Here is a 57,671-nt window from a genome sequence, read left to right as displayed (position 1 = left end):
GTTATGATGCTGCTGCTTATTGCTCAGGTGACACAGATCCAAATCCAACAATCACTGGTTTAGCTAGTGGAATGTTCTCAAGCACATCCGGATTAGCTATTAATCCAACCACTGGAGCACTTAATATATCGGTTTCAACAGAAGGAACATATGTAGTAACTTATACAACAGCAGGAACGTGTCCGAACACTTCTAGTGCTTCGGTAACAGTTAATGCTTTAGACGATGCTTCCTTTAGTTATAATACTGCTGCTTACTGCTCAGATGACACAGATCCAACACCAATAATTACCGTAGTGGGAGGAATGTTTACAAGTGGAGCAGGATTATCTATTAATCCAACTACTGGAGCAATTGATGTATCCGCTTCAACAGCAGGCACGTATACAGTAACTTATACAATAGCAGGAACGTGCCCGAACTCCTCTAGTGCTTCGGTAACAGTTAATGCTTTAGACGATGCTTCTTTTAGTTATGCTGCTGCTGCTTATTGTGTAGATGATACAAATCCAACACCTACAATTACTGGTTTAGCTGGTGGTACTTTTTCATCAGCACCAGCAGGATTAGCTCTTACTCCAGGTACTGGAGCAATTGATGTTTCGGCTTCAACAGCAGGAACATATACAATTACTTATACAACAGCAGGAACCTGCGCAAACTCTTCAAGTGACTCAGTAACAGTTGATGCATGTGCTGGTTTAGAATGTACAAATGCAATTTCACTTGCGTCATTTTCATGTGGGACTTCAATATCTGTTTTGGGTAATACTGTAGGTGGAACAACTTCAACGGAAACAGGATTTTGTCGAATAAGTGCGGGTTCAGGAGGTGCCAACTGGTACACCTTCATTTCAGATGGAGCAAGATATACTGCTTCAACAAATAATGTAGGAACAGATTACGGAACTAAGATATGGGTTTACAGAGGAGTTTGTGGCGCTTTGATTTGTGTTAATCCAAGTACAGGAGGCACTATGAATTCTCAAATAACGTTCGACACATTTTCTGGAGAAACATTTTATATCGTTGTCGGTGGATCTGGTTCTAATGAAGGAAATTATGAAATGAGTCTTTCTAAAGCTTTAGATACAGCTTCCTTTACTTATGGTGCCACTTCTTTTTGTCAGGGTGAATCAAATCCAACAACAACAATTATGGGTTTAATTAGCGGGACATTCTCAAGTACTGCAGGGTTATCTATTGATTTAAACGGAACGATTAATCTAGCTACATCAACTCCTGGCAATTACAATGTAACTTTTACAACAAATGGAGCATGTCCAGATAGTACAGATGTTTCAATAACTGTAAACGGAATAGATGATGCAAGTTTTAGTTATCCTGCTGCTACATATTGTGCGACTGATATAGATACAACACCAACAATAACTGGATTTGCAGGTGGAATGTTCTCAAGTAGTGCAGGACTATCTATTAATGAAACTACTGGAATTATTGATGCTAGCACATCAACTCTAGGAACTTATACAGTTACTTATACAACAACAGGAACTTGTACAAATAGTTCAAATGCTAGTATTACAATAGAACCATGTCCACCTATAAATGATGAATGTACAGGAGCATTACTAATAAACTGTGGAGATGTTGTAATTGGATCAACTAGTTTTGCAACAGATAGTGGTAATAATGTATCCAACGATGTATTTTACACCTTTACAGATACTGTTTTACAAGATGTTAGTTTATCGCTATGTAATTCTAGTTATGACACTTATGTGAGAGTTTTCAACGATTGTCCGCAAACAAATGAAATTGCAGGTAATGACGATTCTGCTAATTGCTCAAATAATCAATCTGAAGTAACCTTTACGGCACAAGCAAATGTAACTTATTACATTATGATTGAAGGCTGGAATACTAGTTCTGGTGATTATGAAATGAGCTTGAATTGTATTACAAATGTACCAGCTCCCGGAAATGATTTATGCTCAAGTCCAACAACTCTTAGTTTAGGAGTAACTTTAACAGGAGAAACTACTGCAGGAGCTACAGATAATTCTACTGGAACATTAGACGATACGTTGTGTGATTCTTTTACATTTAAGTCAGATGTGTGGTACACATTTATCGCACCGCTTACAGGATTAGCCAATGTAACAACGGTTGTTTCTGGTAATTCAGATCAGGCAAATGTTGCAGTATATGCCTCACTAGATTGTAGTCAATTAGATGCTGATAGTATTGTTTGTTCTTCAGGTAATGGTGGTGAAAACATTGATTTAACAGGTTTATCAGTTGGACAAACGTATTATGTAAGAGTTTGGAGCGATGGTGTAGTCAGTAAAAACGTACAACTTGTAGAAGGAACATTTGATATAACTGTAACAGAAACAACATTATCTACAACAAACTTTAATACTATTGGATTTACTTATTTCCCAAATCCAGTAGACACTATTTTAACACTTAAATCTGAGGCTACTATTTCTCAAGTTAGAGTATTAAACATGTTAGGTCAAGTTGTATTAACAGAAACGCCAAATACAACATCTAAGCAACTAGACTTATCTAATTTACAATCTGGTGCTTATTTTGTTGAGGTTTCAATGGAAGGCACAAATGGTAATAGAACAAAAACTATACGTGTTTTAAAACAATAAATTAAACAAACTTAAAATGGGCTTCTATAATTATAGAGGTCCTTTTTTAGATATCCGTATTACAAAATTAGGACGTTGTAACTCGACCTTCCCTGAAATAAGGTTACCTAATTTTAAACATTAAGTGCAAAAAAATTGAGAAAGCTATTAAACGCTACAATGGACCACGTCAAAAAAATATTGAATTTGATGGTACACCTCAAGTATATTTAACTAAAACGTAATAACTTTCCTAAAAATGCTTACAGTAGATATGTGTCATTTAAAAAATGAAACATAAAATTATAGAGTATAACCAATAAACAAAGTGAATTTTTTGGCAAATTTCAAACTAAAAAAACTATAACACCCTGTTTTAAAGATTGTTATAGTTTCGCACAGTACTCAAAGTGGGAATCGAACCCACACTTCCGAAGAAACTGGATTTTGAATCCAGCGCGTCTACCAATTCCGCCATTTGAGCAATTCCAGTATGCAAAAATATATCTTTTTTTATTAATTGCCTTAAAAATAGTGTTGATTATGCTTTATAGATAGAAAAATAATTCTAAATTTGCACCTCATTAAAAATAACGTAGTGTTTATCACTACTTTAAAACATTTTTACGATGCCAAATACTAAGCCAGACGCAAAAATTTTTTCAATAACGCAAAGTAAAGCTTTAGCCGAGAAAATTGCAGCAGCCTATGGAGCAGAACTAGGTAATGTAATTACATCTACTTATAGTGATGGTGAATTTCAACCATCTTACGAAGAATCTATTCGTGGCACAAGAGTTTTCATTATTGGATCTACAAATCCAAGTTCAGAAAATTTAATGGAAATGTTATTAATGATTGATGCAGCCAAACGTGCTTCTGCTAGACATATTACAGCAGTTTTACCATACTTTGGTTGGGCTAGACAAGATAGAAAGGATAAACCAAGAGTGCCTATCGCAGCTAAACTAGTTGCTAAAATGCTGGAAGTAGCTGGAGCGACTCGAATAATCACAATGGATTTGCATGCAGACCAAATCCAAGGGTTCTTTGAAAAACCAGTAGATCATTTATTTGCATCCACTGTATTTTTACCTTATTTAAAGGAATTAAATTTAGACAATTTAACTATTGCTTCCCCAGATATGGGAGGAAGTAAAAGAGCATATGCCTATTCTAAAGCATTAAAGAGTGATGTAGTAATATGTTACAAACAACGTGCAAAAGCCAATGTAATTTCTCATATGGAATTAATTGGTGACGTAACAGGTAAAAATGTAGTTTTAGTAGATGATATGGTTGATACTGCTGGAACATTAACAAAAGCAGCCGATTTAATGATGGAACGTGGTGCGTTAAGTGTTAGAGCAATATGTACACATCCAATATTATCTGGGAATGCTTATGAAAAAATAGAAAATTCTAAATTAGAAGAGTTAATTGTAACAGATTCAATTTCGCTAAAACAAGAAAGTAAAAAAATTAAAGTTATAAGTTGCGCAAATTTATTTGCTGAAGTAATGCATAATGTACATTACAATAAATCTATAAGCTCTAAATTTTTAATGTAACCTTTTAGGTTACTTCAATTACGTTTATTAATAATTAAATATAAATAACAAAAATGAAGTCAATTACAATTAACGGATCTCAAAGAGAAAGCGTGGGCAAGAAAGTAACAAAAGCCTTACGTAATGCTGGTCAGGTTCCTTGCGTATTATACGGAGGAGACAAATCAGTTCATTTCTCAGCAGCTGAATTAGCATTCTCTAAATTGGTGTACACACCTAATGCGCATACAGTTGTAATCGAATTAGAAGGTGGTGGTACTTTTAACGCCATTTTACAAGACATTCAATTTCATCCTGTAACAGATAGAATTCTACACGTAGATTTCTACCAAGTATTCGAAGACAAAGAAATTACTATGGAAATTCCTGTTAATTTCATCGGAAACCCAAAAGGTGTTAGAAATGGTGGTGTTTTACGTAAAAATAACCGTAGCCTAAGAATTAAAGCTTTACCAGGAAATTTACCAGATTATATCGATGCTAATATCGAAGATATGAAAATTGGTGATAAACTTTACATTACTTCTTTAGCAAACGAAGCTTACACATTTATGCACCCAGATAATGGAGTTATATGTTTAGTAAGACGTTCTAGAGCGGCAATTGTTGAAGATGATGATGATGAAGAAGGAACTGAAGCAGGTGATGTACCATCAGGTCAAACCGATGATGCAGCAGCAGAATAAACACTATATTCTATAAATAATATCAAAGCATTCTGAAATATTCAGGATGCTTTTTTATTTTTACACAAAATTATATTTCAATATGTTTGAATGGCTTAGTGAATTCTTCAGAATAAACAAAGAATCAAATACTATTGAAAACACAGATCCTATGAAAAAATTCTTAATTGTTGGTTTAGGGAATATTGGCGAGAAGTACTCACATACACGCCATAATATTGGATTTAAAATTTTAGATTACTTTGCCGAAAAAGAAGCAATAGCCTTCGAAACTAAAAAGTTAGGTGATATTTCAACTTATAAATTAAAAGGGAGAACTTTTATTTTTCTAAAACCAAACACTTATATGAATCTTAGCGGAAAAGCTATACTATATTGGTTAACAAAAGAAAAAATCCCATTAGAAAACCTCTTAATTATCACAGACGATTTAAACCTTCCTTTTGGAAGTATTCGTGTAAAGATTAAAGGAAGTGATGGCGGGCACAATGGATTAAAAGACACTCAAGACAAGTTAAATACCACAAAATACAATCGTTTTAGGTTTGGTATAAGTGATGCGTTTGGCAAAGGCAAACAAATAGATTATGTTTTAGGAGAATGGACAGCAGAAGAAAACTCAAAATTAGAGGAACGGCTGGAAAAAGCTTCAGAAATAATTAAATCTTTTGGTTTAGCTGGTATTAATAATACCATGAATAGCTTTAATGGAAAATAAAAAAGGAAGCTCTAAGAGCTTCCTTTTTTATTATTATAATATGTGTTTGTTATTTAACAATCATCTTTTTAGTTTGTGTATTCACTCCATCACTAACTTGTAACATATACATTCCAGATTGAACGCTATCTAAGTTAATAGTTTCATTAAATGTTGGTGAATTTTTGTAAAGCTCATTAAACACTCTTCTACCTCTAATATCGAAAACTACAATAGAAATATTTTTATTTGAATCGCTATTTAATTTTACATTAAAAGATCCATTATTTGGATTTGGATATATTGAAAAACCTCCTAGGCTTCCAAATTCATCCACAGATAATAATGGCATTACATTTACAGTATAATCTTCAACCTCTGCATCATGTGCATTTTCACAAGATGTACCTGCAGAATTAAACTTAGTTGTTACTCTCATAACAGTATTTCCCTCAATAGCACCTAAGGGCACAACAACCGATAGTGGAGAGTTCGACGCTGGGCCATCTGGAGTACCAAAAGCAGTACCTAAATCGTAAGTTTCACTTGCTTCTAAAATACAGTTTTGGTTCCAATCTACCCAAACAGTAGTAACACAAGTATAATTACCATCTGTATTTTGATTTACAACCAAATCATATGGACTACCTTTAATAACATCTGTTGAAATTGCTGTATAATCGCTATATCCTGAAGGCTTTCCCGAAGCATTATCAATAGTATTAAATTGCACTAAAGTAGTACTAGTTGCGTAAGTTGTATTTGCAATTGATGCACATAAACCATCAACAACGGCTAACATGACATCAACGGTTTTTGTTTCTGAAGCAGAAGTACCAGTAATTGTAATCGTATAATCTCCTGAAGCAGCACCCGTTAAACTCGTTAAATCCATTGTAGTTTGTCCATTAGCATTTAAAGTTGCAGGTGTAAAAGCAACTGTAGATCCTGCTGGGTTTCCAGCAGCACTAAACGTAGTCGTTTCATTAAAACCATTAACTGTAAAGAAATCTACAACAAAAGACACAGCATCAATATTACATGCTGATTGATTTGAAACTGCACTATTTAATGCAAACGACGCTGCACTAGAAATTGGAAAGCTTTCCGAAAGTGCATAAAAGATATTATCTGCAGCTTCAACCATTATTCTTGCAGTATTCGTATCTGCAACTGAAGGCACTGTAATAACCTCAGAACCATCATTTTGAACTCCTGAAGCTAATGTTGTTGGAAATGTTACACCACCATCTGTAGAAAATTTAATATTTACTGTTTGACAGTTTATTGGCGCACTATTGGTTGCTCCAACATTCCATGATAAAGTTTGAGTACTTCCAGATCCCCATGCTGGAGGAGAAACTACTGTAAAAGGAGATCCTGCTTCAACATTAATTGTCATTAAATCGAAACTAGACTGGCCATTTAAGCCAGTAGCCGTTGGCTCTCTATCTCTTACCGTTAAAGCCCAAGTTAGAGATCTGGCCACAGTAGAAACTGTTTCCCACGCATCGTTTATTGTTGGATTGTCTTGCGTAAGCGTACCTGCTAATACACGAGAGTAACGAGGAATATATCTGTCTGTCTCTGAAGAAGGAGGTAAAGATCTATTCATTGATCCTGCACTTAATGTTGGACCAAAATTAGTATTCGTTACATTACCACTATCTGTTTGTTCCCAGCAATACGTTAAATTATCTCCACCATCAGCATCTGTTGCAGATCCTTTAAGAACATACGCTGTTCCAGAAGGAATTGTAAAATCATTTCCTGCAATAGCACTTGGTGGATTATTAGAAATATTGGTTGTAACAGCACAATTGTTAGGCGCAGTAGCAACGTTGTTCAATATTTGATTTATACTATGGTAATGAAAATAAGGATCACTATGTAGTTGCACATTATTAGAACCTGTAATTCCTGCATAAGCCATAACAGTTGTTCCACTTCCTGGCTCAGAATTAACGCCTGATCCTTCTGTATTATGAGAAAAAGTATGGTTGGCTCCCATTTGGTGTCCAATCTCATGAGCAACATAATCAATATCAAAATTATCTCCTTGTGGAATACCGTCTGCTGGAGATGTAATTCCAGATCCTTTACTATTATCTTCACAAACACATCCAATACAACCTGCATTACCTCCACCGCCAGAAGCACCAAACATATGACCTATATCGTAAGCTGCATTTCCAATTGATGATGTTAGCTCAGCTTGCAATTCTCCATTCCAATTTCCTAAACTCCCGGAATACGGATCTGAATTCGGATCTGTAAAAATAAGCTGATTAGCACTAATCATTTGAAAGTTAATAGCCATATCTGTTTCAAAAACAGCATTAACCCTAGTCATAGTGGCATTAATTGCCGCTAAAGCGCCGGCAATAGTTCCGCCATGATATTGAGTATATTCTCCATTAACAGAAATTGCAATTCTATAAGTACGCAATAATTGATCGTCTGCATCTCTACTTAAAAGAGTACCACCAACAATTTCTTCTCCTTTTTCTAAATCTTCTATTGTAGAACACACAAAGTTGTCTACATAGTTCCCACGTGAACTTTTAGTATATAATATGTATTCATTTGAACCGTGAGATTCAGGCATCATAAAAACCGCTTCTTGGTCTTTATAAGTAATCATTGTTTGAACGCCCTGAGGACTAACACTCATTCTAAGTTGTGTGCTAGCATTATTAATTGCATAACCAACATAAGATTTAATGCTCGGAAAAGCAGCCGAAAGTTCTGGAGAAAAAACAGGAGCCTCGTAAATAGTAAATGTTTTCATTTCACCATTTTGAGCAGGCACTGTAATTTGTATGTTACCAGCTAATGCACTAGAGCCTCTTGAAGGAGCATTTAAAATGCTTTGTTTAAAAGTAGTGAAATCGAGTTCAAAAAATTTGACATTATCAATTTCTAAATGTTGTTTTGTAATCCCCTCTGTTCGGTTGATATTCGCTTTATTCTGCCAAGCACTTTGAGCCGAAATGGTGAATAACGACATACAGGCAATAAGAGAAACGAAAAGTAATTTTGTTTTCATGAGTCTAAGTTTATTTATAGATTTAATTCCCAAATTTAGTTAAAAAAAAGCTAAATGTTTCATGTTTTATGATAGATATAAAAAAGAAGTAAATTAAAAGAAATTTCAGTCCACTTTTTCTATTTTTGTAATTAAATTGTTGAGAATTGAAACGAGGTCTAGAAAAAAAGATAAATACCGTAGTCACTATTGGAACCTTTGACGGTGTACATATTGGGCATCAAAAAATTATTCAACGTCTTATAGAAGTTGGAAACACTAAAAACTTAGCGCCAACAATTCTTACCTTTTTTCCACATCCAAGAATGGTAATACAAAAGGATTCCAATATTAAGCTTATAAATACATTAAATGAAAAAGAGCAAATACTGAAACAATTTGGTCTTGAAAACTTAGTAGTCAAAGAATTTACCAAAGAATTCTCTCGGTTAACTGCTGAAGAATTTGTTAAAACTATTTTAATAAAGCAATTAAACGCAAAACATATAATTATAGGTTATGATCATCATTTTGGCAGAAACAGAAGTGCTAACATTGAAGATTTAAAAGCTTTTGGGAAGCAATACCATTTTGAAGTTGAAGAAATAACAGCTCAAGATATAAACGATGTTGCAGTAAGCTCTACAAAAATTAGAAACGCATTACTAGAAGGAGATATAAAAATGGCAAATAGCTATTTAGGTTATCCATTTATAATTTCAGGAACTGTAGTAAAAGGTAAGGGCTTAGGGAGAACAATAGATTTTCCTACTGCAAACATTGATATTAGTGAACACTATAAATTAATACCAAAAAGAGGTGTTTATGTGGTTAAATCTATTATTGATAAAAAAACAGTCTATGGCATGATGAATATTGGTATAAATCCTACTGTTAAAGGTATATCGCAAACCATAGAAGTTAATTTTTTTAATTTTGACGATTCTATTTATAACCAAAAAATAACTATTGAATTGTTAGAAAGACTGCGAAATGAAGAAAAATTCAAATCGGTTAACGCTCTTAAAGAACAACTATTAAAGGATAAAAAAACTGCTTTACATTTTATAAATAGTCATGCTTAATACATTTCTTTTTAAACATATCGACAATAGTGGTTTAATCGTTTTTAGAATTATTTTTGGTTTTTTATGTTTTGCCGAATCTGTTGGTGCCATTTTTACGGGTTGGATAACCTATACACTTGTAGAACCAAAATTTACATTTACTTTTTTAGGTTTCGAATGGTTACAGCCACTACCTGGAAACTGGATGTATGTTTATTATGCTATAATGGGTGTTTTTGGCTTACTAATAATGGTTGGTTATAAGTACAGAATGAGTGCCTTTCTATTTTTCATAATGTGGTGTTCTGTGTATTTCATGCAGAAATCGTCTTACAACAACCACTATTATCTATTAGTATTATTAAGCGGTATCATGGTCATACTTCCCGCACACAAATACGCCTCTATTGATGCTAAACAAAATCCAAAAATAAAAAGCATCTCAATGCCTGCTTGGTGTAATTGGATTTTTGTAATTCAGCTCTTTATACTTTACACCTATGCCTCGAAAGCTAAGCTCTATCCAGATTGGCTAGACCTTAGCGTTCCAACTAAACTTATGCAAAGCAAAGCAAATTACCCAATAGTTGGAGAGTTTCTACAAAATGGGTTTATGCCTTACCTTGTTGGTTATGGCGGTATTTTATTTGATGGTTTAATTATCCCTTTATTACTATTTAAGCCCACTAGAAAATATGCTTTTTTTGCTTCTATTTTCTTTCATTTGTTTAATTCATTTATCTTTCAAGTTGGTGTATTTCCATATTTATCTTTAGCTTTTTGTTTGTTCTTTTTCAATCCTGAAATAATAAAAAATATTTTCTTAAAAAGGAAAGAGTATTATGCTAAAGCTGAAATTATAGTTCCTAATTACAAGACGATTTTAGTGGTTTTAGGAAGCATTTATTTTAGTATTCAAATAGCATTGCCAGTACGTCATCATTTTATTGAAGATGATGTTTTATGGACCGAAGAAGGCCACAGGTTATCTTGGCGTATGATGTTACGTTCTAAATCCGGCTATACCAATTTCAAGGTGGTTAACAAAAAAACAAAAGCCGTAACCCCTATTAACCTGAGTACATATCTTACTAAAAAGCAAATTCGCTCTGTAAATTACAAGCCAGATTTTATGTGGCAATTTGCACGCTATTTAAAAAAAGAATACAAAGAAAAAGGAGTAGATATACAGGTTTTTGTTAGTGCCAAAGTGAGCGTAAATGGGAAACCACACAAGCAACTAATAGACGAAAAAGTAGATCTCGCCAATATAGAGTGGAACTACTTTACACATAACGATTGGATTTTACCCTCGAAATAAGAAACAAATACAATTACTTGTTTTTTGGCTAACAAAATCTAACTACTTTTACCACTTTAAAACAACTGTTACGTTTTTGCGTTAGGGATGGCAACGGCATCCTTTTTTATTTTGATTAAAAAAGATACAGTGTACAGCCCGACCTATAGGTAACGCCCAAATAAGCAAGTTAATTGCAAATAAAATTATATTAATTATGTTACAAGTACCATTTATTAGAGACAACAAAGCTGCAGTAATTGCAGGTTTGGCCAAGCGTCATTTTGATGCCAAAGATTTAGTAGAACAAGTGATTGTTTTAGATGATGAACGTCGCGCGCTGCAAACTAAATTAGATAATACTTTAGCCGAGTCTAATGCAATGTCTAAAGAAATAGGGAATTTGTACAAGTCTGGAAAAGCAGCTCAAGCTAACCAGTTAAAAGAGAAAACGAGTGCTTTAAAAGAAACTTCTAAAGCATTTGGAGACCATTTAAACACTTGCTTAGAGAAACTTCAAAACCTTTTATATCAACTCCCAAATGTACCTCACGACTCTGTTCCTGCAGGAAAATCTGAGGAAGATAATGAGGAGATTTTTAATGAAGGTAGTATTCCAGAATTATATGCTGGTGCAGAACCACATTGGGAATTAGCTAAAAAATACGATATTATTGATTTCGAATTAGGTAACAAAATTGCTGGTGCTGGTTTCCCTGTTTATAAAGGTAAAGGTGCACGATTGCAACGCGCTTTAATCGCCTATTTTTTAGATAAAAATATTGCTGCAGGCTATACAGAATATCAATTACCGCTTTTAGTAAACGAAGCATCTTGCTATGGTACGGGACAATTACCCGATAAAGAAGGGCAAATGTACCACGACGCACAAGATAATTTATATTTAATACCAACAGCAGAAGTTCCTGGCACAAACATATTTAGAGATGTGCTACTTAATGAAGCCGAATTACCTGTTAGTATTACTGGTTACACGCCTTGTTTTAGACGTGAAGCTGGAAGTTATGGCGCGCATGTTCGTGGACTAAATAGATTACACCAGTTTGACAAGGTTGAAATTATTAGAGTGGAGCATCCAGACCATTCTTATAAGGCCTTCGATGGTATGATAGAACATGTAAAAGGTATTTTACGAGAACTTAAACTCCCTTTTAGAATATTAAGATTATGTGGTGGCGATACTGGTTTTCCAGCAGCTATGACTTACGATTTTGAAGTGTTTTCTACTGCTCAAGACCGCTGGTTAGAAATTTCTAGTGTTTCTAATTTTGAAACCTACCAGGCTAATCGCTTAAAATTACGTTTTAAAAATAGTGCTGGTAAAAATGAATTGGCGCATACTTTAAATGGAAGTTCTTTAGCATTACCTAGAGTTTTAGCTGGGATTTTAGAAAACTATCAAACTGAAAAGGGTATAGAAATTCCAGAAATTTTAGTGCCTTACACAGGTTTTTCTATAATTGACTAACAAAATACATTTATTAATATTGATTAATGCCTGATTGAGTTCAGGCATTTTTTTACGCCTTTTTTTAAGGCATAACATTTGCTATATTTACACAAATACTTTTTATGAGATTCCTTTTTATTTTATGTTTTTTATTCAGCCTTAATACGTTTTCGCAAGACGATATCGTGGTGCGCGAATATTTTAAAAATGGTGAATTTGAAAAAGCTCTAATTTCTTATAAAAAATTATATTCTAAAAACAAAAAAAATAGAAATTATTTAATTCAGTTGGTAAAAACGCATCAGCAATTAGAGCAATATAATGAAGCTGAGAACTTACTAATAACATACTTAAACACTGTAAATTATCCACCAGCATTAATAGAATTAGGTTATAATTACAAACTACAAAAAGATACTATTAACGCTAATATTAATTACCAAAAGGCATTAGATATCATAGATTTAAAACCTAACTATGCTGGAATTATTGGTCGCGGTTTTGAGAATTTTTCACTTTTAGATAAAGCTATTCAAACCTATGAAAAAGCAATGGCTATAAAGCCAGAGTTAAATTTCAACATGCAATTAGCGCGTATCTATGGCGAACAAGGTGATGTTGAAAAAATGTTTAATAGTTATATCAATTTTTCTGAAATTAATGAGAGTTACATAAACACCATAAAAAGAGAGTTTAGCACTTTTATTAGCGAAAATAAAGAGAACGAAAACAACACTGTTTTAAGGAAAATTCTTTTAAAGAAAATTCAAACATCTCGAAATTTAAAATGGAACGATATGTTGAGTTGGTTATTTATTCAGCAAAAAGATTACAAAAAAGCATTTACACAAGAAAAAGCCATTTATAAACGTCAATTAGAGTCTTTAGATCGTGTTGAGGAATTAGCAAATATTGCTTACACACAGAAACAACCTGAAGTTGCTAAAACCATTTTTCAATTTATTATTGATAATACTCAAGATATAGATATCAAGATAAATGCCCATTACAATCTTATAAAAATTGAAACAGAACAAGTATCTACAAAAGATTACAAAACGATTAACGAAAGTTATTTAAGTTTACTGGAAACTTTTGGTAAAGAAGGACGAACTCTAAATATTCAAATTGCGTACGCTCATTTCTTAGCCTTTTATCTTAACAAAACATCAGAAGCAATTTTATTTCTAAAAGACAGCTTAAAACTTGACATTGACAAGCACCAATTGTCACAAATTAAAATAGAACTTGGAGACATTCTTGTTCTAGAAGAGAAATTTAATGAAGCACTAATTTATTACACCCAAATTCAACGTAGTCTTAAAAACAGTACTATTTCTCAAGAAGCACGTTTTAAAGTTGCTAAGACTAGTTATTATAAAGGTGATTTTAAATGGGCAGAATCTCAACTTAAAATTTTAAAAGCATCAACCTCTCAACTTACAGCCAACGATGCATTAGATTTAAAATTACTAATTAGTGACAATAAAGCAGAAGACTCTTTACAAATAGCTTTAAAGCTTTATGCCAAAGCAGATTTATTAGCATTTCAAAACAAAAAAGACGAATCCATAGCATTCTTAAATACTATTCTTAAAGAACATAAAACCGAACCGATTGTAGCGCAAACCCTTTTAAAACAAGCTCAATTATTTAAAGAAACAGAACAGTTTGAAAAAGCAAAAGTAAATTACGAACGTATAATTAAAGATTTTAAAGAAGGCATTTTAATTGATGATGCTATTTATGCTTTAGCCGAAATTTACACGAATAAACTAGTACAACCAGAAAAAGCAAAAGCACTTTACGAAAGTATTATTTTTAATCATGCAGATAGTATATATTTTGTTGAATCACGCAAGAAATATCGTGCTTTGAGAGGAGATGCAATTAATTAAATTACAACTTCTTAAATATAAATTTTTATCAGGTTTAAGTTCCTTTTTTTAGTTAAATAAAGGTGTGTTTCTCAAAGCAAAAACCGGAAGGTTTGTCTAAAATGCGAAGCTTTTTCCAAAAAAAGAAAAGTTATCTTTGTATAACAAAATTCAAGCTTATATTTTCCAAAAATGATTGTTGCTAAAACCGATAGACTCATTATTTCTCAATTTACAATTGAAGACGCATCTTTTTTCATGGCGTTAGTGAATACACCAAACTGGATAAAATATATAGGAGACAGAAATATAAAAACTACTGAGCAAGCTGAAGAAAGAATAACAAATGGCCATTTAAAAAGCTATAAAACCCATGGTTTTGGCTTTTATATATTGCGCTTAAAAGACAGTTTAAAACCTATTGGAACTTGCGGTCTTATTAAAAGAGAAACATTAGACACTATTGATTTTGGCTTTGCAATGTTACCAGAATACGAAGGTTTAGGTTTCGGTTTTGAATCTTCTCAAGCCATTTTAAAATTAGCAAAAGAAGTATTACAAATTGAAAAACTTGTAGCCATAACACTCGAAACAAATAAGAATTCCATAAAATTGTTACAAAAATTAGGCTTTCACTTTGAAAAAATAGTAAAACCTTTTGAAGATGACGAAGAATTAATGCTATTTGCAAAAAACTTATAATAGAAAATGATAATTTACAACGTTACAGTAAACATAGACGACAGCGCCCACGACCAATGGCTAAAATGGATTAAAGAACACATTCCACAAGTATTAGCTACTGGTAAATTTAAGGAAGCTAAACTTACTAAAGTTTTAATAGAAGAGGAGATGGGAGGACAAACCTACTCTATTCAATACAGAGCACATTCTCGAGAAGCATTAGACTCTTATTATAAAGAAGATGCAGATCGTTTACGAGCTGATAGTACAAAATTATTTGCCGATAAAATGCTCGCTTTTAGGACAGAGTTAGAAGTTGTAGATGAATATTCGGTAGATATTAAATAAATAACTCATTTTAAAACCTTAGTTTTAAAATTCTTGTGATTCCAAATATTAACCATCTGAGTAATCACATAAACAAAATAAAATTCGTGCAGTCGTGGCGAAAAAAATTATGGCAAAAAAATTCCACAATCCACACCAAGTAAAAGCTAAAAAGTTTTTAGGTCAACATTTTTTAGAAGATGAAACTATAGCAGAACAAATTGCAGATGCATTAGCATTAAAAGGTTACGATAAAGTATTAGAAATTGGTCCAGGAATGGGAGTATTAACAAAATACTTAATTAAAAAACCAATAACGCTCTATGCAATTGAAATAGATAGAGAAAGTGTAGAATACCTTAAAAACAACTACCTAAATCTTGCGCCTAGAATTATAGAAAAAGATTTTTTAAAGTACGATGTTTCTGAAGCTTTTGGAGACGATCCTTTTGCTATTTGTGGTAATTTCCCCTATAATATTTCAACACAAATTGTTTTTAAAACTTTAGAATTAAGGCATCAAATCCCAGAGTTTTCTGGTATGTTTCAAAAGGAAGTAGCTAAACGTATTTGCTCTAAAGAAGGCAGTAAAGTTTATGGTATATTATCCGTATTAACTCAAGCTTTCTATGACGCTGAGTACCTTTTTACAGTGCCACCAACCGTTTTTAATCCACCACCTAAAGTAGAGTCTGGCGTTTTAAAGTTGACACGTAAAGTAAATTACACGCTACCTTGTGATGAAAAATTGTTTTTTAGAGTCGTAAAACAAGCTTTTATGCACAGACGAAAAACATTGCGAAACAGTTTAAAAACATTAGAATTAAGCGATAATTTAAAAGCAAATGCTATCTTTGACAAGCGTCCTGAACAGCTCGATGTTCAAGCTTTTATAGATTTAACAGGGCTAATAGGAAACGACGAAAAACAAACCGATTAACACTAAATATTTACCAAAAAACCTTTCGACTGCTTTCAAGGTGATACATTGGGAAATATAAAACATATTTTTAGTGGAAGAACAAAACGAAAATATCAAATTCATTATAACCGACGCCTTAATTATTAAGGTTGAAGAATTAGTCGATTCTAAAAACGACTCTGGTATTTTAGAATTGTTAAATGAATACCATCACGCAGATATTGCCGAAATACTTGAGGATCTAAACACAACCCAATCTTCTTATATTATAAAGCTTTTAGATAGCGACATTACATCCGAAATTCTTATGGAAATGGATGAAGATGATCGTGAAAAAATATTAGCAACACTATCCACAAAAGAAATTGCAGAAGAAATTGAGGAATTAGATACCGATGATGCTGCAGATATGATTGCTGAACTTTCTGAAGAACGCCAAGAAGCAGTAATCGCACAAATTGAAGACCAAGAACACAAAGCAGAAATACAAGAACTACTTACTTACGACGAAGACACAGCTGGTGGATTAATGGCAAAAGAGTTGGTAAAGGTTAACGAAAATTGGACCGTTACAGAATGTGTAAGAGAAATGCGTGCTCAAGCAGAAGAAGTTACAAGAGTACACTCTATATACGTTGTTGATGGTGAAGAAAAACTGATTGGACGTTTATCCTTAAAAGATCTATTAATAGCTTCTCCTCGTGCACATATTTCAACAGTTTACATTCCTAAAGTAGATTATGTAGATGTAAATGAAGATGTTGAAGAGGTTGCGAAAATTATGCAAAAATACGACTTGGATGCGATTCCTGTAGTCGATGAAAATAAAGTATTACTTGGAAGAATTACTATTGATGATATTGTAGATGTTATAAAAGAAGAAGCCGAAAAAGATTACCAACTAGCAGCAGGTATTACACAAGATGTAGAAGCAGATGACAGTATTTTACAACTAACAAAAGCACGTTTACCTTGGTTGTTTTTAGGATTAATTGGTGGAATTGGCGCCTTTGTAATCATGTACTTTTTTGAAGAGAAACTACCTAAACAAGCCGTTATTTTATTTTTATTTACGCCATTAATTGCAGCCATGGCTGGAAATGTAGGTGTGCAATCGAGTGCAATTATTGTGCAAGGTTTAGCAAATGACGATGTAAAAGGGAGTATTAACAATCGCTTAATTAAAGAAATGTTATTAGCAGCACTAAACGGTGTTATACTTTCCATATTTCTATTTCTATTTGTTTTTGCTTGGGATCAAAACTTTAAATTAGCACTTGCTATCTCCGTTTCACTTGTAGTAGTTATTATTATTGCGGGTTTAATAGGTACTTTTATTCCACTTTTTCTAGACAAACGAGGTATCGATCCAGCGATTGCAACGGGTCCTTTTATCACTACAAGTAACGATATTTTTGGAATTGTAATTTATCTTGTAATAGCTAAATCTATCATGGGTTTTTAACCGTTTTAGGGCGTTCCCTTTTTTTCTCTTCGTGCCTCAGGTAAAAAACGTCAGGCTATCCGCTATATCTTTTTTACAAAAAAGCAAAAAAGGATGGCGCTTCTATCCTTAACGCAAATCTTCGTAACTTTAAAAGCTGTAAATAGATTTAAGACTATGAAACCAATAAACATAAAAGAAAAACACGCATTGTTTTCAAAACAATGGCATCCACATCGTATTGCAACCTTAGACAATATGCAAGTGTTGTTAGCAAAGTTACAAGGCGAATTTGTATGGCATAGTCATGACGATGAAGACGAATTGTTTCAAGTAATAAAAGGAACATTATACATGCAGTTTAGAGACCGAACAGAAATTATAAAAGAAGGCGAAATTATAGTGGTCCCAAAAGGCGTAGAACATAATCCCACGACAAAAAATAATGAAGAAGTACACGTTCTCCTTTTCGAGAAACTAACTACAGCACACACTGGAAACGTTATAGATGATAAAACACAAACCGATTATCCAGAACTATAATTCATGAAAATCCTTCACTTAGATACTAATCATCCACTTCTAATAAATCAGTTAAATGATTTAGGGTTTCAAAATGACGAAAATTATTCAGATTCAAAAGAAAGAATTCAAAAGATAATTCACCACTACGACGGCTTTATTATTCGCAGTCGTTTTAGTATAGATAGCGACTTTTTAGAGGCTGCAAAAAACTTGAAATTTATCGGTCGTGTTGGTGCAGGATTAGAAAATATTGATTGCGATTATGCACAAAAGAAAGGCATCACTTTAATTGCGGCTCCAGAAGGCAATAGAAATGCCGTTGGTGAACATAGTTTGGCTATGCTCCTATCTTTGTTTAATAAATTAAACAAAGCCGACAGAGAGGTTAGAAAAGGTAAATGGCTACGAGAAAACAATCGTGGATTAGAGTTAGATGGAAAAACTGTTGGACTTATTGGCTATGGGAATATGGGAAAAGCATTTGCTAAAAAACTTCGTGGTTTTGATGTTAACGTGCTTTGTTACGATATAAAACCTAATGTTGGAAATGAAAATGCGAAGCAAGTGTCGTTAAAAGAACTTCAGCAAAAAGCAGATGTTTTAAGCTTGCACACTCCAGAAACAATTTCTACTACTGGGATGATTAATAAGGTATTTATTGATGCATTTAAAAAACCATTTTGGCTAGTTAATACAGCACGAGGTAAAAGTGTAGTGACTTCAGATTTGGTTTCAGCATTAAAAAACGGTAAGGTTTTAGGCGCCGGATTAGATGTTTTAGAATACGAAAAAGCATCTTTCGAAAACTTATTTAGCGACAATAATATGCCAGAAGCTTTTAAATATTTGATACAATCGGAAAATGTATTATTGTCACCTCATGTCGCAGGTTGGACTATTGAAAGTAAAGAAAAATTAGCACAAACTATAGTAGATAAGATTAAAATAAATTTTTGCTAACTTTATACTTTAACTAATTTAAAATAAAATGACATCTCAAGCAGAAACACCTGAAGAGTATATTGCACAACTTCCTGAAGAACGAAAAGCGGCAGTTACAAAATTAAACAACCTTATTAAAAAGCACATGCCAAAAGGCTTAGAATCTGGAATGAACTATGGCATGCTTGCTTATTATGTACCAAAATCTATCTACCCAGAAGGTTACCATTGCAAACCCTTTCCTCCTTTACCATTTATAAATGTAGCCTCTCAGAAAAACTTTATTGCATTATATCATATGGGAATATATGCTAAAAAAGAACTATATGACTGGTTTGTTACTGAATATCCAAAACATTGTAAATACAAATTAGACATGGGAAAAAGCTGTGTTAGATTTAAAAAAATAGACGCTATTCCTTACGACTTAATAGAACAACTTCTCGGTAAAATGAGCCTTGAAGAATGGATTGAGATTTATGAAAAAGCGTATAAAAAATAATTAGTTTTGATTAATAATGAAGACTTAACTTCAATTGATCCTGAAATAAAAAGAATAACTGGAATTGGAGGCCTCTTTTTTAAAAATAAAGATCCAATAGTAGCAAAAGAATGGTACGACAAACAACTAGGTTTTAACACAGAAGATAATGGTTGTACTTTCTTAACTAAAGACAAAGGATGTTTTACATAATAGCCTACTTTTAAGCAAGGTAACAAACATTTAGAGCCTACTAAAAAAGATTTTATGTATAATTCTCATGTAGAAAAATTAAACCAACTATTAGCTAATTTAAGAGAATAATGTACTACTATAGTTGAGAAAATTGGGTAATACGACAATAAAAAAAATAGTTGGATTATAGATAATGATGGAAATAAGATAGAACTCTGACGAACAGTTGACAAAGCTTTTTTGTAAGCAATCCTTTTTTTACTACATTTAAGTTAAATTACTAACCTTAAATTATAAATAATGTCTGACGAAAAAAATTTAAAAGACAATCTTGACGATATGTTAGGAGACGCAAAAGATGGTGCAAAAAAAGCAGCAGATAAAGCAAGTGAATTAGCTGATGAAGCTAAAGAAAAAGCGAGTGAATTTGCTGATGAAGCAAAAGAAACCATGAATGACTTTTCAGATAGTGCTAAAGAAGCATTTGGAGGTGCCAATGGAGAAAACAAGAAATTATTGGCAGGAATACTAGCTATTCTTCTAGGTTCTTTTGGAGTTCATAAATTTATTTTAGGATACAATAAGGAAGGTGCTATTTTACTTGGATTTTCATTAGTAATGTATCTTTTATCGTGTCTCGCTGTAGGACTACTTTTTGTATGGATACCAGGAGTCATTGGATTAGTAGAAGGAATTATTTACTTAACAAAATCAGACGAAGAGTTTTATAACACATACCAAGTTGGTAGAAAACCTTGGTTCTAAATAAAAATTGATAAGCCAAACACACTTTATGTTTGGCTTATAAATTTAAGTGTATTACGTAATATTGCAATATCACAATTAAAAGAAATTATGGGATTTACTAAAAAGCATATTTTCGATGCGCAACAAAATCAAATTGCTAGCTTTACAAAAATGCTTGGACATCCTGCTAGAGTATCTATTATTCAGCATATAAGTCAAAACAAAAATTGTAACTGCAACACCCTTGTTAAGGCTATTGGTCTTGCACAGCCCACTATTTCTCAGCATCTCGCAGAAATAAGAAATACTGGTTTACTAAAACAAACCGTTAAAGGTAAAAATTTATTTTATAGCATTGATCAAGATAAATTGAATGCGTGTAGACGTGTACTAAACGACTTTTTTGTAAAAACACAGATTAATTCTAGCAAATAGAATTAATATCGCTATTGTGAGCACGTAATATTTTTTTAAGACGACTTGCAGAATCAGAAAACATAACGCTTCTATTAAAAGCTAGAAATAAGACAAAAGTGTATTGTAAATAATTATCTACAACCCATAATCTAAAGGTAAAACATCACCAATACGCTGCTTTGCCATAAAACCACCAAATAATACTTTGTCAATTGGAGCATGGTTACCATAAGCATCAATATAAAAACGCTTTACTTCGCTTTTAATGGCGGATTGTCTGCCTTTGCATAGAATGTTGAGTTTTTGAGACAGTTCTACACCTGTAACGTTTAAACTATCATTTTTAAAAGTTTTAATGTGCAGTGAAGGTTCAGCTTGATTTCTACCTATAAATATTTTAAACTTTTCTTTTCTAAGTCTATTATTTACAATTGCACGCATAAAATGTAGTGCAGAACCTGTGTAAGCTTTTTGTCTGTTTTTAAGGGCGCGCTTGTGTTTTTTAGACTCTATATTCTCAAAAAAAGTAGTACCGGAATAGCCAACAGAAGCTACAGTTCTGAATACTTTTTCTAAGTCTAAATTAGCCTCAATATCCATATTGTAACTAATATAAAAATCGTTTATATCGTATTTTACAATATAGTCTAAGGCATTATTTTTTACTATTATTGGAGCTTTAGCTGAAACTACTAATTGTTTAGCCTCGCGTTCAAAATTTAAAACAAGAAGGTCTTCATTTAAAATAGTGCATTTTTCTGCAAATTCTGATTGCCCTAAAAACTCTCTTCTAAATTGTTTGAGTTTAAATTCTCGAGACCATTCGTCTTTGCTATCTAATACAACCTCAGCCAAAATATTAACGTCTTCTTTAAGTTTATATATTTTGTCAGTTTCGAAATTTTGAATTTCATAAATTGCAGTTTCAAAACCAACAAAAGACACTACTAAAGGTGAATTAATAGGTTGTTTTAATACAATATAAAATTCGCCATCAAAATTTGTAGTGGTACCAATAGACGTGTTATCAAAATATACTGAGGCTCCAATTATAGGCGCGTTGCTTTTTTGATTTAAAACCACACCTTGTAATTCTTGAGCTATTGTTATAAAGAAACTGAAAAATAATATTAATAGTAAGGTTATACTTTTCATATAAAAAACTATTAATCTTCAGCAGTGTTTCCAGAAACTTTACCTTCTAATTCTGCTTGAAATTCTTCCATTACTGGACGCACTGTACTATCTGGTAAATCTGATATTTTAATATACATTAAACCATCCACAGCATTATTAAATAATGGATCGACATTAAAACCTATAAGTCTACAGTTTTGCTTAATATACTTTTTAAGAAGTACGGGTAAGCGTAATGCTCCAGGTTCTATTTCATCGATTATTCTATCAAATTTATTTAAATCTGCTTCGGTAGCATCGAAAACAAAGTCCTTATCGGCATCATTAAGTTTTACCTTAAATTCTTTTTTAGGGTGAACGTATTGCGCTACATAAGGATCGTAATAATGAGATTTCATAAACTCTATCATTAACGATTTAGAGAAATTAGAAAACTGATTACTAATACTTACACCACCAATTAAATATTTGTGTTCTGGAAAACGTAAAGTAGTATGTACGATACCTTTCCAAAGTAAAAATAAAGGCATTGGTTTTTGTTGGTATTCTTTTATAATAAAAGCACGTCCCAATTCTAAAGACTCGCTCATCATTTTATAAAGCTCTGGCTCAAAACGAAATAAATCCTGAAGATAAAATCCATCGATACCATATTTCTCAAAAATTTTTGCTCCTAAGCCCATTCTGTATGCTCCTGCTAATTTATTAGCATCGCAATCCCAAAGAAACATGTGGTGATAATAGCCATCAAAACTATCTAAATCGATAGCTTCATTTGTGCCTTCTCCAACTTCTCTAAAAGTAATTTCGCGTAATCGTCCAATCTCTCTTAGTATGTTTGGGATTTTTTTTGCAGACGATAAAAACACTTCATAATTTTTACTTTTTAAAAGTCTACTATCATCTTCACGAAGAAATTCTACTTCCTTTAGCATGATTTTGGTGCTGACAGGAGTCACAATTTTTTTAGGTATTTTAATTGGTTTTGGTGCCTTCAGAGTTGAAGAAATAGTATCTCTTAGGTTTTCTTTTGGCTCGAAAGCATTAGATAACATGTAGGTTTTTTTTCGAACAAATTCCGAAAAACTCTCCAGTGTTTCATGTTCATTTTGGTCTTTTATAGAAATGGGACGTCCTATTCTTACCTTTATAACACGTCGCTTTTGCGTTAATAATTCTGAAGGTAATTTTGCAGTTCTAAAGATGTCACTAATTCTAGATAACTTATAGAACAACTTACTGTTTTTAGCATGAAAATAAATTGGTACAATTGGCACATTAGCTTTTTGCGCTAATTTCATAGCAGATTCTTCCCATGGCTTATCGACCATTAATTTTCCGTCTTTATAAGTAGACACCTCTCCTGCCGGGAATATACCAAGCGGATGTCCTGCTCGTAAATGCTTAATTGCCTTTATAAAACCTACAACGCTGGATTTCGCATCTTTACGATCTTCAAAAGGATTCACTGGCATTATAAAGGGCTTCATAGGCTCAATACGATGCAATAAAAAATTAGCGATTATTTTAAAATCTTCTCTTTGTTCGAGCATTAATTTTAATAATAACGCTCCATCAATACCTCCTAACGGATGATTAGAAACCGTAATATAGGCGCCGTCCTTTGGAAGCCTTTTTAGGTCTTCTTCAGGGATTTCGAATTTAATTTGAAACTCGCCTAAAATAGCATCTATAAACTCAAGCCCACTTAAATGTTTGTTGCGACTATATACTTTATTAATTGTAGAGATTTTTAAAACCTTTATTAACAACCAACCTATAAACGTTCCAAATACACTGTATTTATCTAAGTTTATTGCTTTTGAAACTTCTTTTGCAGTGACTAAAGACATAGTTAATTTTACTGTTTTAAGCTTACAAATGTAAGCAATAGATTATTGAGTTACAATTTGTACCGTTTCTTGAAATAACTGTTTCAATAACACGGTTTTATCTTGTTCTAATTTTTTAATTGATACATCATTATAATGTCTAATAGTGTATAATGAAACATTTTTATGACATTCTACTTTAAATTTGGCTTTTAAATGTAACAATAGTTTTTCTAAATTATTGTACGAATTCTCAAAACAAACCGAAAAACTAATAGCCGAATTTTGAATCACATCGACTTTCATTTTATATAGTGCTAGCAAGTTAAATATTTCGCTAATATTTTCTTCAACTACATAAGAAAAATCTAAAGTAGATAAGGATAATAAGACTTGGTTTTGTTTTAAAATAAAACAAGGCACTTTTGGCTCAATACCTTGAGACTTATTAACGGTTGTTCCAGCGCTCTCTGGGTTTAAAAACGACTTTACGTGCAATGGAATTTCTTTGCGTTGTAAAGGTTGTAATGTTTTTGGGTGAATAACAGAAGCGCCATAAAAAGCAAGTTCGATAGCTTCTGTATAAGAAATAGTATTTAATAATTGTGTGTTATTAAAAAAACGGGGATCACCATTTAAAACACCTGGAACATCTTTCCAGATCGTTACGCTTTGGGCATTTAAACAATACGCAAAAATGGCTGCGGTATAATCACTACCTTCTCTACCCAATGTCGTTGTAAAATTATTACTATCACTACCAATAAAACCTTGAGTAATATATAAAGTGGAAGCTTCTACTTTATTTGTTATTAGGGTTTGTGTTGTTTCCCAATTTACATTTGCGCGACGGTAGTAATCATCTGTCTTTATGCATTGTCTAACATCTAACCAGGTGTTGGTTAAATGCATTTCGTTTAAATAATAACTAATAATGGTTGTTGAGGCTAATTCTCCATAACCAATAGCTTGGTCGTAAATAAAATTATAATTTGGCGACTTATTAGTTTTAAAAAACTGTAACAACTCTGTAAAAAGCACTTCAATTCTCTTAAAAACAACATGTTGCCCGTTTTTAAATAATGCCTTCACAATGTCTAGATGATAGTTTTTTACGGTTTCTAATTCAGCTTTAAATGTGCTATTCTCATTTAAATATTTATGGATTACAAGTTCTAATCCATTTGTAGTTTTCCCCATTGCTGAGACAATAATAAGCGTGTTTTTATGGCCTACTTTTTCAAGTACTTTTAAAACATTTTTCACTCCATTGGCATCTTTTACAGAAGCACCTCCAAACTTAAATACTTGCACTATATATATTTTAAATAATTTTTAATTCCGTTTTCATTTAAATGTACAACATCCCAATCGCGTTTAACATCTGCTCCTTTTTTCTGGTAGAAGGCAATGGCAGGCGCGTTCCAATCTAAAACTTCCCAGCAAATACGTTTTACGCCTATTTTTTTTCCATGTTTAACAACTTCATCTAACAGTGCCGTTCCTAAACCGCTTCCTCTCAGACTATCTTTAACAATTAAATCTTCAAGATGTAACACTTCTCCTTTCCAAGTAGAATAACGCATATAGATTAATGCGGCACCAACAATTTTAGAGTCTACTTCAGCAACAAAACAAGTGAATTTTGGTTGTTTTCCATAACCATCACTTTCAAGGTTCTTTGCAGTGACTTCAACAGCATGAGGTTCCTTTTCGAAAACGGCGAGTTCTACGATTAAATCGTGAACACTTTTCATATCGTTTTTAGTTGCTAAGCGTATGGTGTTCTTCATATTTAAAACAATTGGAAATCAAATATAGTTTAAAGTTAAATAACGTTACAGATTTACTTTTACGAAAACGTTATAGTTTCTAAAAAAAAACGATATTTGCAAAAGCGAATATCAAAAAAAATATGTCTACAAAAAACCAAACGTTAGGAGAATTTATTATTGAAAACCAGTCGTCTTTTAAATACACTTCTGGCGAATTATCAAGGCTAATAAACTCTATTCGCCTAGCAGCCAAAGTAGTAAACCACGAAGTTAATAAAGCCGGTTTGGTTGATATTCTTGGTGCCGCTGGAGAAACTAATATTCAAGGTGAAAATCAACAAAAACTAGATGTTTATGCTAACGAGAAGTTTATTCAAACGTTAACTAATAGAAATATTGTTTGTGGTATTGCCAGCGAAGAAGAAGATGATTTTATTTCTATAAATAGTCAAGACGAAAATAATCAGAATAAATATGTTGTGTTAATAGATCCTTTAGATGGTTCTAGTAATATAGATGTTAATGTATCTGTAGGAACCATTTTTTCTATTTACAGGCGTGTAACTCCAGTAGGAACGCCTGTTACTATAAAAGATTTTCTTCAAAAAGGAAATCAGCAAGTAGCAGCTGGTTACGTTGTTTATGGCACGTCTACAATGTTAGTTTATACAACTGGAGATGGTGTAAATGGTTTTACATTAAATCCAGCTTTAGGAACGCTTTATTTATCGCACCCAAACATGCAATTCCCAGAAGACGGGAATATTTATTCTGTAAACGAAGGTAACTACAACCATTTCCCTCAAGGTGTAAAAGATTATATAAAATATTGTCAAAAAGAAGAAGGTGATAGACCTTACACTTCTAGATATATAGGCTCTTTGGTTTCAGATTTTCATAGAAACATGATAAAAGGAGGTATTTACATGTATCCTAAAAGTTCTAAAAACTCTGATGGAAAATTACGTTTACTCTACGAATGTAACCCTATGGCTTTTATTGCTGAACAAGGCAATGGAAAAGCGAGTGATGGTTTTACGCGTATTTTAGATATTGAACCTACAGAACTTCACCAACGTATCCCATTTTTCTGCGGAAGTAAAAATATGGTTGAAAAAGCTGAGGAGTTTATGCAAAAAGCTGAATAAATATATTACACAACTAATCGTTCAAAACAAACGATCCAATTTATTTCTATCTCGCTTATACTTTACATCTAAAATATAAGCGAGATAGGCTATGGTTTAATTTTCTGTTTTTATCTGAACAAGCTATAATTCAAATTATTTATAGCTCACTTTAAACCATATTTAGCATTATTCTAATTTATTTTGCTATTTTTACCGCAGTTTATTAAACTAAATGGTAATGGCAGAAAACGATAGAATTACACCTAATAATACAAACGCAAACGATTCAACTTCTAAAATCGATGCGATTAAACAGCTTATTTTTGGTGAAAACATCCAAGAATACAATCATGAATTTGAGGCTGTAAAACAAGATATACTCGACAAGAAAAAAGAGTTAAAAAACCTAATTGATGATGTTAAGACAGAGTTACTTCAAAATATTGATAACTTAAGTACGGATATTAATATTAGAATTACAGAACTAGAAAATACCCTAGAAGATAAAGCTAATGTTCTCGATGAGAAAAAACTGGACCGTAAACTGTTTGGCGATTTACTAATTAAACTTGGCGAGAAAATAAGCAACTAATTTGATTCTCACGCCATGAATCAAGACGAAAGACTTTCTATTTTAAAAGACATCTTACTTACAGATGAGCGTGAATATGCACAAAAAGTTGAAGAGAAGCTAAAAATTGTAGAAGAATTAGTTAATAAACAAAATCAACTCTCTGATCGTGTTAATCCGATAATAGAAGAAAGACTTAACGATTTTGTTATTGAAATCCCAAAAACCTTAGGACCAGTAATAACTGAAGCCTTAAAATCTGAAATCAAAAATTCTCAAGATGCTGTTGTAGAAGCTTTATTTCCAATTATTGGAAAAATGATTAAAAAATACATTCAACAGGAAATGCAAATCTTGTCTGAACAGATAAACGCAAAAATGAACAATGCGTTTTCATTTGAAGCTCTTAAGCGTAAATTTAAATCTAAAAGAACAGGAGTTAGTGAGGCCGACTTAATGTTACAAGAACTGGTACACCCAATAATTGAACAAATTATGGTTATCGAGAAAGGTTCTGGTATAATCATTTCGGAATATTCTAAAACACAAGCTATAGATGAGGATATGGTCTCTGGAATGCTAACAGCAATTAAGAGTTTTGCCGAAGATGCCTTTGAAAAAGAAAATCAAGAACTAAATTATATAGAATATGATAGTTTTCATATTCATCTTCAAAATTTCTCAGATTATTATATTGCAGTGATTATTTCTGGTTCTTATAATGCGCTTTTTAAAAGCCAATTGGAAGACAAACTATTAGATTTCGCTCAAAATAGTATTAATAAACAAGATATTATAAATAGAGATTCTTTTAGTGAAAAATTAAAAAAGCATTTTCAATAACAAATTTTTAATAAAAGCTCAGAGTCCCTATAGCTTTTCTTACTTTTGTACTGCAATGTTTCAACACGGCTACAAATTAAAATAATATTCTGGCAATGAAAGTCTCTAAAAAAATAGTTTTATTAGGTTATTTTGGCGTTGGCAAATCATCTCTTATTAGGCGTTTTGTAGAAAACACATTTTCTGAAGATTATAAAGTATCCATTGGTGTTCACATTTTTAAAAAAAATATTACTATTCCAGAAAAAGGAACAGATGTCTCGTTGGTTATTTGGGATTTAGAAGGAAACGATGATATTACTAATACTAGATTATCTTATCTTTTAGGAACGCACGCCTTTATTTACGTATACGATGTAACAAGACCTGCAACTTATAAAAACTTAGAAAACGAAATAAACTTCCTTAAAGAGAAACAAAAAAACACGCCTATTACAGTTGTTGGAAACAAAGAAGATTTGGTTACCAAAGCATATTTAAAACAAAACAGCAATGATTTTGGTAGCTTAACAGATTTCTATGTTAGTGCAAAGACGGGTGACAAAGTTAATTTTCTATTTTCTAATTTAGCTGAGGCACTTATTAAATAAGTAAAAACCAGCTTTAATATGCTAGAAGAATACAAGAAAAAATATACAAAGGCAGTTGTACAATACTCCATATTAGATTTCAATGGAAAGGTTATAGAATCTGATAACGCATTGTTTTTAGACTTTAAAAATAATTACATTGGAGATATTCATCCTTTTTTCGATTCGCTTAATTCACTTCTAATAGCGGAAGAAAATGAAATAACTATTCCTTGTATACATCTAAATATTGCAGATAAAGTTATTACAGCAGATATTATTTTAAAAACATTTGGTGATGGTAAAAATCCCCTTTTAATAATTCACGATTTAACCACACATTACATTAACTACCAAGCTACTGCACAGGTAAGAAACGAATCTGTAATAAATTCACAAATTCTAGAGCTCAAAAACACATATTTAAAAGAAAAAGAGGCATTTAAAAATATATTTATTGCTAATTTTAGTCATGAGTTACGCAACCCATTAACGGGAATTTTAACCTTCACAGATATCTTACGTAAAACTAGTTTAGAAAGGCAGCAAAAGGATTACATTCAAATAATAAACTCCTCTTCCCTCTATTTAAAAAAAATGATTGATGATATTCTAGACATCTCTAAAATTGAATCAGGAAAACTTGAACTATCTATCGAGCCTTTTAATTTGCTTGAATTGCTAAATGAAATTAAGTCAAATTATAAAATTAAAGCAGAACAAAAAGTACTAGAATTCAATTATAACTTTGATGATAATTTACCAGAAATCATTGGCGGTGACGCTAAAAGGTTAAGACAAGTTTTAACTAACTTACTAGATAATGCTGTGAAATTCACCAATAATGGCAGCATTAATTTTAATGTATCCTTAAACCAATTAAGAGCACAAAAAGCGAGTATTCATTTTGAGATAATTGATACTGGAATAGGAATAAAAGAAGAAGATATTAAAGCTGTTTTTACCCGCTTTACACAAGTAAGTGGAAATGATGAATACAAAGGAACTGGACTAGGGCTTGCTATTGTAAAACACTTAGTTGAGGTAACAAACAATAAAGTAAATGTTTCTTCAGAATTTGGTAAAGGCTCTACATTTTCAACGAGTATTAACTTTTTGGCTAAAAAGTCGTTAGCCATTAATGTTCCAAGAAAGAAAACGATTGCACCATTCGATACTTCAAAAAAATACAACATATTACTTGTTGAAAATTCTGAAATCACACAACTTTCAGTTTTAAAAATATTAGCCTCTCAAGGTCATTTTTTCTTGGATATTGCTACTAAAAAAGACGATGTTCTTAACACAATATCAAATTTTGAGAACGAAGTTGATTTGGTGTTAATGGATATAAAGCTTGAAGAGCATACAGGAGAGGAAATTGCTAAACAAATTAGAAAATTACCAGACCTTCACCAAAGAAAAGTACCCATTGTAGCTATTACAGCTAAGGTTTTTAAAGACGATTTAAAAAGTTACAAAAAAGCAGGAATTAACGATGTTTTAAAGAAACCTTTTAACGAAAGTCAATTATTAGAAATAATCTACAACAACTTAAAGTAATCGCAACAAATTAATTTTAATTAGTTAAGCTTTTTATTTCGCTGAAGCGAAAATAAAACTTAAATACATTATATAAAAAAGCAAGCTGGATAGCTTGCTTATGTATTATTTATAAAAGATTTAATTACCTATTCATACTTTTTATTTCACTTGTAAACGTCTCTAAATCTGCTCCATTACTTACTAAAGTTAATGCTTTGTCTATTACGTATTTTACATTTTCCGTATTAAAACCTAAGCCAACAGCAATTTTACGTAATAAAGACTCCTCAGTATCACCTTTAACATGATCTACATAAACCATACGAGACAAATCGTATAAACGCTCTAAACGTCTATCGTAAGAGGTTGGAGGGTTAATTGGATGTGATTGATAATCCTTTAATATTATTTTATAGTTGTTTTCGCCAATGTCTAAATTGTGCGCCAAACGATCTAAAAATGTTTTTTCTTCATCTGAAATAATTCCATCGTCCATTGCCAATCTTACAATAGCTGCAAAATGGTCTTCGTTACGCTTTTTAAATCCGCTATCGAATAAATCTGAAAATGACATATATATTTTTATTTTAGAGCGTCAAAGATAGTTAATCTTCAAACCTTTTTTAAATTAAAAAACTTCTTTTTTTAGTCAAAATTGAGCAATAGTATTTTATAGATTCAGCATTGTAACTCTTATATTTGCGTTCCAATACAATAATTACGTGAGCAAATCTATAATCTCGCAAACTTATGCCAAGTCTTTGCAACTGCAAAAACTTCATACTGCTATTGCCCAAACTCAAGAAAAAACAAATAAAACGCATTTAAAAGGTCTTGTTGGCTCTGCCCTTTCGTTTGTAATATACGAAAGCTTTAAAACTGCCGATAAACCTTTTCTTTTAGTCTTTAACGATAAAGAAGAAGCTGCTTTTTACCTTAACGATTTAGAGCAACTTGTAAACACCAAAGATGTTTTGTTTTATCCTGGAAGTTACAGAAGACCATACCAGATTGAAGAAACCGATAATGCAAACATACTATTGCGTGCCGAAGTTTTAAACCGTATAAACTCACGTAAAAAACCTGCGATAATTGTAACCTATCCAGATGCGCTTTTCGAGAAAGTAGTCACTAGAAAAGAACTAGAAAGGAATACTTTAAAAATTAATGTAGGAGACGATTTAAACATCGATTTTGTAAATGAAGTGCTTTTCGAGTACAAATTTAAACGTGTTGATTTTGTTACAGAACCTGGAGAGTTTTCTGTTAGAGGCGGTATTGTAGATGTATTTTCCTTCTCGCACGATGAACCCTATAGGATTGAGTTTTTTGGAGACGAAGTTGATAGTATTAGAACCTTCGATGTGGAGACCCAACTCTCGAACGAACAAATAAAAAAAATTGGTATTATTCCAAATGTTGAAAACAAGTTTTTAGACGAATCTCGTGAGAGTTTTCTAAAATATATTGCTTCAAAAACAGTTGTTTTTACCAAAAATGTAGAAGTCTTATTTTCAAGAATAGATGAATTTTTTACTAAGGCCGAAGACGCTTTTAAAAACCTTTCTACCGAAGTAAAACATGCAGAACCCGAAGAGCTCTTCTGTAATTCAGCATTCCTAAAAAGACAGCTTTTAGATTATAATGTGGTTGAGTTTGGTACCGATTCTTGGCTAAAACCTCAAGAAGAAATTATATTTAATACCACACCACAACCTGCTTTTAACAAGCAGTTTAATTTATTAATAGATAACCTAAACGGCAATTATAATAACGGTTTTACAAATTATATTGCTTGTGTAAGCGAACAACAAGCCAAACGTTTTCAAGATATTTTTGATGATGTAGAGCAAGATGTAAAATACCAAACTATTACATTGTCTTTATTTCAGGGTTTTGTGGACCACAGTAATAAAATGGTGGTGTATACAGATCATCAAATTTTTGAGCGTTACCATAAATTTCATCTTAAAAATGGCTATGCTAAAAAGCAAGCGATTACTTTAAAAGAGCTTACTAATCTTGATATTGGAGATTATGTTACCCATATAGATCATGGTATTGGAAAATTTGGTGGCTTAAAAAAAATAGATGTAGAAGGTAAAAAGCAAGAAGCCATTAAACTGGTTTATGGCGAACGCGATGTGCTATATTTAAGCATTCACTCTTTACATAAAATCACGAAGTTTAACGGCAAAGATGGCAAGCCTCCTAAAGTGTACAAGCTTGGAAGTAAAGCGTGGAAAGTACTTAAAGAGAAAACAAAATCTAGGGTTAAGCACGTTGCCTTTAATTTAATAAAACTCTATGCCAAACGTAAGCTAGAAAAAGGGTTCCAATATAAACCAGATAGTTATTTACAGCACGAACTGGAAGCGTCTTTTATTTATGAAGACACTCCAGACCAAATTACTGCGACTGCAGATATTAAAGCAGATATGGAAAGCGAGAGACCTATGGATCGTTTAATTTGTGGGGATGTAGGTTTTGGTAAAACAGAAGTTGCTATTCGTGCAGCCTTTAAAGCGGTAGATAATGGTAAGCAAGTGGCTATTTTAGTTCCTACCACCATATTGGCATTTCAGCATAACAAAACGTTTACAGAACGTTTAAAAGAATTTCCTGTAACTGTAGATTATGTTAACCGTTTTCGTACTGCAAAACAAAAACGTGAAACTTTAGAGAAGTTAGAAAAAGGCCATGTGGATATTATAATTGGAACGCATCAACTGGTGAATAAAAAGGTAAAATTTAAAGACTTAGGCTTGCTTATTGTTGATGAAGAACAAAAATTTGGTGTTGCAGTAAAAGAGAAACTTAAAACCATAAAAGACAATGTAGATGTCTTAACTTTAACAGCAACTCCTATTCCAAGAACGCTTCAGTTTAGCTTAATGGCTGCACGCGATTTATCGGTAATTACAACGCCTCCTCCTAACCGTTATCCCATAGAAAGTAATGTTATTCGTTTTAGTGAAGATACTATACGAGATGCTGTGAGTTATGAGATACAACGTGGTGGACAAATATTTTTTATCCACAATCGCATAGAAAACATTAAGGAAGTTGCTGGGATGATACAACGTTTGGTTCCAGACGCAAAAATTGGTATTGGTCATGGACAAATGGAAGGCAAAAAACTAGAAACATTAATGCTTGCTTTTATGGAAGGGGCTTTTGATGTTTTAGTGAGTACAACCATTATAGAAAGTGGTCTTGATGTGCCAAATGCAAATACCATTTTTATTAATAATGCCAATAATTTTGGATTAAGCGATTTACACCAAATGCGTGGTCGTGTAGGACGAAGTAATAAAAAAGCATTCTGTTACTTTATTACACCAGAATACTCTGCAATGACAGACGATGCCAGAAAACGTATTCAAGCTTTAGAGCAATTTACTGCTCTTGGAAGTGGATTTAATATCGCGATGAAAGATTTAGAAATTCGTGGTGCTGGAGATCTATTAGGTGGTGAGCAAAGTGGTTTTATAAATGAAATTGGTTTTGATACCTATCAAAAAATATTAAATGAAGCTATTGAAGAGCTCAAAGAAAATGAGTTTAAGGAGCTTTATAGTGAAGATCTTGAAAACAAAGAATACGTAAAAGACATGACTCTTGATAGTGATTTAGAATTACTGTTTCCAGACGATTATGTAAATAATATAGCCGAAAGATTAAACCTCTATACACAACTAAACAATTTTAAAACTGAAGCAGAATTAGCGAAATTTGAAACCGAACTAGTTGACCGTTTTGGTGAGTTACCGACACAAGTTGTTGATTTATTAAACAGTGTGAGATTAAAATGGATGGCTACCAAATTAGGAATCGAAAAAGTGATATTGAAAAAAGGCAAGTTGGTTGGTTATTTCATTAATAACCAACAGAGTCACTTTTACCAAAGCCCAAATTTCACCAAGCTACTAAAGTATGTACAACAGAATCCTAGAGCAGGTAAAATGAATGAAAAGCAAACCAGAAATGGTTTACGATTATTACTTACCTTTGAGAATATTAAAACCGTAGAGCACGCATTAGCAGTGCTTAAGCCAATATTGAATTAAAAATTTATTCCTTGGCAAAGTTTTTGCCTTACTAGTAATAAAACCAATAAAATGACTAGAAAATTACTTTTTTTACTTGCTATATTACCTTCTGTATTATTTGCACAGCATACCATAAAAGGCACGTTTACGCCTGCTAAAGAATTTGAGTACGCTTTCCTATATCGTGTAACTGCAGAAACGTCTTTATTTGTTGCAAATGCAGATGTGGCACAAGATGGTACTTTTGAAATTACACTGGATAAAAATGCTATTCCAGGAACTTATCGTTTGGTATATGCACAACCGCAAGACCAGTTTAATTTCGATATTATTGTAAACAATACAGAAGATATTGAGTTAAAATACGATTTAGAAAATGGTCTAACCTTCGATAAATCCAGCGAAAACAAACTCTATAGTTCTTATAAACGAAGCCTTGCCCTAATAAACAAAAGCATTCGTAATTATTATAATACGGGAAAAGAAGACAAAACTGGCTACTCTAAGATTTTTAATATTCTAAAACGCACACAGGACGATTTCGAAAAAGCTTCAGACAGCATGATAGTCAATCATTTTATAAAAGCATATAGACCTTATATGCCAAATGGTTTAGAAGACGTTCGTACTTTTTCTGAAAATATAAAATCTCATTATTTATCGCATATCGATTTTGGAAACGAAAACCTTCAGAATTCTAATTTTTTAGTAAAAACCACAATAGATTATACTATTGGGTTTATAGACCAAAATAATCCCGATGCTTCCTACATGGAAAACGTAGATACAGTTGTAAAAGCTATAGGCGACAATCCGAAAATTAAAAGTATTCTATTGGAGGTTTTATGGAATCAGTTTTCTGTTGAAAATAACGAAGTAGTGGCAAATTACATTGGCTCTAAATACTTATTAGATATCGCACTTGCTAATAACAACAGCGTACTCGCAAATAATATTATCTATTTTAAAAACGTGTCTATTGGAAATTTAGCACCCGATTTTAATTTAGAAGTAAAAGACAAAGAAGATAAAATGAAAACATCTAAACTTAGTGCACTAGATGGCTCTAACAATTATTTAATTTTCTTTTGGAGCACCACATGTTCTCACTGTTTAAAAGAGATTCCGTTATTAAAAGAATTTATTCAAGCTAATAAAAAAGAAGACATACAAGTTATAGCAGTGGCTTTAGATAATGATTTAAAGCATTGGAAAGATCTAACATCTGAATATCCAGATTTCATACACGTATTTGGTGAAGGCAAATGGAATAATACAATTGGAAATCAATATAATGTAACAAGCACACCAAGTTATTTCCTTTTAGATAAAAACAAAAAAATTATAAGTAAGCCTTATGATATTAATGAGTTTAAAAAGTATTTTGAAAGTTTAAGTACAGTTGAAAAAAAAGAATAGTTGTTAAATGGATTCTTCGAATATTACATAAACCTAAGATGAGGATAAAAAACTTAAATGTTAAATAAATGTTAAATAAGTACAGACTTGTCTGTTTTATTTAAGAAATGTATTATGTTTGTCCCATGAAAAAACAAGGTGTTCGAGAAAGAATAATAGAAACAGCGTCAAGATTGTTTTACTTTAATGGATATAACCAAACAGGTATAAATCAAATAATTGATGAAGCTGGTGTTGCAAAAGCAAGTTTATATCAACATTTTAGATCTAAAGAAGCAATTGCTGTGGAATATTTAGTTCGTAGACACACTATGTGGATGGCTAAATTAAACACTTATGTTGGTGAATGTGAAACACCAGAAGACAAAATTACAGGTACTTTTGATTATTTAACAGAATGGTTAACTGAGGTTGATTTTAGAGGATGTGGATGGCAAAATATTATAGTTGATTTACCAAAAGATCATAATAAAATTAAAGATCAAGCCGTCTACCACAAAAATGAATTAAGAAATTGGATTCATAATACATTAAAGGTTTCGGATAATTTTTCTGCTTCTGAAGCAGAAGATATAGGAGATGAAGTTTTGATATTAATTGAAGGTGCAATAATACTGTCTCAAATTCAAAAAAATGAATGGCCAATTCAAAGCGCAAAAAGAGCTTGTATCAGCTTATTAAAATAAATTAAAAAAATTTAAACACAATAAACAGACCTGTCTGTATCATTGTGAATTTAAAATTACAATACACGAAAAAACATAAACAAGAAAAACAGACCTGTCTGTATAATATTAATGAAATGAAAATATCACCTCCTTTTACAAAAGAAAAAGCATTAGCAAAAGTACAGGCAGCAGAAGATGCTTGGAATAGTAAAAATCCAGAACGTGTTTCGATGGCATATACCAAAGATTCGGAATGGAGAAATAGAACAGAATTGTTTATAGGTAGAGAATCTATAGTGAAATTTCTTATAAGAAAATGGAAAAGAGAAACACATTACAAATTAAAAAAACACTTGTGGTCCTTTACTGAAAATAGAATTTCTGTTCGATTTGAATATGAATGGCAGAATGTCAATACAAAACAATGGTTTAGAACCCATGGAAATGAGCATTGGGAATTTGATAAAGAAGGATTAATGCAAAAAAGAGATATGAGTGCAAATGATCTTCAAATAAAACAATCGGAAAGAAAATTTCAATAAACTAATCATAAAAAATAAAAACCATGAGAACACTAGACAACAATCAAATTTCGAATACAATAAAGAATTCAAGAACTTTCACTTGGAATAGTAAAAGACGTCACAGATAAGATAGTATTATCAAAACAAAAATTAAATCAAAATCAATAAAACGAACATTATGCACACATTAAAACCATTAACATTAGAAGACGCAAACGAAAACTCTAAAGCCATATTTAATGCTGTAAAAGGTAAGATTGGCATGTTACCAAATCTTTACGCAACCATGGGAATTTCAGACAAGTTATTAGGAGGGTTCTTAACATTTACTGAAACACTAAAGAGTGGGGAATTTTCAAATAAAGAGTATGAAGCTATAGCATTAGCAACATCGCAAGCAAACGGTTGCTCATACTGCTTATCTGCACATACAGCAATAGGAAAAATGAATGGATTTACAGAAGAAGAAACACTTCAAATAAGATATAATGAAATTAAAAACCCTAAACTAAATGCCTTAGTAACATTAGTAAGTGAGGTTATACATTTAAAAGGTCATCCTTCTCAAAATGCTATTGACAATTTTTTCATTGCTGGATATACAAAAACTGCTTTTGCAGAATTATTAGGAGCAATTGCTTTAACTACTATTACAAATAATATATACCACAATGGAGGTTTTGAAATAGACTTCCCTAAAGCACAAAACATTGAACAATTACAAGAAGCATAATTAATAAAACAATAACCAAATAAATATACAAATTATGAAAACGCAAATTAAATCATCATTATTACGAATAACTATTATAGCAATACTTTCACTTACTGTGTTCGCTTTTAGTAAACCTACAGAAAAAATTACTGCAAGTATTGAAAAAGAAATGTATCAAACATCTCATAAGAATGTTAAAGTCCATGGAGTTAACATATTTTATCGTGAAGCTGGAGATAAAAGGAAGCCAACCATTTTATTATTACATGGTTACCCAACCTCTTCACACATGTTTCGAAATTTAATAACAGACTTGTCTGTACGTTATCATGTATTAGCTCCTGATTACCCAGGGTTTGGAAGAAGCGATCAACCAAAAATAAAAGATTTTGAATACACTTTTGATAATATGTCGAATATTGTTGAAGGATTTTTAAAGGAATTAAAAGTAAAAAAATACAGTCTATACTTAATGGATTATGGAGCACCAATTGGTTTTAGAATAGCTGCTAAACACCCAAAAAGAATAGAATCGTTAATTATTCAAAATGGGAATGCTTACGATGAAGGCTTAAAAGATTTCTGGATTCCTATTAAAAAATATTGGAATGATTATACCGTAGAAAACGGAAAACCTTTAGAAGGCTTTCATTCACCAGATGGTTTAAAATGGCAATACACACATGGAGTAGGAGATGTCTCTAAAATTAGTCCAGACAACTGGAATATAGATTTACAACATTTAACTCGCGAAGAGAATAACGAGATCCAATTAGCTATGTTTTATGATTATAGAACAAACGTGCCTTTATATCCAGAATGGCAACAGTATTTTAGAGAGCATCAACCTCCTACTCTAATTGTTTGGGGAAAGAACGATTATATATTTCCTGCAGATGGTGCACATCCTTATAAAAAAGATTTAAAGAATTTAGAATTTCACTTACTCGATACTGGACATTTTGCTTTAGAAGAAAAAGGCGATGAAATAGCAAATTACATTCTTAACTTTTTACAGAAAAACAATATTAAATAATTTGTAGCATGTTATAAACCATTGTATAATTCTGATTAATAGCTAATAGTAATAGTCAGTTCGAGTTTTTTAATTTTCATAACAAAAAAATATTTTTCTCGAGCTGATAATTACATAAAAAAAAGATCATGAATATAAACAACACGAACTCTAATAATTCTTCATTTTTAAAAATAGAAAAAGAAGGCTTTATGAGGATAAAAAGAAAATACCAAAGACCAATAAGTACTATTAGGTATTGGGAGTCATTAACACTATCAAAATAAATAATACAACAAACTATGAAAACAACAACAAATATATCACAACATGCTCATTGGTTTTTAAGAATTGCCATAGCGAGTTCATTTCTTTTCCACGGAATTGGAAAATTCCCAGATTTAAATGGAACAGCAGAAATGATGGGTTTACCAGTATTCATAATTCTTCTGGTAGCACTAGCAGAAACAATAGGAGCACTATTAATTCTTTTAGGAGGATTTTATAAAGACTGGATGACCAAATTAGGAGCGCTTATTAATTTACCAGTAATGATTGGAGCCATATTTATTTTTCATTGGGGAAGATGGAGTTTTACACCCTCAGAATCACATCCCATGGGAGGAATTGAATTTCCTGTAATAATGACTTTAGTCTTATTATATCTAATATTCAAAAAAAACATAAAGGATAAAGCGTAACCTATATTAGAATCAAATAAAGAAGAAAAAATCATGAATACAATTTCAAAAATGACTTTAGATCCAAAAACAATTGAAACAGCAGATGCTATATCATCTAAACTTTTAGAAGGAGCAAAAAAAGGAATGGGAATGATTCCTAATATGTATGCAACAATGGCAAATAATACGGCATTATTTGACGCGTATATGCATTCATACAAAACCTTTAGAGAAAACGCAGGATTTACATCTCAAGAACAAGAGATCATTTTCTTATCAATAGCTTTTGAAAACGAATGTGATTACTGCATGTCTGCACATAGTTTTGTGGCAGATAAAGCAAGTAAAGTACCTACTGAAATTACAGATGCCATTAGAAATAATACCAAAATTGAAGATGTAAAATACAAAGCATTAAGTACGTTTAGTCGTGTTATGACTTATAAACGTGGAAACCCATCTCTAGAAGATATCAATACTTTTTTAGATGCTGGTTATACTCAAAATAATATTCTAGGTGTTATTGCTGGTTTAGGAGTAAAAACCATGAGTAATTACTTTAATCATGTATTTAATACACCTGTTGATGATGCTTTTTCTAGTAGAGTTTGGATTAAACCTAACTAACCTAAAAGTGAAGAAATTAATTGAAAGACTTAAAGAGAGTTTAAAAAATTAAACAAGAGGTAATCATGGCCAAAAATTTTGCAGAAATAGCATTCACAGAATCGGTAAAAAAACTACAAGAATTAAAGGGTAGTAGAAGAAGTTATGAGCGCATGGAGAAATTCAGAATTGCAGATCGACTAACCGAAGCTGAAATTTCTTTCATCAAGAATCGGGATAGTTTTTATTTGGCATCAATTGGAACCCAGCAGTATCCTTATGTTCAGCATAGAGGAGGCCCAAAAGGTTTTTTAAAAGTTTTAGATTCCAAACGCATTGGGTTTATAGACTTTGTTGGTAACAAGCAATATGTTTCTGTTGGTAATATGAAAACAAACAATAATGTATCGTTAATCATGGTAGATTATCCAACAAAAACTAGATTAAAAATTTTTGCAAAATCTGAGGTTATTGAATTAAATGAAAATCCAGAATTATATAAACTTTTAGATTTAAAGGACTACCAATTTAAACCAGAACGTATGATGATTTTTTACATTGAAGCTTACGACTGGAATTGTCCGCAACACATCACTCCAAGATTTACAGAGGATGAAGTTATGGCTGCTTTTTTACCACAACAAGAGTACGTATGGAAGTTGGAAGCGGAAATAAAGGCAATAAAAGAAAAGATTAAGTCTTAAAATAAAAACCTTCAATTTACTAAAAAATGAAAACAAGTAATTTAACAAAATCGAGCCCATTATTAGATACTAAAACTGTTAGGCTAAAAACAAATAACAGTAATATTCGCTATGCTGAATTAGGAGACGAATCAAAACCAACAATTATATTATTGCATGGTGTTCCTGAAAATTTACAAGCTTGGTATGCAGTTGCACCAAAACTTGCAAAAAACAATAGAGTTTTAGCGCTGGATTGGCCAGGATTTGGAGGAAGCGATTCTTTAACAGATTGTAAGGATTATAATCCACACAATTTTGCTTTAGCAGTTATTGAATTTATGGATGCTTTAAAAGTTGACAATGCGATTATAATGGCAACAGACATTGCACTGTTACCTGCCTTTTTGGTTGGTTTGGAATATCCTGAACGTGTTTCAAAATTGATTGTAATGGATGGAATTCCTTTTAGAAGACCTCAATATGCTTCATGGGAACTGAATAGTTTTACGAAAAAAAACTCCCTTCGTGCAAAATTTATGATAAAATGGTTTCCGCGAATGTCTGCTCAAATTGGATATCATAAAGGGTTTTATAAAAATCATTCCATTCCTGCTGATGTGCTAAAAGAGTTTTTAGCAGATGGCAGTAATATATCGAATCAGAATGCATTTATGTCTTACTTCCAAAATTTCCATGAAGCTCAGGCTTATTTTGAAGAACAAGCTCATTTATTAAACACTCCTGTTTTAGTAATATGGGGAAAGTACGATAGATTCATCAACGTAAAACTTGCACACGAGATTGTTGAAAAACTTCCTAATGCTCAACTAGAAATAATTGATAAAGCTGGTCATTATGTACACATGGATAAGCCTGATGAATTGGTAAAAGTCGCAACAGGGTTTATTGAATAAAAGTTCGTATAAAAAAAAACTAAAAACTATTAATCAATAATAAAAAAACACCATCATGAAAGTTAAATCGTACTCATCTCTAGGAATAATTGTTTTATTAACTATCTCATTAGTTGTTATTAGTAATGCGCTTAATGGAGTTGTTTTGTTTGAAAATTTCTCATGGCAAATTAACAAGCACATTGCCTATCAGGCTATAACATTATTTATTTCATTTTTTCTATTACTATTTTTAAGACGCTTCAAAAAAAATGAATTTTTAACTTATTTTAAAAAAGGAAATGTCTCTGCGAAAATTTATCCAGTGCCAATAGTTGGAATAAAACCTAAAGCACACGAGAACTGGTCGCATACCGGGAAAAATTTAGCGATTGTAATTACTTTAGTTACAGCTGTAGTAATCTATTTTCAAGTGATTAAAGGCAGCCAAATAGAAATAACCACTGTACTTAAAATCTTACCTTTTAGTATTCTATTTGCGCTTACAAATTCATTTGTAGAAGAAATAATTACACGATTTGGAGTTGTAGTTAGTTTAAAAAATATACTCCCAGATAAATATATTTCAATCATATCAGGTTTAATCTTTGGTACTGTTCACTTTTGGGGAAATCCTGGAGGAATTGTAGGTCTTTTAGTAGCTGGTTTTTTAGGTTGGTTTTTAGCAAAGTCAATACTTGAAACAAAAGGGATCTTTTGGGCTTGGTTCATACACTTTTTACAAGATGTAATTATTATAACAGCGCTATTGAGTATTTAAAATAAAAACGATGAATAAAATAAAAATTATAGTTTTAGTAATATCGACTTTACTAGTTGTTTCCTGCAAAGAGAATAAAAATGAAAAAATATCAACAACGTCAAATCAACTAGAAGAAAATATAAAGACCTACCTTAAAGAACAGGCTCAAGTTCATGAAATACCAGGTTTAGCTTTAGCTGTTGTTAAAAATAACGAAATAATTTATAAAGGGTACTTTGGAAAAGAAAACTTAGAAAACCAAAGGCCTATAAATGAACAAACTTTATTTCCTGTTTACTCTATCTCAAAATTAATTGCTTCTACAGCAATATTTCAATTGATAGAACAGAATGAAATTTCATTAGACGATACAATTTCTAAATACATAGAAAACCTACCAATAAAATGGCAAGACATTAGTATTAGAAACTTAATAACACACAGCTCTGGTCTTCCTGATTTTAGTCTTTATGATGGAAAAATAAGTGATGAAGAAATGCTTTCAAAGATAACAAAAGAACCATTGCGTTTTGAAAAAGGAAATCAATGGGAATACAATCAAACAAACTTTTGGTTTCTCTCAAAAATTATTGAAAAGGTAAAAGTTATTTCATTTGATGCATTTGTTATAAATAATCAATTTTCACAAGCTAAAAACAACGTGTTATTATCTTCCAATTTTGCTGATAAAATTCCACATAGAGTATATCGTTATGATTACAATGATGAATTAGGAATACTAAAGAAAAACGACATTGTTGGTGGAAAAAGAGGACATGCTTGTAATGGACTAAATATTACATTAGACGAATTGATTTTATGGAATACTAAATTAGATACTGACAAATTATTAAAACCAGATACTAAAGCAAAAATGTGGAAACCGTTTGAATTCACAAACGACAAAAGAACTTTTTTACATGGATGGGATTCTTACCAAACAAACAATATAAAATCATACGGTTTTACTGGAGGTATGCAAACTGGTTTTAGAAAATTTATTGACCAAGATATTACAATTATTTACCTTTCTAATGGTCATAGATATTATCCCATTCACAATACAGTAATCGAACATATTGCTGGAATGGTTGAGCCAAAACTAATAAACATACCTGCTTTATCTGATGAAAAAATAATAACAGCATTTTTGAAAATGGATTTCAAAAATGCAAAAAGCAACTACCTTAAAGTAAGAGATAAACACCCAGCATTAGATTATGAAGCTACATTAAACAATTTAGCTTATGCTTTCTTAACCAAAAAAAACATCGACTACGCTATTAAAATTTTCGAATTAAATGTTCAAGAACACTCAAACTCTGCGAACGCATTTGATAGTTTGGCAGAAAGTTACTTTTTAAATAATCAATTTGAATTATCAAAAACAAACTACTTAAAATCGCTAGAGTTAAACCCTAAAAACACCAATGCAAAAGAAATGATTAGGCGTATCGAAAAAGAAAAATCAGAAGAAAAACAAACCATGAAACAAGATCTTAAATTTTTAAGAATGGCTATCGATATGGCAAAAACATCGCAACAAAAAGGAAACTTACCATACGGATGTATTTTAGTTGATAAAGATGGAACTGTGCTTTTAAAAGGAGAAAACACCATCAATACAGATCATGATTGTTTGGCTCATGCAGAAATAAACCTCATAAGAGAAGCTTGTAAAATATATGATCATGAATTTTTAAAAACTTGTACCATTTATACAAGTGATGAGCCTTGCCCAATGTGTTCATCAGCAATTTATTGGAGTGGTTTAGGAAAACTAACCTATGGTTTAAGCAAAGGTGAGTTTTATGATATCGTTGGGAGAGATAATCCAGATTGGGTTTTTGAAATGTCTGCACGAGAAGTTTTAAACAATGGAAAAAGAAAAGTGGAAGTAACAGGTCCTTTTTTAGAATCTGAAGTAGCAGAATTGCATAGGAAAAAGACTAAATAAGAGTTCTCTATACCGGTATTTGGTACTATAAAAATACATTCAAAAACAATTCTAAATTATATATAAAATTAAAATTATGAAACAAATATTAATTATAAATGGTCACCCAGATAAAGAGAGTTTTAATTTCGCTTTATCTAAAGCTTATAAAAAAGGAGCACTTAAATCGACAACTTCTATTTCTGAAATCAATATCTCTGAGCTTAGTTTCAATCCAAATCTTGCATTCGGATTTAGAAAAAGAATAGAACTAGAACCTGACCTATTAGACGCTTTGGAGAAAATCAAAAACTCTGATCACATCGTTTGGTTTTTCCCACTTTGGTGGGCAAGTTATCCTGCCATTATGAAAGGGTTTATAGATAGAACTTTCCTGCCAGGAATCACTTTTGAATTAGAAGAAATAAGTCATGAGCCTATTGGTTTATTAAAGGGTAAATCAGCTAGTGTTTTTATCACTTCAGATACACCAGAAGACTACGATAAAGAAATAATGAATCAACCAGTATTACATCAATTTAAGACAGGAACATTAGAATATTGTGGAGTAAGTCCTGTACAGGTCACTTATATTTCTACTGTTTCAGATTCTACAGAAGAATTTCGTAAAGAATGGTTAAAAAAGGTACATGAATTAGGTCAAGAAACAGCATAAAAATATAGTACCCATTTTAAGGAATTAATAGCATTTAAAGAAACTATCCTTCTTCAATATATTGATCATACTTATTTCGGTTTTTTGAAACCAAAATATTTGATTTGATATCTAACAAGAAAATAACATGCCTAAATAACAAGAAAATGAAAAGAACAATTTATTTAAAATACCTATTAATAGTGATTACTGTTATATCACTTAATTCACAATCTGCTATTTATGCACAAAATTTAGAATCCAATATTGATAGTATATTGCAGAAAAAATATCCACCAAATGCACCTGGAGGAACTTTCTTAATTTCTAAAAACGGAAATATCATTTATAAAAAAGCATTTGGCCTTTCAAACCTAGAATTAAATCTTCCAATGCATACAGAAAATGTATTCGAAATAGGTTCTATGACAAAACAATTTACAGCTATTTCAATACTAATGTTAGTAGAGCAACATAAAGTAAATTTAGATGATGAAATAACTAAATATATTCCTGATTATCCTACGCAAGGAAAAAAAATAACAGTGCATCATTTATTAAATCATACTTCAGGTATTAAGAGCTATACAGCTCTAAAAAAAATATATGGTATTTACAAAAATGATATATCACCTATAGAACTTATTGACTTTTTTAAAAATGAACCTATGGATTTTAATCCTGGTAAAAAATATAAATACAACAATTCAGGCTATATAATACTTGGTTATATTATTGAAAAAGTGTCTGGATTATCTTATGGCGAATTTGTTATTAAAAATATTTTCGAAAAATTGAATATGAATAGTTCTACGTATGCTAATCATAGAAAAGTTATTAAGAACAGAGCTTCAGGACATCATATGAAAGAAAATTATGAGAATTCTAGATTTATTAGTTATTCACTTCCATATGCTGCTGGAGCACTAATGTCTTCGGTAACAGATTTAAATATTTGGCAACAAGTATTAATAGAAAACAAACTTATAAAAAACGAAACATTAGATAAGGCTTTTACCAATTACAGTTTGAACAATGGCGAAAAAACTAATTATGGTTATGGATGGAATATTAAAACTATAGGAGGCAAACCATCTTATGAACATGGTGGATTCATTTTTGGATTTAAATCCATGGGAGTATACTTACCTGAATCTAAAATTTATGTGGTAGGATTAAATAACTGCGATTGTAATTCACCAACCAAAGTTACAAGGGAAATAGCGGAATTAGCTGCGAAGTATTAAATTAAAGAAGCGTCTAAAATTTTAATTTAATAATAAAAAACCAAAAAAATGAATACTTATAAAGTAGATATTTTAGCCTTTGGAGCGCATCCAGATGATGTAGAATGTGCAGCTTCAGGTGTTATACTAAAACACATAGCCTTAGGTAAAACAGTTGCTATTGTAGATATGACTGCTGGAGAAATGGGCACATTTGGTACACCAGAAACAAGAACTCTAGAAGCTAAAAAGGCTTCTGAAATTTTAAAAATTAAATATAGAGAACAATTAGGATTAGCTGATGGAGCAATAGAAAACAATGAAGAAAGTAGATTATTAGTCATTCAGGCCATTAGAAAATATCAACCAGAAATTGTATTGGCTAATGCTATTAATGATCGTCATCCAGATCATGCGAATGCGGCTAAACTTGTTGCAGATGCTTCATTTTTATCAGGACTTAAAAAGAAGGAAACTTTATTCAATGGAGAAATTCAAGAATCTTGGAGACCTAAATCGATTTATAATTACATACAAGATTATTTTATTGATCCCGACTTTGTAATAGATATTTCATCAGAAATGGACAAAAAGATAGAAGCTATTAAAGCCTTTAATTCACAATTTGTGGAACCAAAAAATAATCAACCTAGTTCCATTATCGGTTTACTAGATCAAATAAAAAGCACCAATAGTATTTACGGAAGACCAATTAACGCTACATATGCCGAAGGTTTTACTGTGAATAGATATTTAGGAGTGAATAATTTTTTTCAATTGAAATAAAATCAATTGTCATAACAACAATTTTAATTTAAAAATAAAAAAAATGAATACAGAAACGAATACAAATAATTTTGATGTACAAAGTATAGGCATCGATTTAAAGCCAAATCTTGTTTACGATTTTATATCTAAACCTGAAAACCTACCACTTTGGACCAATGCATTTTCTAATATTAAGGAAAATAGTGCAGTTATGGAAACACCAATGGGAAAAATTGAAATAGGACTAGAAACAATAACCTCAAAAAACTTTAGAACTGTTGATTGGATAATGACTATGCCAGATGGAAGTATTGGAAAAGCATTTTCAAGAGTTTCTGAAAATGGAGAGCATTCAATTTATTCATTTGTATTATTAGCTCCTCCTGTTCCATTAGAGCAAATTGAAGGTGCTTTATCTGCACAAAAGCTAGTATTAGCTGAAGAACTTAAAAAGTTAAAAAACTTATTAGAAAACAATTAAAAAAGATGAATTTAATAGATAATCTTACGAAACATAAACTTGAACTTCCTGAATTAACAATTCCGGGAGGTTCTTATGTCTCTGTAAACATAAGAGGAAACATTGCATTTGTTGCCATTCAATTTCCTATAAAAAATGAAGTACATTTCTATCAAGGAAAATTAGGCAATGAGCTAAGTACTCAAGATGGCTATAAAGCAATGGAACTTTGTGCTTTAAATGTAATTGCACAAATACACGCTAAGGTTGGCTTTGAAAATGTAATTGGATTAAATCATATAGATGCCTATTATCAATCTTCTAAAAACTGGGATGATTCTCCTATAGTTGTTAATGGAGCATCTGATGTGTTTGTTAACCTCTTAGAAGAAAAAGGAAAACATTCGAGAGCCCTCTTTGGTGTTCAAAATTTACCAAGAAATTTCAGCGTTGGTTTAACCGCAAATTTTACTCTAAAAATATAATTACAATGAAAATATTGAAATCTATTGTCCTAATTACTTTATGTTTTTCGATGCAGGTATTTAGCCAAGAAGTACCATTAAGTCCAGAAAACAATACTACAAATAAGAGCTTTGTTAAAAACGAAAGTTCAGTAATGACTTGGTTTATGCTTAAGGATTCTCATAAGATTGAAATCGGGAAAGTATCTACACAAATTCAGAAGAAAAAAGAGAATATATATATAATCACAAAAATTAATATGAAACAGTCGAATTCACAATGGATTGACAGTACAATTGTTGAAACAAAAAACTTCAAACCAATTTATCATTCGTCTTATAATCAACAAAGAAATATGGCTTTAAGCTTTGGAAAAGAGGTTACCGGTTACTATTTGTATAAGAAAACTGGAACAAAAAAACTTATTAGTGAAAAAACAGCAAAACCATATTTTGATAGCAATTTTTATCCTCAATTAATAAGGTGGCTTCCTTTGAAGGATGGTTATTCAACTATTATTTCAATTTTTGATTATAACCCTAATGCAAAAGTTGGTGTCATTAACGCAACCATTAAAAATACGACTAAGACATCTTTGATATTTAAAGAGAAAGAAAGACATGTTTGGAAAGTTGAAGTAACTGATGATATTTCTGACAATTCAGCCACTAGCACATATTATATAGATACAACATCACGAAAAATACTTAAACAGGATATTGAATTTAATGGTAGAAAAATGTCAATGGAAATAATAGAATTACATAAATAATAATTAAAACATAAAAAATGATAAAAATTCACCATTTAAGAAATGCCACAATGGTTCTGGAAACAGAGAAAGATGTCATTTTAATTGATCCAATGTTAGGAGATCAAGGCTTCATGCCTTCTTTTACTTTATTCAGACATAAAGCAAGAAGAAATCCAATAGTACCGCTTCCTGTAAATTCTAATTTGATATTAGAAAAAGTAACACATTGCCTCATAACACATCAACATCCAGATCATATTGATAGTAAAGGCGTTGCTCTTTTAATCAAAAAAAACATTCCAGTTACATGTAGTGTAAAGGACGAAAAAGTGTTTAAAAAGAGAGGCCTTAATGTTGTGCAATCTTTAAAATATTGGGAGAAACAACAATTTTTAGGTGGAACCATTGAAGGTATTCCTGCTAAGCATGGATACGGATTTGTTGCTAAACCTATGGGAGATGTTATTGGGTTTTATTTAAAATTACCCAATCAAAAATCGATTTATCTGAGTTCAGATACTATTTATACTAACGCTGTAGATAAAGTTTTAAAAGAGTATAAACCAGATATTAATGTTTTAGCTTGTGGTACAGCTCAATTTGATGTTTTTAAACTCTTAATTATGGATGTAGATGATATCATAAAATTTATAAAAAATGCATCAGGAAAAGTGATTGCAAACCATATGGAATCTATAAATCATTGTCCTTTAACCAGAAAGGCATTAAAAGAAATTTTAACAAAGAATAAGCTAATATATAATGTTTTAGTTCCTGAAGATGGAGAAATCATGGTTATGGAATAAAGCGAATAAGTAATCATAAATTTAAATGAAAAAAAATCAATCAGTACGCAAAGAAGCTTGGAACACTATTTTTATTTTCCTAGCTATCGTTACAATACTAAGTTCTGTCTTACATTATGCAATTGTTAATTTATATCCTTCAAGAATATATATTGGCGCATTAATGTGGTGTCCAGCAGTAGCTGCTATCATTACACTTAATATAAAAGGTCGTTCTATATTTTCTTTACATTGGAATTGGGCAAGTTGGAAATACAATAGTGTTTCTCATTTTGTTCCTGCTTTATATGGTACAATCACCTATATACTCATCTGGTTATTTGCTTTAGGAGGATTACCAAATACCGAAATAATTTTAGAATGAGCTACAGAACTTAAGCTAATGGGAATTGGCACATTAAAACCAACATTAGCAGTAATTGTAGCTGTTATATTATTGGGAACTATTGTATTATCAGGTCAATGGCAACCACTTTAGGAGAAGAAATTGGCTGGCGAGGTTTTTTTATTTACGAATTAAGAAAAGTGCTATCTTTTACTGGTGTTTCTATTTTTAGTGGAATTGTTTGGGCTTCTTGGCATTGGCCATTAATTGTTTATTATGGTGAAAATGTCTACTTAGAACTGACAACCTTTTTCGTTACAATAATATCTATGTCATTTATAATGACTTACTACACTTTTAAATCAAAGAGTTTATGGCCTGCAGTAATTTTCCACGCTGTAAGTAATATATACATTCAGAAAATATTTCCGCCATTAACAGAAAAACTATAATAACAAATACATTTAAAATAAAAACACTAAAAATTAAGATATGAACACAATAGAAACTGTACAAAAAAGACGTTCTATTCGTCATTACGATCCTTCCTTTAAAATTCTTGATAAAAATATTGAAGAACTTATCGAATTAGCAATGCTTTAGCCAACATCATATAGCATTCAACATTAGAAATTTGTGGTTGCAAGTGATTCTGAACTTTAGATACAAAATAAGAAAAATAGCCTACAATTAAGAACAAATAACAGATGCTTCAATCTTAATACCTGTTGTTTCTGATATAAAAGCCTTTGGAAAAGAGATGCTTTATAAATGGAGAAATGCACCTACTTACCTTCAAAATTTCATGGTTCCAAGGTCCAAATAATTTTATACTGATAAAGAAGAACTACAAAGAAATGAAGCTATAAGACCTGCATCTTTTGCAACACAAACGTTAACGCTTGCAGCAACAGCAAAAGGTTATGGAAGTGATATTATGATTGGTTTTGAACCTGACAAAATTGCAAAACTAATTAATTTACCAGCAAATTTTATCATTTCAAACTTTGTGGTTATTGGTAAATATATTAATGGACCTCTTGTACGTGGTGGGCAATTATCTTTGGAGCGAGTTATGATAAAAAATAAGTTTTAAGTGCGTCTATAAATTCAAAAATATATTATTTGTTTCAGCTAAAAATCTTTTGGCCCCTATATTATACCTACAAGATGGAAAGAATCTATGAATATAGAGATCAATTTACAAATACATGTTATCCCGAAATTACAGAAATAGAAATAGAATTTAAATCACTACTCCCTCCATTTCAAGCTCTCCATAATTTTCCTTATGTCCTTTTGCAAGTAACTGGCAGCAGGCAAAATAGAATCGTAATTAGGTTTAGCATAGAAATATAAAGAACCAGTAATAAAATGATTAATACTATCGGTTACATAGAACTGAGATTGCGAAGCTGCATTACCACCAACATCATAAAACATTCCATAAACACTACGTTCTAGGTTCACATATTCGAATTCATCTATTGCATCTGCTTTTTTGGTATGCTCTTGTGTAAAATTTTGAGCGTTTTTAAGGTAAGTATTTAAATATTCTCTATTTCCTTCTATTGCTTTGTAGGTTATATATATAGTTCCTTTAAGATTAGGATACTCAATATTAATACCATAGCTGGTAGTTTCTCCTTTGAGTGTTTTTGTTCTTAAATTTTCACCTAACGCATTACGATCGAACGTAAAAGGCATTTTTGTAATATCTTCGGTTCTATATATGGCTTCTGGATATTCTAAAGCTAAATAAGCATTTGGTTTTGGTGTTGAATCTTCTGCACAACCAGAAAAATTTAACAGTAATAAAATAATAAAGAATAGATTTTGTTTCATAATAAAAACACTTCGACAAACTCAGTGTGACAATTTAATATCTGTATATTTTTTTTATAACGCTTATCAATGAATATTATTATTCACCACCCACTTCTCATTCTTAATTTTTAACAAAACTAAGGGATAGTAACTTTTACGCGCTTAATTCTTTTTTTATCTAAAGCCTCTATAGTAAAAACGTAATTTTTGAAATTTATTTTACTTGCTTGCCTTGGAAAGCTCCCTGAAATTTCAAGAATGAATCCTGCAAGTGTTTCGGCTTCACCTTTTTTATCTTCAAAAACAGCTTCTTCTTCAAGTTTTAATATCTTATAAAAATCTTTTAAAGCAGTTTTACCCTCAAACACATAGTTTTTTTCGTCTAATTTAGAATAATGTATATCTTCATCATCAAACTCATCACTAATATCTCCTACTATTTCTTCAATTATATCTTCTAAAGACACCAAACCAGACGTGCCACCATACTCATCTACAACAACAGCTAAATGGACCTTTTTTTCTTGAAATTCGGACATTAAATCGTCTAGTTTTTTGTTTTCTGGGACAAAAAATGGCTCACGGATCAAGGTGGTCCAGTCGAATTCTTTGGTATCTATATGTGGTAACAAATCTTTTACGTATAAAATACCTTCTATGGTATCGACATTATCTTTAAAAACAGGAATTCTAGAATATCCATTAGAAGTAATTTCTTTTATTATTTCATTGTACTTTTGTTCAATATTTAAAGCAAAAATATCCATTCGAGGTCGCATTACTTGCTTGGTATCTGTATTACCAAAAGAGACAATACCTTTTAATATTTTCTGCTCTTCTTTAGTAGTATCGTCTTCGCTAGTAAGCTCTAAAGCTTGCGATAACTGGTCTACACTTAAGTTAGATTTCTGTTTCCCTAGTTTATTATGAATACCCAACGTAATCGCTCGCATTGGTATACTTAAAGGCGAGAAAACAAAATCTAAAACCTTTAATGGATATGCCATAAACATAGAAAATTTAACGTTATTTCTACTGGCATATACTTTTGGTAAAATCTCTCCAAAAAGTAATATTAAGAACGTTACAACAACAACTTCTACAATAAATTTTAGAACCGCATTTGTAATCCCTTGAAACATAATATTACTTAGAAAAGCAAAGAGTATTACTATACCAATATTTATAAAATTATTAGCTACTAAAATGGTTGCCAATAATTTTTTTGGTCGTTCTAAAAGTGTATTAATAATTTGAACAGCCTTATTAGATTGTAACTCTTCATGTTCTAAATCTGTTCGTGTTAAAGAGAATAATGCAACTTCGGCTCCAGAGATTAGTGCCGAACAAAATAGCAACACAAAAAGCAAGACAAAGCCTGAGATTGCCGAAAAATCTATCGCAAAAAAATGTATTAGTAAACTCGTGGGTTCAGGGTCCAATGTTATAAATTTAGTTTAAAATGGTAAATCGTCATCACTAGCGGCTTTACCAGTAGTTTCTGTAGTGTTTTCCACTTGCTTTTGTGGTTGTGCTGGTTGAGTACTAGCAGCAGCTTGGCTATCCTTTTTTGTTGTTAAAAAAGTAAAATCGTTGGCTTGAATTTCTGTACTGTAACGGTCGTTGCCAGTATCGTCTTGCCATTTTCTGGTTTTAATTCTACCTTCAATATATACTTTATCACCTTTTGTTAAGTACTTCTCGCAAATTTCGGCAGCCTTATTTCTCAATACAATATTATGCCATTCTACATTGGTTACACGTTCGTTTGTGCTCTTGTTCGTATAGGTTTCGTTTGTTGCCAATGGAAATCGCCCAACGCAACCACCACCTTCAAAATAATGCATTTTAACTTCATCTCCCAAATGCCCAATTAGCATCACTTTATTTAACGTTCCAGACATATTATTGTGATATTTATAATGGCAAAATTACATTTTTACCAATTGATAAACTTAAATTTAATAAAAAAGAAAGACTAATTAAACTTAAAGTACTAAAAATTAAAGTTTTCTAAAAAATTACCTATTAAAATAGGTACAGGAAAATCTGTTGTTTTTTCCACAGAAACTCCTTCCAAAAGCTTCCCATCTATAGTAACAATCCAAAACTTAGTATATAAATGTTGATGTGAAAGTTTATGAATAATATCCTCCTCATTATATATAGAGACATCAAATGCTTTCTTTTTTAGCATTGTAAAGCCTTGCAGTTCTTTTTCAATGTCTTGAATTGTCGCTGGCATTAATGTTTCAATTAACGGAAACTGATACAGGTTTTGCCAAATACCTTTACCTTCCCGTTTCTCTAAAATTGTTTTTTGATCTGAAGACACCATCACAATAAAATTGAAGAATTTTTTCTTCACCTTCAACGTTTTTAACTTGACTGGTAATTCACCTATTGAATTTTTTTCAAGCGCCAAGCATTTCATATTAAAAGGACACACACTACAATCTGGGTTCTTAGGCTTACACTGTCTTGCACCAAACTCCATAATAGCTTGATTAAATGTCGCAGGCTGCTCAATATCTATTAATTCTTGCGCTAAAGCCTTAAACTCTTTAAAACCTTTTCCTGTGTTAATAGGTGTTGCAATATCATAAATACGAGACAATGCACGATAAACATTTCCATCGACAACTGCAGTATTCTCATTAAAACAAATAGAGGCAATAGCACTAGCTGTATAATCACCAACACCTTTTAATTTAATAATCTCTTTATAGGTGTTAGGAAATTGCCCATCTAAATCCTCCACTATATATTTTGCCGAAGCATGTAAATTTCGTGCTCTAGAATAATAACCTAGACCTTGCCAAAGTTTTAAAACTTGAGATTCTTCCGCTTTAGCAAGATCAAAAACCGTAGGGAACTTAGAGGTAAAAGAGAGGTAATATGGAAGCCCTTGAGCAACTTGAGTTTGCTGTAAAATAATTTCTGAGAGCCAAATAAAATATGGATTATTAGTGTTTCTCCAAGGCAAATCTCTTTTATTAATTGAATACCAGGCGATTAGTTTATTTGTTATATCCATTTATTTGATAAGATTCGTGAACAAAAGTAATTCTTTATCCCTTTAAATTTTAATGAATTAGGTTTGAAATATTGAATATTTAATTCCTATATTTGCCAACCCTTAAGAATAGTAATAACACAAACAAGAGAAAGACAATGACTAAAGCTGATTTAGTATCAAAAATTTCTGAGAAATTAGGAATTGAAAAAGGAGACGTTCAAGCGACCGTAGAAACATTCATGGAAGAAGTAAAAACATCTTTAGAAGGTGGTGATAATGTTTACTTACGTGGTTTTGGAAGTTTTATCATAAAAACTAGAGCTGAGAAAACTGGTAGAAATATTTCTAAGAATACAACTATTAAAATTCCAGCACACAATATACCAGCATTTAAACCTGCAAAAGTTTTTGTAGAAGGTGTAAAAACTAATGTTGACGTAAAGTAATTACAATATAAAACGAATTATTAATTTAAAACCAGACATCTTATGCCAAGTGGTAAAAAAAGAAAGAGACACAAGGTTGCAACGCATAAACGCAAGAAAAGAAGACGCGCTAACCGTCACAAAAAGAAGAAATAATTCAAAAAAGTAGTTTTTATAACTACTTTTTGGTTTTTTAAAAACAATGTTCTTTGAAAACGAACTTAACTATAATCACGTAAAACCTTGCGTGTAGTCTAAGTTCTTCGGATTTTATTAAAAATCCTGTGCATGTTTTATTTACGTAAGACATGCTGTTTGGTGAAATTTACCAAACAAAATAATGTATAATCCATCTGTTATACGTAGTGTATAATGGATTAAAATTAACAGTATGAATAAAGAATTGATTATCAGATCTAATTCTGACGGTGTTGATTTTGCCTTATTAAAAGATGGAAAACTTATTGAATTACATAAGGAAGAAGATAGTAACAACTTTGCAGTTGGCGATGTGTTTATTGCCAAAATACGTAAAGCCGTTCCTGGACTAAATGCTGCATTTGTTAATGTAGGTTACGAGAAAGATGCTTTTTTGCATTATCACGATTTAGGTCCAAAAATACCTTCTCTTTTACAATTCACAAAACGTGTAAGCACAGGTAAATTAAATGACTTTTCATTAAAAGATTTCCCATTTGAAAAGGATATTGACAAAGACGGCAAAATTGCCAATGTCTTAAAGTCAAATCAATCAATGTTAGTACAAATTGTAAAGGAACCGATATCTACAAAAGGCCCAAGAATAAGCTCTGAGCTCTCTATTGCTGGTAGATATATAGTTTTAGTCCCTTTTAGCGATCGTATTTCTATTTCTCAAAAAATAGAAGACAAAGCAGAAAAAGACAGATTAAAACGTTTGGTAAAAAGTATTACACCAAAAGGTTTCGGAATTATTGTACGTACAGTAGCCGAAGGCAAAAAAGTAGCCGAATTAGACAAAGATTTACAAAATTTGCTTGGTCGTTGGACCGCAATGTGTAAAAAGCTACATAAAGCACATCATCCCTCAAAAGTACTTGGCGAGTTAAATAAAGCCTCTTCAATGTTAAGAGATATATTTAACGACTCGTTTACAGGTATTCAAGTAGATGACCAAGCGCTTTATATTCAAATTAAAGAATATGTGCAAGAAATTGCACCAAACAAAGAATCAATAGTCAAATTACATCAATCTACTACTCCTATTTTTGAGAAATTTGGAGTGGATAGACAAATTAAAACCGCTTTTGGAAAAACGGTTTCAATGTCAAAAGGTGCCTATTTAGTTATAGAGCACACCGAAGCATTGCATGTTGTTGATGTAAACAGTGGAAATAGATCAAACAAAGCTAATTCCCAAGAAGAAACAGCCTTAGAGGTTAATATGATTTCTGCTACTGAAGTTGCAAGACAACTTCGCCTTCGAGATATGGGAGGAATTATTGTAGTAGATTTTATTGATCTAAATAAAGCTGAAAATAGAAAAAAACTCTATAATCATATTCGTGATGAAATGAAAGATGATAGAGCCAAACACAAAATATTACCTCCAAGTAAGTTTGGATTGATTCAAATTACAAGACAAAGAGTAAGACCAGAAATGAATATTAAGACCAGAGAGGAAAACCCTAATGGTACTAGTGGACAAGAAGTTGAAGCTCCAATTGGAATACTATCTAAAATCAATCAAGATTTAGAGATAATATTAAAAAAAGACTATAATAAGGTGACATTAAACACACATCCTTTTATAGCAGCCTTTTTAACCAAAGGCTTTCCATCTATTCGTTCAAAATGGTTTTTTGAACATAAAAAATGGGTCAAAATACAACCTAGAGATGCTTACACATATTTAGAATATCATTTTTTAGATAAAAATGGTGACAAAATTAAATAAAAAAAGCCGCAACTTTCGTTGCGCTTTTTTTTTGGTTTAAGCTTTGGTTAATTCGTTATGTTATTAGTTAGCAGTTGGTCCACCGCTCATAATTATAAACTGAGATCTACGATTTAATTGGTGTTGTTCTTCGCTACAATTTTCACCACAATCTACTGCTAATTCCGATTCTCCTTTTCCTGCTCCCGATATTCTTGTTGCATCAATACCTTTTGATATAATATACTGTACCGAGGTTTTTGCTCTTCGGTTTGATAACTTATCGTTATAACTATCCGAACCACGTGTGTCGGTATGTGAGGTTGCATAGATTACCATGTCTGGATACTTTGTCATGACTTGTACTATATTGTCCAACTCAAAGGCTGCTTTTGCTGTTACGTTAGACTTGTCGTAATCAAAATAGATTGGATTAAGTACCACACGTTCTTGAGGAATAACAATTTTATCGATTGGGTCTAATGCTATTTCTACTGCTGTTTCTTCTTCGTTACTCCCTTTTATTGATAGTCTATTACTTTCGTAATCGGCCATAGTAACCTGTAACTCTGTATCGGTGTCACATGCTACAATGTATTCTACTTTACCGTCTACATTTGTTGTTTTTGTTGACAACACATTCCCTTTGCTATCGACTAAAGAAGCTGTTGCTCCCA

Annotated in this window: 58 protein-coding genes, 1 tRNA gene and 1 pseudogene (1 of these 60 running past the window's edge); 48 read left to right on the top strand and 12 right to left on the bottom strand. The window is 31.6% G+C overall.

Annotated elements, in window-relative coordinates; genetic code table 11:
* On the top strand, window positions 1–2,627 hold the 3' portion of the coding sequence (locus RH82_RS11515; protein WP_034060896.1) for a T9SS type A sorting domain-containing protein. It extends 2,401 nt beyond the left edge of the window; the window shows 2,627 of its 5,028 coding nt (coding positions 2,402–5,028); its start codon lies beyond the left edge, outside the window; its stop codon occupies window positions 2,625–2,627.
* Window positions 2,628–3,008: 381 nt separating this feature from the next.
* On the opposite strand, the gene RH82_RS11510 is transcribed toward RH82_RS11515, so the two are convergent.
* Window positions 3,009–3,090: transfer RNA gene (locus RH82_RS11510), tRNA-Leu, on the bottom strand.
* Between the two features lie 145 nt (window positions 3,091–3,235).
* Between RH82_RS11510 and RH82_RS11505 the strand changes: the two genes are divergently transcribed.
* The 3 genes from RH82_RS11505 (at window position 3,236) to pth (ending at window position 5,581) form a co-directional block, all read left to right on the top strand.
* Window positions 3,236–4,177: a ribose-phosphate pyrophosphokinase gene (locus tag RH82_RS11505; protein ID WP_034060895.1), complete on the top strand. Its 942-nt coding sequence runs from the start codon at window positions 3,236–3,238 to the stop codon at window positions 4,175–4,177.
* Between the two features lie 53 nt (window positions 4,178–4,230).
* On the top strand, window positions 4,231–4,863 hold the full coding sequence (locus RH82_RS11500; protein ID WP_034060893.1) for a 50S ribosomal protein L25/general stress protein Ctc: 633 nt from the start codon (window positions 4,231–4,233) through the stop codon (window positions 4,861–4,863).
* 151 nt (window positions 4,864–5,014) lie between these two features.
* Window positions 5,015–5,581, top strand: a complete 567-nt coding sequence (gene pth, locus RH82_RS11495) for an aminoacyl-tRNA hydrolase (protein ID WP_241148054.1) — start codon at window positions 5,015–5,017, stop codon at window positions 5,579–5,581.
* A 49-nt stretch (window positions 5,582–5,630) separates the two neighbouring features.
* On the opposite strand, the gene RH82_RS11490 is transcribed toward pth, so the two are convergent.
* Window positions 5,631–8,609, bottom strand: coding sequence for a zinc-dependent metalloprotease (locus RH82_RS11490; protein ID WP_034060889.1), 2,979 nt, complete (start codon window positions 8,607–8,609; stop codon window positions 5,631–5,633).
* Window positions 8,610–8,755: 146 nt separating this feature from the next.
* Here RH82_RS11490 and RH82_RS11485 point away from each other — a divergent pair, with 146 nt between their 5' ends.
* The 14 genes from RH82_RS11485 (at window position 8,756) to RH82_RS11420 (ending at window position 21,005) form a co-directional block, all read left to right on the top strand.
* Window positions 8,756–9,673, top strand: a complete 918-nt coding sequence (locus tag RH82_RS11485) for a bifunctional riboflavin kinase/FAD synthetase (RefSeq protein WP_034060887.1) — start codon at window positions 8,756–8,758, stop codon at window positions 9,671–9,673.
* Window positions 9,666–10,976 (top strand): HTTM domain-containing protein, encoded by a 1,311-nt coding sequence (locus RH82_RS11480; protein ID WP_034060885.1) that lies wholly within the window; start codon window positions 9,666–9,668, stop codon window positions 10,974–10,976. Before RH82_RS11485 ends, RH82_RS11480 begins: the two co-directional genes overlap by 8 nt.
* A gap of 196 nt (window positions 10,977–11,172) precedes the next feature.
* The gene (gene serS, locus RH82_RS11475; RefSeq protein ID WP_034060883.1) at window positions 11,173–12,444 is read left to right on the top strand and encodes a serine--tRNA ligase; all 1,272 of its coding nucleotides are present in this window, start codon (window positions 11,173–11,175) and stop codon (window positions 12,442–12,444) included.
* A 104-nt stretch (window positions 12,445–12,548) separates the two neighbouring features.
* On the top strand, window positions 12,549–14,324 hold the full coding sequence (locus RH82_RS11470; protein WP_034060882.1) for a tetratricopeptide repeat protein: 1,776 nt from the start codon (window positions 12,549–12,551) through the stop codon (window positions 14,322–14,324).
* Between the two features lie 171 nt (window positions 14,325–14,495).
* Entirely contained in the window at window positions 14,496–15,005 is a 510-nt protein-coding gene (locus RH82_RS11465; RefSeq protein WP_034060881.1) for a GNAT family N-acetyltransferase, read from the top strand.
* A 6-nt stretch (window positions 15,006–15,011) separates the two neighbouring features.
* The gene (locus RH82_RS11460) at window positions 15,012–15,335 is read left to right on the top strand and encodes a DUF4286 family protein (protein ID WP_034060880.1); all 324 of its coding nucleotides are present in this window, start codon (window positions 15,012–15,014) and stop codon (window positions 15,333–15,335) included.
* 109 nt (window positions 15,336–15,444) lie between these two features.
* On the top strand, window positions 15,445–16,254 hold the full coding sequence (gene rsmA, locus RH82_RS11455) for a 16S rRNA (adenine(1518)-N(6)/adenine(1519)-N(6))-dimethyltransferase RsmA (protein ID WP_034060878.1): 810 nt from the start codon (window positions 15,445–15,447) through the stop codon (window positions 16,252–16,254).
* A 73-nt stretch (window positions 16,255–16,327) separates the two neighbouring features.
* Window positions 16,328–17,701 (top strand): magnesium transporter, encoded by a 1,374-nt coding sequence (gene mgtE / locus RH82_RS11450; RefSeq protein WP_241148053.1) that lies wholly within the window; start codon window positions 16,328–16,330, stop codon window positions 17,699–17,701.
* A 57-nt stretch (window positions 17,702–17,758) separates the two neighbouring features.
* Complete coding sequence (locus tag RH82_RS11445) at window positions 17,759–18,223, top strand: cupin domain-containing protein (RefSeq protein ID WP_316930932.1); 465 nt, start codon at window positions 17,759–17,761, stop codon at window positions 18,221–18,223.
* A 3-nt stretch (window positions 18,224–18,226) separates the two neighbouring features.
* Window positions 18,227–19,165: a 2-hydroxyacid dehydrogenase gene (locus tag RH82_RS11440; protein WP_034060877.1), complete on the top strand. Its 939-nt coding sequence runs from the start codon at window positions 18,227–18,229 to the stop codon at window positions 19,163–19,165.
* A gap of 28 nt (window positions 19,166–19,193) precedes the next feature.
* On the top strand, window positions 19,194–19,649 hold the full coding sequence (locus tag RH82_RS11435; protein WP_034060875.1) for a DUF1801 domain-containing protein: 456 nt from the start codon (window positions 19,194–19,196) through the stop codon (window positions 19,647–19,649).
* A gap of 6 nt (window positions 19,650–19,655) precedes the next feature.
* On the top strand, window positions 19,656–19,841 hold the full coding sequence (locus RH82_RS18855; RefSeq protein WP_241148052.1) for a hypothetical protein: 186 nt from the start codon (window positions 19,656–19,658) through the stop codon (window positions 19,839–19,841).
* Between the two features lie 282 nt (window positions 19,842–20,123).
* Window positions 20,124–20,588, top strand: a complete 465-nt coding sequence (locus tag RH82_RS11425; RefSeq protein ID WP_034060873.1) for an NINE protein — start codon at window positions 20,124–20,126, stop codon at window positions 20,586–20,588.
* 90 nt (window positions 20,589–20,678) lie between these two features.
* The gene (locus RH82_RS11420; RefSeq protein ID WP_034060871.1) at window positions 20,679–21,005 is read left to right on the top strand and encodes an ArsR/SmtB family transcription factor; all 327 of its coding nucleotides are present in this window, start codon (window positions 20,679–20,681) and stop codon (window positions 21,003–21,005) included.
* Window positions 21,006–21,122: 117 nt separating this feature from the next.
* On the opposite strand, the gene RH82_RS11415 is transcribed toward RH82_RS11420, so the two are convergent.
* The 4 genes from RH82_RS11415 to RH82_RS11400 are packed head-to-tail and all read right to left on the bottom strand — an operon-like array spanning window position 21,123 to window position 25,749.
* Window positions 21,123–22,142 carry a carboxypeptidase-like regulatory domain-containing protein gene (locus RH82_RS11415; protein WP_034060870.1) on the bottom strand — a complete coding sequence of 340 codons (1,020 nt, stop codon included), beginning with the start codon at window positions 22,140–22,142 and terminating at the stop codon, window positions 21,123–21,125.
* Between the two features lie 11 nt (window positions 22,143–22,153).
* Window positions 22,154–23,977, bottom strand: coding sequence for a GNAT family N-acyltransferase (locus RH82_RS11410; RefSeq protein WP_034060869.1), 1,824 nt, complete (start codon window positions 23,975–23,977; stop codon window positions 22,154–22,156).
* A gap of 42 nt (window positions 23,978–24,019) precedes the next feature.
* Window positions 24,020–25,270: an aspartate kinase gene (locus RH82_RS11405; RefSeq protein WP_034060866.1), complete on the bottom strand. Its 1,251-nt coding sequence runs from the start codon at window positions 25,268–25,270 to the stop codon at window positions 24,020–24,022.
* Entirely contained in the window at window positions 25,270–25,749 is a 480-nt protein-coding gene (locus RH82_RS11400) for a GNAT family N-acetyltransferase (protein ID WP_034060865.1), read from the bottom strand. The genes RH82_RS11405 and RH82_RS11400 overlap by 1 nt, the downstream gene beginning before the upstream one ends.
* 122 nt (window positions 25,750–25,871) lie before the next feature.
* Between RH82_RS11400 and fbp the strand changes: the two genes are divergently transcribed.
* From fbp to RH82_RS11375, 5 genes are all read left to right on the top strand, one after another.
* Entirely contained in the window at window positions 25,872–26,879 is a 1,008-nt protein-coding gene (gene fbp, locus RH82_RS11395) for a class 1 fructose-bisphosphatase (RefSeq protein WP_034060863.1), read from the top strand.
* Between the two features lie 220 nt (window positions 26,880–27,099).
* The gene (locus tag RH82_RS11390) at window positions 27,100–27,453 is read left to right on the top strand and encodes a hypothetical protein (RefSeq protein WP_034060975.1); all 354 of its coding nucleotides are present in this window, start codon (window positions 27,100–27,102) and stop codon (window positions 27,451–27,453) included.
* 15 nt (window positions 27,454–27,468) lie between these two features.
* Entirely contained in the window at window positions 27,469–28,275 is an 807-nt protein-coding gene (locus RH82_RS11385; protein ID WP_034060862.1) for a roadblock/LC7 domain-containing protein, read from the top strand.
* Window positions 28,276–28,370: 95 nt separating this feature from the next.
* Window positions 28,371–28,865 carry a Rab family GTPase gene (locus tag RH82_RS11380; protein ID WP_034060861.1) on the top strand — a complete coding sequence of 165 codons (495 nt, stop codon included), beginning with the start codon at window positions 28,371–28,373 and terminating at the stop codon, window positions 28,863–28,865.
* A gap of 18 nt (window positions 28,866–28,883) precedes the next feature.
* Entirely contained in the window at window positions 28,884–30,407 is a 1,524-nt protein-coding gene (locus RH82_RS11375) for an ATP-binding protein (RefSeq protein ID WP_034060860.1), read from the top strand.
* Window positions 30,408–30,531: 124 nt separating this feature from the next.
* Here RH82_RS11375 and RH82_RS11370 read toward each other — a convergent pair whose 3' ends face one another.
* A complete protein-coding gene (locus RH82_RS11370) occupies window positions 30,532–30,963 on the bottom strand; it encodes a tellurite resistance TerB family protein (protein ID WP_034060859.1) in 432 nt (143 codons plus the stop codon).
* Window positions 30,964–31,111: 148 nt separating this feature from the next.
* Between RH82_RS11370 and mfd the strand changes: the two genes are divergently transcribed.
* The 23 genes and pseudogenes from mfd to RH82_RS19265 all read left to right on the top strand — a co-directional run.
* A complete protein-coding gene (mfd, locus tag RH82_RS11365) occupies window positions 31,112–34,459 on the top strand; it encodes a transcription-repair coupling factor (RefSeq protein ID WP_034060857.1) in 3,348 nt (1,115 codons plus the stop codon).
* A gap of 51 nt (window positions 34,460–34,510) precedes the next feature.
* Entirely contained in the window at window positions 34,511–35,860 is a 1,350-nt protein-coding gene (locus RH82_RS11360; protein ID WP_034060855.1) for a TlpA family protein disulfide reductase, read from the top strand.
* A gap of 125 nt (window positions 35,861–35,985) precedes the next feature.
* On the top strand, window positions 35,986–36,546 hold the full coding sequence (locus tag RH82_RS11355) for a TetR/AcrR family transcriptional regulator (protein WP_034060853.1): 561 nt from the start codon (window positions 35,986–35,988) through the stop codon (window positions 36,544–36,546).
* Between the two features lie 116 nt (window positions 36,547–36,662).
* Window positions 36,663–37,070, top strand: a complete 408-nt coding sequence (locus RH82_RS11350; RefSeq protein ID WP_034060974.1) for a nuclear transport factor 2 family protein — start codon at window positions 36,663–36,665, stop codon at window positions 37,068–37,070.
* A gap of 160 nt (window positions 37,071–37,230) precedes the next feature.
* On the top strand, window positions 37,231–37,785 hold the full coding sequence (locus RH82_RS11345) for a carboxymuconolactone decarboxylase family protein (protein WP_034060851.1): 555 nt from the start codon (window positions 37,231–37,233) through the stop codon (window positions 37,783–37,785).
* A gap of 34 nt (window positions 37,786–37,819) precedes the next feature.
* Window positions 37,820–38,803, top strand: coding sequence for an alpha/beta fold hydrolase (locus tag RH82_RS11340; RefSeq protein ID WP_081979248.1), 984 nt, complete (start codon window positions 37,820–37,822; stop codon window positions 38,801–38,803).
* Window positions 38,804–38,931: 128 nt separating this feature from the next.
* Window positions 38,932–39,069: a hypothetical protein gene (locus RH82_RS18415; protein WP_156112460.1), complete on the top strand. Its 138-nt coding sequence runs from the start codon at window positions 38,932–38,934 to the stop codon at window positions 39,067–39,069.
* 15 nt (window positions 39,070–39,084) lie between these two features.
* Window positions 39,085–39,483: a DoxX family protein gene (locus RH82_RS11335; RefSeq protein ID WP_034060850.1), complete on the top strand. Its 399-nt coding sequence runs from the start codon at window positions 39,085–39,087 to the stop codon at window positions 39,481–39,483.
* Between the two features lie 33 nt (window positions 39,484–39,516).
* Window positions 39,517–40,092: a carboxymuconolactone decarboxylase family protein gene (locus RH82_RS11330; protein WP_034060849.1), complete on the top strand. Its 576-nt coding sequence runs from the start codon at window positions 39,517–39,519 to the stop codon at window positions 40,090–40,092.
* A gap of 65 nt (window positions 40,093–40,157) precedes the next feature.
* Complete coding sequence (locus RH82_RS11325) at window positions 40,158–40,775, top strand: pyridoxamine 5'-phosphate oxidase family protein (RefSeq protein WP_034060847.1); 618 nt, start codon at window positions 40,158–40,160, stop codon at window positions 40,773–40,775.
* Window positions 40,776–40,801: 26 nt separating this feature from the next.
* Window positions 40,802–41,671 (top strand): alpha/beta fold hydrolase, encoded by an 870-nt coding sequence (locus RH82_RS11320; RefSeq protein WP_034060846.1) that lies wholly within the window; start codon window positions 40,802–40,804, stop codon window positions 41,669–41,671.
* A gap of 55 nt (window positions 41,672–41,726) precedes the next feature.
* Window positions 41,727–42,431 (top strand): CPBP family intramembrane glutamic endopeptidase, encoded by a 705-nt coding sequence (locus RH82_RS11315; RefSeq protein WP_034060844.1) that lies wholly within the window; start codon window positions 41,727–41,729, stop codon window positions 42,429–42,431.
* Between the two features lie 10 nt (window positions 42,432–42,441).
* Window positions 42,442–44,370, top strand: a complete 1,929-nt coding sequence (locus tag RH82_RS11310) for a serine hydrolase (protein ID WP_052158318.1) — start codon at window positions 42,442–42,444, stop codon at window positions 44,368–44,370.
* A gap of 76 nt (window positions 44,371–44,446) precedes the next feature.
* The gene (locus tag RH82_RS11305) at window positions 44,447–45,025 is read left to right on the top strand and encodes an NAD(P)H-dependent oxidoreductase (RefSeq protein ID WP_034060843.1); all 579 of its coding nucleotides are present in this window, start codon (window positions 44,447–44,449) and stop codon (window positions 45,023–45,025) included.
* Window positions 45,026–45,171: 146 nt separating this feature from the next.
* Window positions 45,172–46,251 carry a serine hydrolase domain-containing protein gene (locus RH82_RS11300; protein ID WP_034060842.1) on the top strand — a complete coding sequence of 360 codons (1,080 nt, stop codon included), beginning with the start codon at window positions 45,172–45,174 and terminating at the stop codon, window positions 46,249–46,251.
* Window positions 46,252–46,299: 48 nt separating this feature from the next.
* Window positions 46,300–47,016: a bacillithiol biosynthesis deacetylase BshB1 gene (gene bshB1 / locus RH82_RS11295; protein WP_034060840.1), complete on the top strand. Its 717-nt coding sequence runs from the start codon at window positions 46,300–46,302 to the stop codon at window positions 47,014–47,016.
* Window positions 47,017–47,059: 43 nt separating this feature from the next.
* Window positions 47,060–47,479: a hypothetical protein gene (locus tag RH82_RS11290; protein WP_034060838.1), complete on the top strand. Its 420-nt coding sequence runs from the start codon at window positions 47,060–47,062 to the stop codon at window positions 47,477–47,479.
* A 5-nt stretch (window positions 47,480–47,484) separates the two neighbouring features.
* Complete coding sequence (locus RH82_RS11285) at window positions 47,485–47,943, top strand: RidA family protein (RefSeq protein ID WP_034060836.1); 459 nt, start codon at window positions 47,485–47,487, stop codon at window positions 47,941–47,943.
* 5 nt (window positions 47,944–47,948) lie between these two features.
* Window positions 47,949–48,695, top strand: coding sequence for a DUF3108 domain-containing protein (locus RH82_RS11280; protein ID WP_034060834.1), 747 nt, complete (start codon window positions 47,949–47,951; stop codon window positions 48,693–48,695).
* A 17-nt stretch (window positions 48,696–48,712) separates the two neighbouring features.
* Window positions 48,713–49,483, top strand: a complete 771-nt coding sequence (locus tag RH82_RS11275) for an MBL fold metallo-hydrolase (RefSeq protein ID WP_081979247.1) — start codon at window positions 48,713–48,715, stop codon at window positions 49,481–49,483.
* Window positions 49,484–49,508: 25 nt separating this feature from the next.
* Window positions 49,509–49,847 (top strand): hypothetical protein, encoded by a 339-nt coding sequence (locus RH82_RS18680; protein WP_206420430.1) that lies wholly within the window; start codon window positions 49,509–49,511, stop codon window positions 49,845–49,847.
* A 98-nt stretch (window positions 49,848–49,945) separates the two neighbouring features.
* Window positions 49,946–50,260, top strand: a complete 315-nt coding sequence (locus tag RH82_RS18675) for a CPBP family intramembrane glutamic endopeptidase (protein ID WP_206420428.1) — start codon at window positions 49,946–49,948, stop codon at window positions 50,258–50,260.
* A gap of 392 nt (window positions 50,261–50,652) precedes the next feature.
* Window positions 50,653–50,904: pseudogene (locus tag RH82_RS19265) on the top strand (nitroreductase family protein); the annotation flags it as partial.
* 158 nt (window positions 50,905–51,062) lie between these two features.
* On the opposite strand, the gene gldD reads toward RH82_RS19265, so the two are convergent.
* The 4 genes from gldD to mutY form a co-directional block, all read right to left on the bottom strand.
* Complete coding sequence (gldD, locus tag RH82_RS11260) at window positions 51,063–51,653, bottom strand: gliding motility lipoprotein GldD (RefSeq protein WP_034060832.1); 591 nt, start codon at window positions 51,651–51,653, stop codon at window positions 51,063–51,065.
* Window positions 51,654–51,772: 119 nt separating this feature from the next.
* A complete protein-coding gene (locus RH82_RS11255) occupies window positions 51,773–53,077 on the bottom strand; it encodes a gliding motility-associated protein GldE (protein ID WP_034060831.1) in 1,305 nt (434 codons plus the stop codon).
* A 15-nt stretch (window positions 53,078–53,092) separates the two neighbouring features.
* Window positions 53,093–53,539: a single-stranded DNA-binding protein gene (locus RH82_RS11250; protein ID WP_034060829.1), complete on the bottom strand. Its 447-nt coding sequence runs from the start codon at window positions 53,537–53,539 to the stop codon at window positions 53,093–53,095.
* A 92-nt stretch (window positions 53,540–53,631) separates the two neighbouring features.
* Complete coding sequence (mutY, locus tag RH82_RS11245; protein WP_034060827.1) at window positions 53,632–54,672, bottom strand: A/G-specific adenine glycosylase; 1,041 nt, start codon at window positions 54,670–54,672, stop codon at window positions 53,632–53,634.
* Window positions 54,673–54,809: 137 nt separating this feature from the next.
* Between mutY and RH82_RS11240 the strand changes: the two genes are divergently transcribed.
* The gene (locus tag RH82_RS11240) at window positions 54,810–55,100 is read left to right on the top strand and encodes an HU family DNA-binding protein (protein ID WP_034060825.1); all 291 of its coding nucleotides are present in this window, start codon (window positions 54,810–54,812) and stop codon (window positions 55,098–55,100) included.
* Window positions 55,101–55,470: 370 nt separating this feature from the next.
* On the top strand, window positions 55,471–57,015 hold the full coding sequence (locus RH82_RS11235; RefSeq protein WP_034060824.1) for an Rne/Rng family ribonuclease: 1,545 nt from the start codon (window positions 55,471–55,473) through the stop codon (window positions 57,013–57,015).
* A gap of 63 nt (window positions 57,016–57,078) precedes the next feature.
* Here the strand turns inward: RH82_RS11235 and RH82_RS11230 are convergent.
* Window positions 57,079–57,671, bottom strand: a 593-nt coding sequence (locus RH82_RS11230; RefSeq protein ID WP_034060823.1) for an OmpA family protein, incomplete at its 5' end; no start/stop codon positions are given.

It is taken from the genome of Lacinutrix jangbogonensis (genome assembly GCF_000797445.1).
Taxonomy (GTDB): Bacteria; Bacteroidota; Bacteroidia; order Flavobacteriales; family Flavobacteriaceae; genus Lacinutrix; species Lacinutrix jangbogonensis.
The sequence above is the reverse complement of the archived record's forward strand: the minus strand, read 5'-3'. Positions and strand labels throughout refer to the sequence as shown.

Excerpts from the sequence above, each read along its gene's own strand:
- RH82_RS11505 (WP_034060895.1), top strand. The coding sequence starts at position 3,236 with ATGCCAAATACTAAGCCAGACGCAAAAATTTTTTCAATAACGCAAAGT.
- RH82_RS11500 (WP_034060893.1), top strand. The coding sequence starts at position 4,231 with ATGAAGTCAATTACAATTAACGGATCTCAAAGAGAAAGCGTGGGCAAG.
- pth (WP_241148054.1), top strand. The coding sequence starts at position 5,015 with ATGAAAAAATTCTTAATTGTTGGTTTAGGGAATATTGGCGAGAAGTAC.
- RH82_RS11490 (WP_034060889.1), bottom strand. The coding sequence starts at position 8,609 with ATGAAAACAAAATTACTTTTCGTTTCTCTTATTGCCTGTATGTCGTTA.
- RH82_RS11480 (WP_034060885.1), top strand. The coding sequence starts at position 9,666 with ATGCTTAATACATTTCTTTTTAAACATATCGACAATAGTGGTTTAATC.
- serS (WP_034060883.1), top strand. The coding sequence starts at position 11,173 with ATGTTACAAGTACCATTTATTAGAGACAACAAAGCTGCAGTAATTGCA.
- RH82_RS11470 (WP_034060882.1), top strand. The coding sequence starts at position 12,549 with ATGAGATTCCTTTTTATTTTATGTTTTTTATTCAGCCTTAATACGTTT.
- RH82_RS11465 (WP_034060881.1), top strand. The coding sequence starts at position 14,496 with ATGATTGTTGCTAAAACCGATAGACTCATTATTTCTCAATTTACAATT.
- RH82_RS11460 (WP_034060880.1), top strand. The coding sequence starts at position 15,012 with ATGATAATTTACAACGTTACAGTAAACATAGACGACAGCGCCCACGAC.
- rsmA (WP_034060878.1), top strand. The coding sequence starts at position 15,445 with ATGGCAAAAAAATTCCACAATCCACACCAAGTAAAAGCTAAAAAGTTT.
- RH82_RS11440 (WP_034060877.1), top strand. The coding sequence starts at position 18,227 with ATGAAAATCCTTCACTTAGATACTAATCATCCACTTCTAATAAATCAG.
- RH82_RS11435 (WP_034060875.1), top strand. The coding sequence starts at position 19,194 with ATGACATCTCAAGCAGAAACACCTGAAGAGTATATTGCACAACTTCCT.
- RH82_RS11425 (WP_034060873.1), top strand. The coding sequence starts at position 20,124 with ATGTCTGACGAAAAAAATTTAAAAGACAATCTTGACGATATGTTAGGA.
- RH82_RS11420 (WP_034060871.1), top strand. The coding sequence starts at position 20,679 with ATGGGATTTACTAAAAAGCATATTTTCGATGCGCAACAAAATCAAATT.
- RH82_RS11415 (WP_034060870.1), bottom strand. The coding sequence starts at position 22,142 with ATGAAAAGTATAACCTTACTATTAATATTATTTTTCAGTTTCTTTATA.
- RH82_RS11410 (WP_034060869.1), bottom strand. The coding sequence starts at position 23,977 with ATGTCTTTAGTCACTGCAAAAGAAGTTTCAAAAGCAATAAACTTAGAT.
- RH82_RS11400 (WP_034060865.1), bottom strand. The coding sequence starts at position 25,749 with ATGAAGAACACCATACGCTTAGCAACTAAAAACGATATGAAAAGTGTT.
- fbp (WP_034060863.1), top strand. The coding sequence starts at position 25,872 with ATGTCTACAAAAAACCAAACGTTAGGAGAATTTATTATTGAAAACCAG.
- RH82_RS11390 (WP_034060975.1), top strand. The coding sequence starts at position 27,100 with ATGGCAGAAAACGATAGAATTACACCTAATAATACAAACGCAAACGAT.
- RH82_RS11385 (WP_034060862.1), top strand. The coding sequence starts at position 27,469 with ATGAATCAAGACGAAAGACTTTCTATTTTAAAAGACATCTTACTTACA.
- RH82_RS11380 (WP_034060861.1), top strand. The coding sequence starts at position 28,371 with ATGAAAGTCTCTAAAAAAATAGTTTTATTAGGTTATTTTGGCGTTGGC.
- RH82_RS11375 (WP_034060860.1), top strand. The coding sequence starts at position 28,884 with ATGCTAGAAGAATACAAGAAAAAATATACAAAGGCAGTTGTACAATAC.
- RH82_RS11370 (WP_034060859.1), bottom strand. The coding sequence starts at position 30,963 with ATGTCATTTTCAGATTTATTCGATAGCGGATTTAAAAAGCGTAACGAA.
- RH82_RS11360 (WP_034060855.1), top strand. The coding sequence starts at position 34,511 with ATGACTAGAAAATTACTTTTTTTACTTGCTATATTACCTTCTGTATTA.
- RH82_RS11355 (WP_034060853.1), top strand. The coding sequence starts at position 35,986 with ATGAAAAAACAAGGTGTTCGAGAAAGAATAATAGAAACAGCGTCAAGA.
- RH82_RS11350 (WP_034060974.1), top strand. The coding sequence starts at position 36,663 with ATGAAAATATCACCTCCTTTTACAAAAGAAAAAGCATTAGCAAAAGTA.
- RH82_RS11345 (WP_034060851.1), top strand. The coding sequence starts at position 37,231 with ATGCACACATTAAAACCATTAACATTAGAAGACGCAAACGAAAACTCT.
- RH82_RS11340 (WP_081979248.1), top strand. The coding sequence starts at position 37,820 with ATGAAAACGCAAATTAAATCATCATTATTACGAATAACTATTATAGCA.
- RH82_RS18415 (WP_156112460.1), top strand. The coding sequence starts at position 38,932 with ATGAATATAAACAACACGAACTCTAATAATTCTTCATTTTTAAAAATA.
- RH82_RS11335 (WP_034060850.1), top strand. The coding sequence starts at position 39,085 with ATGAAAACAACAACAAATATATCACAACATGCTCATTGGTTTTTAAGA.
- RH82_RS11330 (WP_034060849.1), top strand. The coding sequence starts at position 39,517 with ATGAATACAATTTCAAAAATGACTTTAGATCCAAAAACAATTGAAACA.
- RH82_RS11325 (WP_034060847.1), top strand. The coding sequence starts at position 40,158 with ATGGCCAAAAATTTTGCAGAAATAGCATTCACAGAATCGGTAAAAAAA.
- RH82_RS11320 (WP_034060846.1), top strand. The coding sequence starts at position 40,802 with ATGAAAACAAGTAATTTAACAAAATCGAGCCCATTATTAGATACTAAA.
- RH82_RS11315 (WP_034060844.1), top strand. The coding sequence starts at position 41,727 with ATGAAAGTTAAATCGTACTCATCTCTAGGAATAATTGTTTTATTAACT.
- RH82_RS11310 (WP_052158318.1), top strand. The coding sequence starts at position 42,442 with ATGAATAAAATAAAAATTATAGTTTTAGTAATATCGACTTTACTAGTT.
- RH82_RS11305 (WP_034060843.1), top strand. The coding sequence starts at position 44,447 with ATGAAACAAATATTAATTATAAATGGTCACCCAGATAAAGAGAGTTTT.
- RH82_RS11300 (WP_034060842.1), top strand. The coding sequence starts at position 45,172 with ATGAAAAGAACAATTTATTTAAAATACCTATTAATAGTGATTACTGTT.
- bshB1 (WP_034060840.1), top strand. The coding sequence starts at position 46,300 with ATGAATACTTATAAAGTAGATATTTTAGCCTTTGGAGCGCATCCAGAT.
- RH82_RS11290 (WP_034060838.1), top strand. The coding sequence starts at position 47,060 with ATGAATACAGAAACGAATACAAATAATTTTGATGTACAAAGTATAGGC.
- RH82_RS11285 (WP_034060836.1), top strand. The coding sequence starts at position 47,485 with ATGAATTTAATAGATAATCTTACGAAACATAAACTTGAACTTCCTGAA.
- RH82_RS11280 (WP_034060834.1), top strand. The coding sequence starts at position 47,949 with ATGAAAATATTGAAATCTATTGTCCTAATTACTTTATGTTTTTCGATG.
- RH82_RS11275 (WP_081979247.1), top strand. The coding sequence starts at position 48,713 with ATGATAAAAATTCACCATTTAAGAAATGCCACAATGGTTCTGGAAACA.
- RH82_RS18680 (WP_206420430.1), top strand. The coding sequence starts at position 49,509 with ATGAAAAAAAATCAATCAGTACGCAAAGAAGCTTGGAACACTATTTTT.
- RH82_RS18675 (WP_206420428.1), top strand. The coding sequence starts at position 49,946 with ATGGCAACCACTTTAGGAGAAGAAATTGGCTGGCGAGGTTTTTTTATT.
- gldD (WP_034060832.1), bottom strand. The coding sequence starts at position 51,653 with ATGAAACAAAATCTATTCTTTATTATTTTATTACTGTTAAATTTTTCT.
- RH82_RS11250 (WP_034060829.1), bottom strand. The coding sequence starts at position 53,539 with ATGTCTGGAACGTTAAATAAAGTGATGCTAATTGGGCATTTGGGAGAT.
- mutY (WP_034060827.1), bottom strand. The coding sequence starts at position 54,672 with ATGGATATAACAAATAAACTAATCGCCTGGTATTCAATTAATAAAAGA.
- RH82_RS11240 (WP_034060825.1), top strand. The coding sequence starts at position 54,810 with ATGACTAAAGCTGATTTAGTATCAAAAATTTCTGAGAAATTAGGAATT.
- RH82_RS11235 (WP_034060824.1), top strand. The coding sequence starts at position 55,471 with ATGAATAAAGAATTGATTATCAGATCTAATTCTGACGGTGTTGATTTT.